At 64.8% G+C, this 57,671-nt stretch carries 48 protein-coding genes (1 of these 48 running past the window's edge); 15 read left to right on the top strand and 33 right to left on the bottom strand.

Annotation, left to right across the window (positions count from 1 at the left end):
- Positions 1–71 precede the first annotated feature (71 nt).
- From VE092_RS18575 to VE092_RS18585, 3 genes are all read left to right on the top strand, one after another.
- A complete protein-coding gene (locus VE092_RS18575) occupies positions 72–4,592 on the top strand; it encodes a CHASE domain-containing protein (protein WP_324879317.1) in 4,521 nt (1,506 codons plus the stop codon).
- Entirely contained in the window at positions 4,589–5,551 is a 963-nt protein-coding gene (locus VE092_RS18580) for a diguanylate cyclase (protein WP_324879319.1), read from the top strand. The genes VE092_RS18575 and VE092_RS18580 overlap by 4 nt, the downstream gene beginning before the upstream one ends.
- A gap of 256 nt (positions 5,552–5,807) precedes the next feature.
- A complete protein-coding gene (locus VE092_RS18585) occupies positions 5,808–6,437 on the top strand; it encodes a response regulator transcription factor (protein WP_324879321.1) in 630 nt (209 codons plus the stop codon).
- A 63-nt stretch (positions 6,438–6,500) separates the two neighbouring features.
- Here the strand turns inward: VE092_RS18585 and VE092_RS18590 are convergent, their stop codons facing one another.
- The 6 genes from VE092_RS18590 to VE092_RS18615 form a co-directional block, all read right to left on the bottom strand.
- A complete protein-coding gene (locus VE092_RS18590; RefSeq protein ID WP_324879323.1) occupies positions 6,501–7,223 on the bottom strand; it encodes a GGDEF domain-containing protein in 723 nt (240 codons plus the stop codon).
- Entirely contained in the window at positions 7,223–7,612 is a 390-nt protein-coding gene (locus VE092_RS18595; protein WP_324879325.1) for a DUF1987 domain-containing protein, read from the bottom strand. Before VE092_RS18595 ends, VE092_RS18590 begins: the two co-directional genes overlap by 1 nt.
- Before the next feature lie 44 nt (positions 7,613–7,656).
- Positions 7,657–8,220 (bottom strand): SiaB family protein kinase, encoded by a 564-nt coding sequence (locus tag VE092_RS18600; RefSeq protein WP_324879327.1) that lies wholly within the window; start codon positions 8,218–8,220, stop codon positions 7,657–7,659.
- Positions 8,217–9,497, bottom strand: a complete 1,281-nt coding sequence (locus tag VE092_RS18605; RefSeq protein WP_324879329.1) for a SpoIIE family protein phosphatase — start codon at positions 9,495–9,497, stop codon at positions 8,217–8,219. The genes VE092_RS18600 and VE092_RS18605 overlap by 4 nt, the downstream gene beginning before the upstream one ends.
- A 122-nt stretch (positions 9,498–9,619) precedes the next feature.
- On the bottom strand, positions 9,620–11,248 hold the full coding sequence (locus VE092_RS18610; RefSeq protein WP_324879331.1) for a rhodanese homology domain-containing protein: 1,629 nt from the start codon (positions 11,246–11,248) through the stop codon (positions 9,620–9,622).
- Positions 11,245–11,871 carry a cysteine dioxygenase gene (locus VE092_RS18615; protein ID WP_324879333.1) on the bottom strand — a complete coding sequence of 209 codons (627 nt, stop codon included), beginning with the start codon at positions 11,869–11,871 and terminating at the stop codon, positions 11,245–11,247. The genes VE092_RS18610 and VE092_RS18615 overlap by 4 nt, the downstream gene beginning before the upstream one ends.
- A gap of 263 nt (positions 11,872–12,134) precedes the next feature.
- Between VE092_RS18615 and VE092_RS18620 the strand changes: the two genes are divergently transcribed.
- Both VE092_RS18620 and VE092_RS18625 read left to right on the top strand, forming a co-directional pair.
- The gene (locus VE092_RS18620; RefSeq protein WP_324879335.1) at positions 12,135–12,995 is read left to right on the top strand and encodes an SDR family oxidoreductase; all 861 of its coding nucleotides are present in this window, start codon (positions 12,135–12,137) and stop codon (positions 12,993–12,995) included.
- A gap of 127 nt (positions 12,996–13,122) precedes the next feature.
- Entirely contained in the window at positions 13,123–13,482 is a 360-nt protein-coding gene (locus VE092_RS18625) for a response regulator (protein WP_102662216.1), read from the top strand.
- On the opposite strand, the gene VE092_RS18630 is transcribed toward VE092_RS18625, so the two are convergent.
- The 8 genes from VE092_RS18630 to nfsB all read right to left on the bottom strand — a co-directional run bounded on the left by VE092_RS18630 (position 13,475) and on the right by nfsB (position 23,482).
- Positions 13,475–15,955: a hypothetical protein gene (locus tag VE092_RS18630; RefSeq protein WP_324879338.1), complete on the bottom strand. Its 2,481-nt coding sequence runs from the start codon at positions 15,953–15,955 to the stop codon at positions 13,475–13,477. The two genes, VE092_RS18625 and VE092_RS18630, sit on opposite strands and share 8 nt — an antisense overlap.
- On the bottom strand, positions 15,955–17,214 hold the full coding sequence (locus VE092_RS18635; RefSeq protein WP_324879340.1) for a DUF3142 domain-containing protein: 1,260 nt from the start codon (positions 17,212–17,214) through the stop codon (positions 15,955–15,957). Before VE092_RS18635 ends, VE092_RS18630 begins: the two co-directional genes overlap by 1 nt.
- Before the next feature lie 120 nt (positions 17,215–17,334).
- Complete coding sequence (locus VE092_RS18640; RefSeq protein ID WP_006462064.1) at positions 17,335–18,645, bottom strand: MFS transporter; 1,311 nt, start codon at positions 18,643–18,645, stop codon at positions 17,335–17,337.
- Positions 18,646–19,064: 419 nt separating this feature from the next.
- Positions 19,065–19,775 (bottom strand): response regulator transcription factor, encoded by a 711-nt coding sequence (locus VE092_RS18645; RefSeq protein ID WP_324879343.1) that lies wholly within the window; start codon positions 19,773–19,775, stop codon positions 19,065–19,067.
- A 166-nt stretch (positions 19,776–19,941) separates the two neighbouring features.
- Entirely contained in the window at positions 19,942–20,352 is a 411-nt protein-coding gene (locus VE092_RS18650) for a response regulator (RefSeq protein ID WP_324879344.1), read from the bottom strand.
- Between the two features lie 281 nt (positions 20,353–20,633).
- A complete protein-coding gene (locus VE092_RS18655) occupies positions 20,634–21,029 on the bottom strand; it encodes a response regulator (protein ID WP_324879346.1) in 396 nt (131 codons plus the stop codon).
- 2 nt (positions 21,030–21,031) lie between these two features.
- Positions 21,032–22,507 carry an ATPase domain-containing protein gene (locus VE092_RS18660; protein WP_324879348.1) on the bottom strand — a complete coding sequence of 492 codons (1,476 nt, stop codon included), beginning with the start codon at positions 22,505–22,507 and terminating at the stop codon, positions 21,032–21,034.
- 321 nt (positions 22,508–22,828) lie between these two features.
- Positions 22,829–23,482: an oxygen-insensitive NAD(P)H nitroreductase gene (gene nfsB, locus VE092_RS18665; protein WP_324879350.1), complete on the bottom strand. Its 654-nt coding sequence runs from the start codon at positions 23,480–23,482 to the stop codon at positions 22,829–22,831.
- A 206-nt stretch (positions 23,483–23,688) separates the two neighbouring features.
- Here nfsB and VE092_RS18670 point away from each other — a divergent pair, with 206 nt between their 5' ends.
- Positions 23,689–24,594, top strand: coding sequence for a LysR family transcriptional regulator (locus tag VE092_RS18670; protein WP_324879353.1), 906 nt, complete (start codon positions 23,689–23,691; stop codon positions 24,592–24,594).
- Positions 24,595–24,603: 9 nt separating this feature from the next.
- Here VE092_RS18670 and VE092_RS18675 read toward each other — a convergent pair whose 3' ends face one another.
- Positions 24,604–25,560, bottom strand: a complete 957-nt coding sequence (locus VE092_RS18675; RefSeq protein ID WP_324879355.1) for a DMT family transporter — start codon at positions 25,558–25,560, stop codon at positions 24,604–24,606.
- A 49-nt stretch (positions 25,561–25,609) separates the two neighbouring features.
- Between VE092_RS18675 and VE092_RS18680 the strand changes: the two genes are divergently transcribed.
- Positions 25,610–25,777 (top strand): hypothetical protein, encoded by a 168-nt coding sequence (locus VE092_RS18680; protein WP_324879357.1) that lies wholly within the window; start codon positions 25,610–25,612, stop codon positions 25,775–25,777.
- An 85-nt stretch (positions 25,778–25,862) separates the two neighbouring features.
- On the opposite strand, the gene VE092_RS18685 is transcribed toward VE092_RS18680, so the two are convergent.
- Positions 25,863–27,455: a methyl-accepting chemotaxis protein gene (locus tag VE092_RS18685; protein ID WP_324879359.1), complete on the bottom strand. Its 1,593-nt coding sequence runs from the start codon at positions 27,453–27,455 to the stop codon at positions 25,863–25,865.
- 298 nt (positions 27,456–27,753) lie between these two features.
- Between VE092_RS18685 and VE092_RS18690 the strand changes: the two genes are divergently transcribed.
- From VE092_RS18690 to VE092_RS18705, 4 genes are all read left to right on the top strand, one after another.
- Complete coding sequence (locus VE092_RS18690; RefSeq protein WP_324879361.1) at positions 27,754–28,545, top strand: enoyl-CoA hydratase; 792 nt, start codon at positions 27,754–27,756, stop codon at positions 28,543–28,545.
- A gap of 117 nt (positions 28,546–28,662) precedes the next feature.
- Positions 28,663–29,529, top strand: a complete 867-nt coding sequence (locus VE092_RS18695; RefSeq protein WP_324879363.1) for a TorF family putative porin — start codon at positions 28,663–28,665, stop codon at positions 29,527–29,529.
- A gap of 31 nt (positions 29,530–29,560) precedes the next feature.
- The gene (locus tag VE092_RS18700; RefSeq protein WP_234294512.1) at positions 29,561–29,968 is read left to right on the top strand and encodes a hypothetical protein; all 408 of its coding nucleotides are present in this window, start codon (positions 29,561–29,563) and stop codon (positions 29,966–29,968) included.
- A gap of 99 nt (positions 29,969–30,067) precedes the next feature.
- Entirely contained in the window at positions 30,068–30,640 is a 573-nt protein-coding gene (locus VE092_RS18705; protein ID WP_324879367.1) for a hypothetical protein, read from the top strand.
- An 18-nt stretch (positions 30,641–30,658) separates the two neighbouring features.
- Here VE092_RS18705 and VE092_RS18710 read toward each other — a convergent pair whose 3' ends face one another.
- The 13 genes from VE092_RS18710 to VE092_RS18770 form a co-directional block, all read right to left on the bottom strand.
- Positions 30,659–31,369: a response regulator gene (locus tag VE092_RS18710; protein WP_180666509.1), complete on the bottom strand. Its 711-nt coding sequence runs from the start codon at positions 31,367–31,369 to the stop codon at positions 30,659–30,661.
- A gap of 8 nt (positions 31,370–31,377) precedes the next feature.
- Positions 31,378–34,134 carry a sensor histidine kinase KdpD gene (locus tag VE092_RS18715; RefSeq protein ID WP_324879371.1) on the bottom strand — a complete coding sequence of 919 codons (2,757 nt, stop codon included), beginning with the start codon at positions 34,132–34,134 and terminating at the stop codon, positions 31,378–31,380.
- 91 nt (positions 34,135–34,225) lie between these two features.
- A complete protein-coding gene (gene kdpC, locus VE092_RS18720) occupies positions 34,226–34,837 on the bottom strand; it encodes a potassium-transporting ATPase subunit KdpC (protein ID WP_324879373.1) in 612 nt (203 codons plus the stop codon).
- A 29-nt stretch (positions 34,838–34,866) separates the two neighbouring features.
- Positions 34,867–37,056, bottom strand: coding sequence for a potassium-transporting ATPase subunit KdpB (gene kdpB, locus VE092_RS18725; RefSeq protein WP_414653510.1), 2,190 nt, complete (start codon positions 37,054–37,056; stop codon positions 34,867–34,869).
- A gap of 70 nt (positions 37,057–37,126) precedes the next feature.
- Positions 37,127–38,908: a potassium-transporting ATPase subunit KdpA gene (kdpA, locus tag VE092_RS18730; RefSeq protein WP_324879375.1), complete on the bottom strand. Its 1,782-nt coding sequence runs from the start codon at positions 38,906–38,908 to the stop codon at positions 37,127–37,129.
- 1 nt (position 38,909) lies between these two features.
- Positions 38,910–38,999, bottom strand: coding sequence for a K(+)-transporting ATPase subunit F (kdpF, locus tag VE092_RS18735; protein ID WP_017452361.1), 90 nt, complete (start codon positions 38,997–38,999; stop codon positions 38,910–38,912).
- Between the two features lie 338 nt (positions 39,000–39,337).
- Positions 39,338–40,501, bottom strand: coding sequence for a PDDEXK nuclease domain-containing protein (locus tag VE092_RS18740; protein ID WP_324879379.1), 1,164 nt, complete (start codon positions 40,499–40,501; stop codon positions 39,338–39,340).
- A gap of 397 nt (positions 40,502–40,898) precedes the next feature.
- Positions 40,899–42,899 (bottom strand): diguanylate cyclase domain-containing protein, encoded by a 2,001-nt coding sequence (locus tag VE092_RS18745; RefSeq protein WP_414653511.1) that lies wholly within the window; start codon positions 42,897–42,899, stop codon positions 40,899–40,901.
- 454 nt (positions 42,900–43,353) lie between these two features.
- Positions 43,354–44,937, bottom strand: coding sequence for a gamma-glutamyltransferase family protein (locus VE092_RS18750; protein ID WP_324879382.1), 1,584 nt, complete (start codon positions 44,935–44,937; stop codon positions 43,354–43,356).
- Between the two features lie 71 nt (positions 44,938–45,008).
- On the bottom strand, positions 45,009–45,422 hold the full coding sequence (gene hpxZ / locus VE092_RS18755; protein WP_324879384.1) for an oxalurate catabolism protein HpxZ: 414 nt from the start codon (positions 45,420–45,422) through the stop codon (positions 45,009–45,011).
- Between the two features lie 18 nt (positions 45,423–45,440).
- On the bottom strand, positions 45,441–48,038 hold the full coding sequence (locus VE092_RS18760; RefSeq protein WP_324879386.1) for a branched-chain amino acid ABC transporter ATP-binding protein/permease: 2,598 nt from the start codon (positions 48,036–48,038) through the stop codon (positions 45,441–45,443).
- The gene (locus VE092_RS18765; protein ID WP_324879388.1) at positions 48,035–48,913 is read right to left on the bottom strand and encodes a branched-chain amino acid ABC transporter permease; all 879 of its coding nucleotides are present in this window, start codon (positions 48,911–48,913) and stop codon (positions 48,035–48,037) included. The genes VE092_RS18760 and VE092_RS18765 overlap by 4 nt, the downstream gene beginning before the upstream one ends.
- 68 nt (positions 48,914–48,981) lie before the next feature.
- Positions 48,982–50,166: an ABC transporter substrate-binding protein gene (locus VE092_RS18770; protein ID WP_324879390.1), complete on the bottom strand. Its 1,185-nt coding sequence runs from the start codon at positions 50,164–50,166 to the stop codon at positions 48,982–48,984.
- A 211-nt stretch (positions 50,167–50,377) separates the two neighbouring features.
- On the opposite strand from VE092_RS18770, the gene VE092_RS18775 reads away from it, so the two are divergent.
- Genes VE092_RS18775 through VE092_RS18790 form a run of 4 tightly spaced genes read left to right on the top strand, consistent with a single transcriptional unit; the run spans position 50,378 to position 53,914 of the window.
- Complete coding sequence (locus VE092_RS18775; RefSeq protein ID WP_324879392.1) at positions 50,378–50,809, top strand: nuclear transport factor 2 family protein; 432 nt, start codon at positions 50,378–50,380, stop codon at positions 50,807–50,809.
- 10 nt (positions 50,810–50,819) lie between these two features.
- Positions 50,820–51,788, top strand: coding sequence for a polysaccharide deacetylase family protein (locus tag VE092_RS18780; RefSeq protein ID WP_324879394.1), 969 nt, complete (start codon positions 50,820–50,822; stop codon positions 51,786–51,788).
- 27 nt (positions 51,789–51,815) lie between these two features.
- Positions 51,816–53,051: an amidase gene (locus VE092_RS18785; RefSeq protein WP_324879396.1), complete on the top strand. Its 1,236-nt coding sequence runs from the start codon at positions 51,816–51,818 to the stop codon at positions 53,049–53,051.
- Positions 53,052–53,083: 32 nt separating this feature from the next.
- Positions 53,084–53,914: a GntR family transcriptional regulator gene (locus tag VE092_RS18790; protein ID WP_324879398.1), complete on the top strand. Its 831-nt coding sequence runs from the start codon at positions 53,084–53,086 to the stop codon at positions 53,912–53,914.
- 80 nt (positions 53,915–53,994) lie between these two features.
- On the opposite strand, the gene VE092_RS18795 is transcribed toward VE092_RS18790, so the two are convergent.
- From VE092_RS18795 to VE092_RS18810, 4 genes are all read right to left on the bottom strand, one after another.
- Positions 53,995–55,005 carry an LLM class flavin-dependent oxidoreductase gene (locus tag VE092_RS18795; RefSeq protein WP_324879400.1) on the bottom strand — a complete coding sequence of 337 codons (1,011 nt, stop codon included), beginning with the start codon at positions 55,003–55,005 and terminating at the stop codon, positions 53,995–53,997.
- A 76-nt stretch (positions 55,006–55,081) separates the two neighbouring features.
- Positions 55,082–56,110: an NADP-dependent oxidoreductase gene (locus VE092_RS18800; protein ID WP_324879402.1), complete on the bottom strand. Its 1,029-nt coding sequence runs from the start codon at positions 56,108–56,110 to the stop codon at positions 55,082–55,084.
- Positions 56,111–56,189: 79 nt separating this feature from the next.
- On the bottom strand, positions 56,190–56,789 hold the full coding sequence (locus VE092_RS18805; protein ID WP_324879404.1) for a TetR/AcrR family transcriptional regulator: 600 nt from the start codon (positions 56,787–56,789) through the stop codon (positions 56,190–56,192).
- A gap of 58 nt (positions 56,790–56,847) precedes the next feature.
- Positions 56,848–57,671 carry the 3' portion of an MFS transporter gene (locus VE092_RS18810; RefSeq protein WP_324879406.1) on the bottom strand. It continues 439 nt past the right edge of the window, so 824 of the gene's 1,263 nt are visible here — the last part of the coding sequence; the start codon falls outside the window, past its right edge — the gene reads right to left on this strand; the stop codon is at positions 56,848–56,850.

Raw genomic sequence — 57,671 nt, forward strand, 5'->3', positions numbered from 1 at the left:
CGGCGCGCGTGGGGGTACGCGACGCTGTTCCAATGAGGAAGATGGATTCCAAGAAGAAAGACCTGTCGACAATGACCAGAGTCACCCGCAATACCTGGCTGTTCCTGCTGATCGCGCTCGGTCTCCTGCTGGGCGCGGTGGCCGGGCTATCCCACCTGAACCAGCATGAAGTGCGCAACAGCCTGGCACTGGACAGCCGCTGGATCAGGGACGATATCGCATCGCTGCTGCAGCGATATGAACTGGGTCTGCGCGGCACGCGCGGTGCCATCCTGGCCATCGGCCCGGACGAACTGAACCGCGAACGCCTGCTGCGCTACATGGACAGCCGCGACCTGGAACACGAATTCCCCTGGGCGGGCGGCTTCGGTTTCATCCGCCATGTTCCACTAGCGCAACGGACAGCCTACGAAAGGAAGGTGGCAGAGCATCATCAGCTGTTTTCCCACATCACGCAGCTGAGCGAAAACCCCGGTGAGCTGTATGTCATCGAATATATCGAACCGGTCGCACCCAATCGCCAGGCGCTGGGGCTGGACATCGCGTCCTCGTGGGAACGGCGCTCGGCCGCCGACCAGGCCATGCTGACCGGACGCGCCGAGCTGACCACGCCGGTCAGGCTGGTGCAGAAGGAAGGTTCTGCGGCCAACGCCTATCTGTTCCTGCTGCCCATCTATGCCGGCTCGATCACGCCGCCGACCATGGAACAGCGGCGCGACAAGATCATCGGCTGGGCCTATTCGCCCTTGTCGGTGCATGACATCCTGTCCGAACTGAGCCGGCGCTGGAACATGCAGGCGCTGGAGATCCTGATCGAGGACGTGGCCAGCGACCGGCCTGCGGTGGAACTGTTCCGCAGCGCCGGCTTCAATCAGCTCGATGACGGGATCAGCCTGGAAACGGCCGTGCCGCTCTATGGCCGTGCCTGGAAAATGGTGGTCCGTGCCACGCCCGAATACAGCCAGACCCACCAGTTCATCAGCGACCGCGCCATGCTGCTTTCCTGCGGTACCCTGGCGGCGCTGATCGTGGTGGTCGCCCTGGCCTACCAGATCTTTTCCAGCCGCGAACAAAAGTTGCAGGAAGCCCGTGCGCTGCTGGCCGCGGTGGTCGACAGCTCGCCCGATGCCATCGTCACCACCGATGCCGACGGCGTGATCAATTCCTGGAACAAGGGCGCGACCGATTACCTGCACCTGTCGGCAAACCGCGCGCTGGGCAGCCCCCTGAGTGATCAGACAGCCCTGCGCGAGCTGGATGAACGCGCCGCCGGGCCTGCCCCCTTCCTGGCCGACCAGGCACAGTCGGCGCAGGTCATCAGCCTGTATGGCGATCCGGTCCGGTATGCCTCGGCCTTGGTGTTCCCCTTGCGTGACCGCTCCGGGCGGTTGATCGGCAAGGCGTTCATGTTGCGCGACATCACCCGCGAAAAACGCATCGAACGCCAGCTGCACCGCATCAACGAAGAACTGGAAGTGACGGTGCAGCAACGTACCCACGCATTGCATCAGGCCAAGACCATGCTGCAGACCGTACTCAACGTGATGCCTTCGCTGGTGGGCTACTGGGACAAGCACCTGATCAACCGTTTCGCCAATGCTTCCTACGAGCGCGTATTCCGCCGCTCGGCGGGCGAGATCAATGGCATGTACATGCCCGACCTGCTGGGCAGCGACCTGTTCGAGAAGGCATTGCCACACATCGAAGCGGTGCTGGCGGGTGAGAAGCAGACCTTCGAGCGCAGCTTCGACGATCCCGCGCTGGGCCTCAAGCATGTCTTGACTACCTACATTCCCGACATCTCGGAACAGGGCGAGGTCATCGGCTTCTACGTGGTGGCGCACGACGTCACCGAGATCACCCACAACCGCAACCAGCTATGGCAGGCGCTGGAACAAAACCAGTCCCTGCTGGAGCAGGTGCAGGCGGCCAATGCCCTGCTCAACAACGTGCTGGGCTCGGCGACGGGGGTGGCCATCATCGCGACCGCGCCGGATGGCATGATCACCCTCTTCAATCGGGGCGCCGAGCAGATGCTGGGCTATCGCGCCGAGGAAGTGATCGGTCAATTGAGGGAAGAGGCGTTTTCCGGCCGTCCCCTCGCAGTCATGGGCCCGGCCCAGGCGGGTGCGGCAGACCAGGCCATCAGCGATCTGCCCTATCGGCGCAAGGATGGCGTAACGCTACCGGTGGCGCGCCAGCAGACCTCGATGCTGGATCATCGCCAGCGCCATCTCGGTTATCTGTACATCGCCATGGACATGCGCCTGCAACGCCAGCAGGAAGCCGAACTGGCGGCCGCACGCGATCAGCTGATGCTGGCCGCCGAGGTGGCCAAGCTGGGGGTCTGGGTATGGAACGTGCAGAACGACACCCTGGAATTCAACCGCCAGATCGCCGCCATCTACGGCATCGGCGACGCCAGCGGCAATCAGACCACCACCTATGAGGTCTGGCGCCGGCGGGTGCATCCGGACGACGTGGCGTACATGGAAAACGCCTTGCAGATGGCGCTGGCCGGCAATGGCGACTTCGAAACCGTGTTCCGGGTGGTGCGCGCCGACGGCGGCATCCGCTACGTGCAGGCGCGCGCCCATGTGGATCGCGATGGCATGGGCGCGGCAGTGCGGGTGATCGGCATCAACCTGGACATCACCCAGCGCATCGAATTCGAAAACAACCTGGTCGATGCGCGCCTGAAGGCGGAGCAGGCCAATTCGGCCAAGAGCCTGTTCCTGGCCAGTGTCAGCCATGAGATCCGCACTCCCATGAATGGTGTACTGGGCATGATCCAGCTGCTGCAGCGGACCCAGCCGCTGCCGGCCCAGCGGGACTACCTGGACAAGGCCGAGATCTCGGCCAAGTCGCTGCTGAACCTGCTCAACGATCTGCTGGATTTTTCCAAGATGGATGCGCAGCAGTTGCAGCTGGAACTGCAGGCCTTCGAGCTGGAGCACTTCCGCCACGATCTGGTCGCCGTACTGGCCGGCTCGCCCCCGCACGAGGGGGTACAGCTGAATATCGAACTGGATGCAGAGCTGCCCCAGCGCGTGGTGGGCGATGTCTACCGCCTGCACCAGGTGCTGGTCAATCTGATCGGCAATGCCCTCAAGTTCACGCACCTGGGTCGTATCGATGTGCGGCTGCTCAGGCTGTTGCCTTTGCCGGAGGACGACCCGGCAAGCGTACGCCTGCGCGTGGAAGTGTGCGATACCGGTATCGGGATTGCGCCGGAACGGCTGGACGACATCTTCGACGCCTTCACCCAGGCCGAAGCCTCGACCACGCGCCGCTATGGCGGCACCGGCCTGGGCCTGGCGATCAGCCGCCACCTGGTGCAACTGATGGGCGGGCACTTGCAGGTCAGCAGCGAACCGGGACGGGGCAGCCGCTTCTGGTTCGATCTGCAATTGCCGGTGGAAGATGCCACTCCGCTGGCGCTGTCCATCGCGCACGCGCCCGCCACGGCTTGCCAGGAAGCGGCGGCCGACCCGGCGCGCGAACTGGAGGGCGTGCGCATCCTGCTGGTGGAAGACAATGCCGTCAACCGCCAGGTGGCCAGCGGCCTGCTGGCGCTGTCCGGTGCCCAGGTCACCTGTGCCGACAACGGTAGCACCGGCGTGGCCATCGCCAGCGATCCGGCACGCCAGTTCGACCTGATCCTGATGGATCTGCAGATGCCCGGCATCGACGGCATCGAAGCCACCCGGCGTATCCGGCGCCAGCACGACCTGCGCCACATCCCTATCCTGGCCATGACCGCCAATGCCTCGCCGGAAGACAAGCGGCGCTGTATCGAAGCCGGCATGGCCGGGCACATCGCCAAGCCTATCGACGTCAGTACGCTGATCCCCACCCTGCTGTCGCACCTGGGCCAGGAACGTCCGGCTTCCGGCGTGCCGCCGTCGGTATTGCCTGCGCTCGCTTCGGCCGAACCGCACGCCGCGCGCCACAGCGTGGAAAGCCATGCCGCCGTGATGCAACGCTTCCGCCAGGCCAGCGATATCTACCGCTTCACCCTGGATGCGGCCGGGCCGGAACTGGAGCGCCTGCTGGCCCAATACCAGGAGGCGTTGGCCACTGCCTCGCTGCCGGCCGTCGTCGAAGTCAGCCATGCCATCAAGGGGGTGAGCGCCACCATCGGCGCCTGCGGCCTGGCGGCCTATTTCGCCGGGATCGAAACGCAGAGCCGGCAGGCGCCCCCGGATCAGGCGCCCGACCTCACGCAACGCTGGCAGCAGGAATTCCAGCCCTGCCGGCACGACGCCCGGCTGGCGCTGCAGCAACTGCTCATGCAGGCAGCACAGGGACGGCAGGCGGGCGCCGACAGCGACGCCGCACCGCAGCCGCCAAGGCAGCCGACGGCGGCTCCTGAGGCTTCCGATTTCCCCGATAGGCAGCGTCTGCGCGACTTGCTATCGTCGAACAACCTGGAGGCGCTCGACCTGGCCGAAGCCCTCAGCAAACGACTCGGGCAAGGACCGGCGCCGGCCCGGCATCGCCATTACCAGCGCCTGTGGGAACTGATCGACAAGCTCGACTTCCCGGCAGCGCTGGCCCATCTCGACCGCCATTTTGGAGAAGCACGTTGAAACGCATCCTGGAAGAACTCTCCTCGCTGCGCGGCAGCCGCCCGCGGGTATTGCTGTGCGACGACCAGCCGATCAATATCCGCCTGGCAAACGCCCTGCTCAAGGGCGATTACGACATCTACATGGCTACCAGCGGCATGCAGGCCATCGAACAATGCGAGAAGGCGCAACCCGACCTGATCCTGATGGATGTCAACATGCCCGGCCTGAACGGCTATGAAACCTGCGAACGGCTCAAGCAGAACACCGCCACCCTGGGCATTCCGGTGATCTTTCTGACCGGCCTGAACAGCGAAGAGGACGAGGCGCGCGGCTTCGATGTCGGCGGCGTCGATTTCATCAGCAAGCCGATCCACGGCACCGTGCTCAAGGCCCGGGTGCTGACGCATCTGACGCTGAAGCTGCAATCCGACTTCTACCGCAACATCGCCGTCACCGACTCCCTCACGGGGCTGTTCAACCGCCGCAAGTTCGATAGCGAACTGAGTGAAAAATGGGAACTGTGCAAGCGCTCGGGCCAGGCGATGTCGCTGCTGATGATCGATATCGATTACTTCAAGCGCTACAACGACCATTACGGCCACCAGGCCGGTGACCATTGCCTGGCCGAAGTGGCCCAGGCCATCCGCAGCAACTTCCACCGCAGCTATGACTGCGTGGCGCGCTATGGCGGCGAGGAATTCGCCTGCATCCTGCCCATGGCCGGGCGCGACCAGGCCATCAAGCTGGCACGCGACGTGTGCCAGTCGGTAGCACGGCTGCGGCTGCCGCATGCCCGCTCGGAAGTCGCCGAGCATGTCACGCTGAGCATCGGCGTGGCCTCGATCCCCTTGCCCGATCCCGCCAGCAGCCCGGCAGCCCTGGTGGCGCTGGCCGACCATAACCTGTACCAGGCCAAGGCCCACGGCCGGGCCCAGGTGTACGCCGAAGAAGCGCTGGCGCAGGAAACCGGCAACTAAGCCGGCAGTGAGGGAAGCGTCCCTCATATGCCACGTTATGCAGCCCCATACCGAAAATAATTGAGCGTCTTATCGAATAAATTCGAAGTATTGCGCATGAATTTTCCATGCTATCGACTAAATTCGACAGCACGGCGAAACTGCAGTTTTTCTTCCCGCATGTCCTCGCTCACCGGTGCCACGGCTACCGACGCGGGGAAGTCGGTGAAGCCCCTTATCCCGTTTGATGCGTCCGTTTCGGTCAAGGAAGAAAAACATGCCAACTACAAATCTCGCTCATATCGTCGGTGGTGACGATTCCCACGGTGGCCCGCTGGGACGCCTGCTGGAGGCCGCCGGGTTCCACGTGGCCCACCACGCCTCGGCCGACCAGTTCCTGCAGCAGCCGACGGCCGCTCCCGGCGGCACCGTGCTGCAGGTACACATGCAGGATGTCGATGCACCGCAGCTGCGCTCGCTGCTGGGTGAACGGCAACTGGGCATGCCGCTGATCGTGATCACCTCCCAGCCACAGCCTGCGGCCGACGCCGAAGAAGTGCGCCCGGCCACTCTGCGCGAATCCCGCAACGCACCACCTGCGGAACCGGCCCGCACCCAGCCGATGGTGCGTCAGCAGCTGGTGGCGGCATTTCGCGGCGCGCTGATGCCCTTCGATGAATCAGGCCCGCAGATGCAGCAGCGGCAGGAGCACCACCAGCGCCTGAAGACCTTGACGCGGCGCAAACGTGAAGTGCTGGAACGCCTGGTGAAGGGCCGTCTGAACAAGCAGATCGCCGCCGAACTGGGTACCTCGGAGCGGACGGTGAAGGCGCACCGGCAACAGGTGATGCGCAAGATGCATGCCGGCTCGCTGGCCGAGCTGGTGACGGCGATGACCCGCTACTGATGGCGCCCGTGCAGCCCTTGGCATGGCACCGCGGGCGGCCGCCTTGCAAGACGCAGGAGCGCATCAGCCGGTGACGGTGTCCTCGGATTCCACCCGGTTGCGGCCGCCTCGCTTGGCCTGGTACAAGGCCTGATCGGCGCGGGCATAGGCCTCTTCGAAATCGCTGCCGGCAGCGGCCCAGGCCACCCCGAAGCTGGAAGTGACCGCCCGTGCCGGCAGGCATTGGAAGCGTTCTCCCGCAATCGCCTGGCGGATTCTTCCCGCCAGCATTACCGCCTGCTCCAGCGGCATCCCGGCCAGCAGGATGGTGAACTCCTCTCCCCCCACCCGCCCGATCACCCCGGTGCCATCCAGTGTGCTGCGCAAGCGGCCGACCAGTTCGCGGATCACGGCATCACCGGCCGGATGGCCGAATTCATCGTTGATGCGCTTGAAGAAATCGATGTCCAGCACCACCAGCGACATGGCGGATTTTTGCAGGATCTGATGGGCCCGTTCGAATACCGCGCCGCGATTGAGGGCGCCGGTCAGGTTGTCGTGGCGCGCCTTGTAATCCAGTTCATCACTCAACTGCTTGAGTCGCGTATTGAGCAGGTTCAGCTCACGCTCGGTGCGATCGCTGCGCGAGATCAGCCGCCGACTCTGCCGCATCAGCTGACCATAGTGCTGCACCAGTTCCTCCAGCGCTGCCCGATAGGCCGCCGGGTCGGCCGCGCCTTCAGCCAGCACGGCGGTAGCGCGCCGCAGGGCCTGGGCTTCGGCTTCGAAAAGATCGACCTCGTCCATCAGCTCTGCACCGCGTGGTCGTGGAACACCAGCGCCGGAAAATCTTCCTGCAGTTCCTGACCGAATTCGAAGATGGTGTCGTCTTCCTCGTCGTGGTACCAGTTGAGCACGACCTCGGTGCCAGCCTCGGCCTTCTCGTTCAGCGTATCGAACAGCGAGAACAACATCTTGGTGCTGGAACTATTGAAATAGGCCAGAGCTACGTTGACGGTAAGGGGGCCGCCATCCTGGTCATCGGTCAGGAAACGGCGCAGGGTGGTGATGATCTCGCCCCAGAACTGGGCGGCGTTCTCGGGATAGGATTCGCCCTTGAGCGAAAGCCTGCGCTGGTCGAAGCGGAAATCCACTTCAGGGGAGCTGGCGCTGGCGGCAATGAAAAGATTGTCCATGATGTCGTGTGTCCGGATACCGGCGGGCCTGGTGCAGGCTCGCCTCAGATGGTGGCCCTGAGGTAGAAGGTCTGGTCGCCGTTGGTCTCGGGCGCGGAAAATTCGAAATCCAGCGGCGCGCTGGCATCGCGCGCCACCGTCAGGAAGCCCAGGCCGGCACCCTTGCTGTCGGGTGGGGTTTCGGAACGCAGCATTTCCTTGTAGGCCAGCTTGATCTCGTCATTGGTCAGCGAGCGCAGATGTTCCAGTTTCGTGCGCAGCTTTTCGGCCATGTCGGCATCGACCGGATTGGCGCAATGCAGGAAATAGCGGCCCTCGGTCTGGGTGATGAAGACTGCGCCATGCCGCATCGGCGGCTCGGTGACCTTGCCTTCCTTCTCATGCAGGTCGGCCGAGTAATGGACGATGTTCTGCGCCATCTCGATGAAGGACGAGAACAGCTTGCGGCGCGTCTGTGCCAGGGCGCCAGTATGCTCGGCGCGCAGCTTCACGGCCTCGGCCATGGCGGCGATGATGGTCTGGGAAAAATAGCCGACGTAGTAAAAGACGATGTCGCGTCGCGCCACGTAGTTGTGGAACTCCGCCCACTCCTGCTGGATACCGTTCATGCGTGTGTTCCGTGTTGACTGTCTTGAGGATAGGAGGCGCCCAGGCGAGCGCCGAAGAAACAGATATCGTCGCGGCGGCGCTGCGTACCCTGGTAATGCGCGTGGATATCCATCACTACCCGCGCCAGTTCCGGCATGCGCAGGCTGCCGCTGCCATGCTCCAGCAACGTGCGGCGCAGGCGCTGCTTGCCGAAGGCGATGTGTTTAGGGCCACCGATCTGGTCAATCACGCCGTCTGTACAGACGAAAACCATCGCCCCCGGTTCGAGCCGCAGACTATGGTTGTCCCACTGCATGTCATCGGGGGTATCGACATAGCCCAGGCCGACACGCTTGCCTTCCACCGTGGCCACATCGGTGCCGTCGGCGGACAGCACGAATAGCGCCATCTTGGCGTGGGCACTGGTGAGGGTACGGCTGGCGCGGTCGAACCAGAAGAAGCAGGCATCCATGCCATCATCGGATTCCGAGGCCTTGCCGGAGTCGCCATGCTGGCCCAGCACCCGCTTCATGCTGCGGTTGACCTCGCGCATCAGGTGCGCCGGGTCGTGCGGGCCATGCAGTTCCAGCGCCTGCTTCAGCGAGGAAGATGCGATCAGGGTCAGGAATGCACCCGGCACGCCATGCCCGGTGCAATCGGCCACGGCGGCAAACCAGCCATCCGCATGGCTTTCGAAATGGTAGAAGTCACCACCGACCACATCGCGTGGTTCCCACACCAGGCAGGCGTCGTCCAGCGCCTGGGTCATGGCCGCACGCGAGGCGCTGAGCATGGCGCGCTGGATCACGCTGGCGTAGTCGATGCTCTGCATCACCTGGCGGTTCTTTTCTTCCTGCATGGCCACCAGTTCGCGCATGAGCGCCAGTCCCGCTCCCAGTCCCGCCAGCCGCCCCTGGTCGACGATCAGGAAGCCATCGGCCAGGGTCTTGTCGCCCGAGGCCACGGCCAGGGCGCCCAGGGTTTCGATGGGCGTGTCGGCCTCGACGATGAGGGGATCCTTGTCCATGAACGCGATGCAGCTCTTGCGCTCGTACAGCTCGCGGTGATACGGCTTGGACATCTGGGACATGAAGATATGACGGCTGATGAGCCCGATGGGCCGCTGCTGTTCCACCACCGGCAGGCTCACCAGCTCCTTGTGCTGGCCGAAGATGTCCAGCACGGCGGCATTGTTCTCATCGAACTGGACGACCGGCACCTGTACCGCCAGCGCTCCCGCTGTCGGTTGGAACAACTTGCTCCCCATGGCCGGAGTCAGACTGAAATGGCTTTCCACCGTACACGCCCGCGTAGTGATTTCTGGATTGACCGCGGATCATATTTCATTCCTGTGACAACAATGTGACCGCGTCGCCGATGGGCGACAACGCGACATTTAAACAGAACGGTACGTCTTGCTCAAATCACGAAAAACCCGTGCGTCCCATCCCTGCCCAACTGCTCCACCAGCCCGAACTCCCAATCCAGATAAGCCTGCATGGCAGTGGCGGCATTGTCGGTACCTTCATAGGGACGGCGATAGCGATCGATGCGGGGCGAGAGCAGATGCTGCTCGCCACTCTCCAGAGGCAGGCCGGCCTGCGCCCACGCGGCGTTGCCCCCCTCCAGCAGAAAGACCGGCTGCGACACCAGCGCCTGCAGATCGGCAACGGCAAACTGCGCCAGCAAGGCGCTCCCGCAGGTAAGCACGAAGCGTGTGGCCGCCGGGAAGCGACGCGCCACGGCCGCGATCTCCGAGCGCAGCGCGAACCATGCGCCCGGAATATGCCCCGCCACGTAACGGGCGCTCAGAGCGACATCGATGACGACGGTGCCACCGTGCGCGCTGGCTGCGTCATCCGCATCCAGCCAGCTCTTCAACTGCTGCGGACCAATGCGCTGCTGCGGCGTGACGGCAGCCACCGGCAGCGCGCGCGGCGCCTCGCCGCTGACGGCGAAGTCAGCCGGCGTCACGCCCTCCACGACATACACTTCCCATCCCATCTGGGCCAGCCAGGAAGCGGTCATGTCGGCGCGTACGCCATCATCGTCGGCCAGCACGATGCGCGCTCCGCGAACCGGCGCGTTCATCTCGGTCTCCTGCACCAGCTGGCCACCGGGCGCCGAGAGAAAATCCGGCAGATGCCCCTCCCGGTACTGCTCGGGCGTGCGGACATCGAATCGATAGAGAGTGCGACCCGGCTGCGCCAGGGTATCCAGCGCGGCGAACGCGATGCGCTTCACCCCGGCCCGGTCGGCCACGCTACGGGCCTGGCGCCGTGATTGTTGCTGCTGGCCGACCTCGACCTGTTGCGGGAAACGACGCGCCTGCCCGTGCTCCAGCTGCTGGCCCGCCAGCGTCCAGCCGATGGTGCCGTTACGCAGCGCATGCACGCGGTTGGGAATGCCCGCATTGACCAGCGACTGGGTCCCGATGATGCTGCGCGTCCGACCGGCACAATTGACGATGACACGCGTCTTCGGGTCCGGGGCGATGGCCGGCAGGCGCAGCACCAGTTCGGCGCCGGGTACGCTGATGGAGCCGGGGATGTTCATGTTCTGGTATTCATCGAAGCGGCGGGCATCGACCACCACCACGTCCTCCTCGCTGTCGAGCAAGGCCTTGACCTCTTCGGCGGACAACGACGGGGTATGGCGTTGCGACTCCACCAGTTCGCCGAAGGCCTTGCTGGGCACGTTCACATCCTGGAACAGCTCGCCGCCGGCCTCGCGCCAGCCGCGCACGCCGCCGGCCAGTACGCCCACGCGGGTATAACCCAGGGTGCGCAGGCGCAGCGCCGCACGCACGGCCAGCCCTTCGCCGTCATCCAGCGTGACGATGCGCACGTCACGGCGCGGCAGGCGGCTGTAGGCGTTCAGTTCCAGATGAGAGTACGGAAAATTGGCAGCAAACAGTGGATGCGCTTGCGCATGCGGTGCTTCTTCGCGCACGTCGAGCAGGGCAATCTCCTCGCGTGCCAGTAGCGCGGCACGCACCTCGGCGTAGCTGATGACAGGGATGGAAGCAGCGGCGTGGTCTTGAGTCATGAGGATGCTTGTTCGATGGAGAGGTCCCAGATATTGGGCAAGGTGGAATTGGAATAGCCGGAGATGAATGGCACGCGCCGCCCATCCGGGTGATACACGGACCGCCGGACCGCCCCGATATTGGCGCCATACACATGGATGCTGATCGACACCTGGTCGGCAAAGGCATTGCTGACCTGATGCACGTCGTGCAGTTCGGGATGATCCGGTGCCACGGCCTCCACCTGTCCGGCTTGCAGCAGCGCGCGTTCGCCCACCGGCTGCAGCTGCTCGCGCTGCCAGCCAAAGGACTGCGCATGCTCGGCGCCGCGCAATACGCCGATCAATCCCCAGACGGTGTGGTCATGTATCGGCGTGCGCTGCCCCGGCCCCCAGACGAAGCTGACGACAGAGAAGCGTTGGGCAGAATCGGCATGCAACAGGAATTGCTGGTAACGCTCGGGATGCGGCTGGGCATAGGCATCGGGCAACCAGTCATCGTGCGCCACCAGTTGGCGCAGCAAGGCGCCGCCCTGCTCCAGGATGAGGGCCTGCCCGGGCTTGCCATCAAGCAGGCCGGAAAACCCGGTGATGAACTCGCGCAAGCGCCACAGCTGCTTGCCGGATGGATGGGGTGTCGTCATGTGTCCCTCTCTGTTTTCGCGGCGACCGGTCTGCGCCGGCTCAGAGCGCACTATAAATCATTTCCCGATGTCCCGATGAGCCTGCCAGTGTGGCCATGCCACAGGCCAGGGTCAACGAAGCTGTGCGCATATGGATATGCGCAGGCTCATCTTCAGGCTGTCCGTCATCGTCGTCGGTGCGCGGCCGCGTCCATCTCGCGGCCTGGGCCTACATACGAGCGGCGCAACCCTTCTTACCATCAAGGATCGATATGGAGGCAAGCATGAGCGATACCAGACCTGAAGGCGTCCCCGCCCAGCACCAATCCCATCAACCCGGTAGCCAGCAGCAGATGCAACCCCGCCCGCAAAGCGCACCGGCCGGCGAACCCGGACGACGGCTGGCGGGAAAGGTGGCCCTGATCACCGGCGGTGACAGTGGCATCGGCCGCGCGGTCGCCCTGGCCTATGCGCGGGAAGGGGCCAAGCTGGCCATCGTCTATCTGGATGAGGAAGAAGATGCACGCCAGACCCAGCAGGATGTCCAGGCACTGGACGCGCCCTGCCTGCTGCTGCCCGGCGATGTCGGGTCGCCCGAGTTCTGCCGTCGTGCCGTGCGTTCGGTGATGGATGCCTATGGCCGACTGGACGTACTGGTCAACAATGCGGCCCAGCAGTACCCGGCTGACAGCATCGAGCAGATCTCACCCGAGCAGCTGGAGCATACCTTCCGCACCAACATCTTCTCGATGTTCTACATGGTCAAGGAAGCCATGCCCTTCCTCACCCGGGGTGCGCGCATCATCAACACCACTTCGGTGACCGCCTATCGCGGCAGCAAGCATCTGGTGGACTATGCCGCCACCAAGGGCGCGATCGTGGCCTTCACGCGCTCGCTGTCGCAGCAGCTGGCGCCCGCCGGCATCCACGTCAACGCCGTGGCCCCGGGGCCGATCTGGACCCCGCTGATCCCCTCCAGCTTCAGTGCAGAAGAAGTCGCCAGCTTCGGCAAGAACGTGCCACTGGGCCGGCCCGGCCAGCCCGACGAAGTGGCGCCGGCCTATGTCTTCCTGGCCACCGAAGGCGCTTCCTACATGACCGGGCAGGTGCTGCATCCAAATGGGGGGGAGATCGTCAATACCTGAGCCCGCCGCCGCAGGGATCGCTGTGAGGGAGCGTGAGGATAGCGACAGTCTCAGGAAAACCCCGATGGCGGCCGTGTTGTCACCGGCGCATGATGAGCTTGTCCAACGACCATCGCGAGAGCCCCTCATGCACAAGACCGCCCTGATCGCCACGTCCCAACCCGAAGTCAGCCGCGCGCTGACCGAATGGCTGGCCATCAACGACATCGATATCCAGATTGCCGGCAGCGGCAACGATGCCATCGAGCACATCGCCCTGGACCGGCCCGACCTGGTGCTGGCCCAGCTGGCCATGGAGGGCATGAGCGGCCTGCGCCTGGCGCACTACCTCAAGGCACAGGACACGCTGGCTGATGTACCGGTGATCCTGCTCTGCCGCGATGAGCGGGAGATGGATCTGGTCAAGGGACAATGGCCTGCCTTCCTGTGCGCGGGGCCGCTGAACCCGGCGCTCATTTCCGAACTCAAGCGCGAACTGGTCAACTAGTTCCTGTTTCCGCACTTCCGGCGCGGCGGCGACGACGCCACTGCGCCACGCCCCATCCACCACCGACCACGATGGCCAGCAACAGCGCCGCGCTGAGCGCGCGATGCTGGCTCACCCACTGCCGTGTACTGCGCCAGGCCTGCTGATAGGGGAAGCGCGCTGCTGCGGCAAAGTCCGGTTCCACGCAGTGTTGACCAAAGTCCGCTGAGAACGGCACGGCGGCACCCTGCCGCACGTAGCGAAGATAAAGCTGCTCGGCACGCGGCTGGTCGTAATACACGAAATTCACACCCTGGCACAGCACCGCCGCGAAGGCTTGCGAGCGCGGCGGCAGTTCGTCGGCCGCCTTCATCGCGTAGCCCGCGGCGATGTCGCGGTAGTGGAAGCGCTTGTAGGGCTTGGCTTCACTGGCAGCATAGCGCTGGCGCTCGCCCTCGGTCACCAGCGGCCCGGGCAGGTCGGCCTGGGCACGCGCCTGGGGCGTGGCCGGAAGCGGTTTGTTCTCGTCGCCATACGGGGCTGCAGCACGTCCGGCGCCCCAGGGATAGCTGCCGCCATAGACAGCGAAGTCCGGTCCCTGTTCGAATCCCATGATCTCCATGCCCTGGCGCCGCGCAATCACGGCCGCCTCGTACCAGCCCTGGGCGCGACTGTTGGCGCGCCAGGCATGCTGCCCGCGCTCCAGAGCCTGGCCATAGTCGCGTGCCTTGGCGCGTGCCCGCCAGCTCACCGGCAGTTCCTTGCCATTGTCGTCGTAGCTGCTTTCGACGAAACGCTCATCACGTTCATCCGGGAAGTAGGCCAGTGATTCTTCCACCCTGCCCTCGCGCACCAGACGGCGCGCCAACAGTTGGCGCAGACGGTCTTCCACCGTGACCGCCGACAGGCCCACCGCGACCCAGCGCAGGGACTGCTGGCCGGGTTCTTGCTGCGCCGCTGCCTTGGCGACTGCTTCCGGTGACGGCATGGGCGAAGCCGGGGCGTGGGCGTCCACATAGGTCTTCAATTCGTCGGTGGTCAGCACGCGTTCTGCCACATAGGCCAGATCGTTGTAGTAGTCAGTGTAAGCGACGAAAGGATTGCTGCCGGCTTGCGCAGTCTGGCTGGCAGCGCGGTGGAATTGCGCCAGCGCTTCCACGTACTGGCCGCGTGAGAGCGTCAGTACGCCCTGCTCGCCGACCAGCAGATTGGCATTGCCCGGTTCCACGCTGGCATCGTTGCGCGGGAATCCCTGTGCGGCACGGGCATAGGCCTGCGCTGCGCCGTCATTGTCACCCTGGCGCAATGCAAGCTTGGCGCGCACCCACCAGGCCAGCGCCGACTCCTGACGGCTGGCCAGCGAGGCTGCCAGTTCATAGCGCCCGGTGCGGTAGGCCAGTGCGGCTACGCGATCGGCTCCGGCGATCTTTTCCAGACCACGCCGATGCAGCGCATCGATCAGGTTCACCAGTACCGGATTGGGCTGGATGCGGCTGCCGCGGGCGGCATCGGCATAACCGGAGGAGCCGCTACCGGCTGCGCCCGGGTCGTAGTCGCCACCGGCTACCTGCGGGCCTTCGCTGACATCACCCACGCGCGCCAGCGCATAAGCCACCAGCAGCTTCTGGGCGACCGCATCATCGATGAGGGCCATGGTGATCGCCGGGCGCGCCAGGCTCCACGCGGCCAGCGCCTGCAGTGAGGAGGGTGCGCTGAAGGAGCCGCGCGCGGCCTGCTCCGCGTACAGCCGGATGGCCTGCTTCAGATCGGCCCGCGGGATGCTCTGGCCACAGTCGCGGCCCTCGTTGAAATCGGACCAGTTGCAGGCACCCGCCGCGCCCACCAGCAACAGCCTCGCCTGTTCACCATAACTGGCCACTGCCAGCCCCAGCGGATCGGGCGCGCCCGCTACCGCCAGGGTACGGGTCTTGTCGAAACTGGCGATGGCCTGTGCCCGCTGGCCTTGCATGGCATGCAGGCGACCCAGCATGTAGGCCGCCCACACGGCACGCTCGCTGGCCTGCGCCGGCGGCAAGGCCAGCACAGCCTCAAAGCGCTGGCGTGCCGATTCCAGCGCGTTGCGACGGAAGTCCTCGGCGCCGGCAGTGTAGAGCCGGATCGCAGGCGGCAGCGCAGCACCGGCAGCATAGGCAGCCTCACCGTCGGAGGCTGCGCGCATGGCCTGCAGCGCGGCCCATTGCGTGGCATCCAGCTGACCCTTCTCCAGCATGCGCAGCGAACGCGGATCATCGGGACTGCCACTGGCCTGCTCATAACCACTGCCCTCGTCGGCCTGCAGCCGGTCGGTCACAGTCACCAGATGAGCGGTCTCCCAGGTGAAGGAATTGGCGGGGGTATTGCGCAGGCTGCCGGCGCGGTCGTCCAGCAGCTGCAGCGGGAAGTCCGGGCCACAGGCCACTACCGTGGCCGCGCCCAGGACCAGCAGTCCACTCAGTGCGGAGGCAATGCGGACGGCCGGGTTGGTTCGTTTCATCAGGATCCCATTTCCAGTGTGATATCCGGGGCGGCCGCATCGTCGCAGCGCAACCACCCGATGGTGCGGCTGGCACCGGCGCGTAGCAGGCCAGCCTGGCTCAGGCGCAGGTAACGTCCCTGCGCATCGTTTTCCAGCGTGTAGCCATTGATGCCGTCAGCGGTGCAGGTGTTCCCGGACGATCCGACCGGTGCCGGATGTTCCTGGCGCACCCGTATGCGCAGCGGCAAGGGGGCGTCGACATTGCCGGCATTGTCCAGGCGGATGTCGCGTGCGGGGTGGCCCGGCTGGGCGGCCACCAGTTGCACCGCCAAACCCTCCTTGAGCGGCTTGCGCTGCAGGACGGCGATCCAGGTCGACAGGCTCCAGGCGCGACGATCGTCTCCGGTCGGCAGGCGGAACCAGACGATGCCGGCCAGGCCTGCCGGTGGCGCTTTTTCCAACTGCGTGACGAAGCGCGCCATGGTGCGTGGCTCGGCCATCAGCTCCTGCGCCACGCCAGCGACCAGCAGCGCCGACTCGCTCTCGACGGCAGCGATCCTGCCCTGCCCGTTCCAGACCACCCGCGATCCGTAGGCCGGCAAGGCCACGTGCCAGGGGCGACGGGTGCGCTGCGCATATTGCTGCATCCAGTCCCGGGCGCGCTCGGCATCGAACAGGCCCAGGCGCGGGTCCTGCACCGCATGCACCTGCAACGTGGATGCATCGGCCACGGCCAGCAGATCGGCCAGGCGCGGACTGGCCAGCCAGGTGGGCAAGGCGGTCACGGTCAGGTCCAGCGGGGCGATGCGCGTCTTGAGGCTGCGCAGGAAGGCGGTGTATTCAGGCAGGCGCGCGGTGGCGCAGTCATAGTCGATTTCCAGCGCGGCCGGCTGCAATCCGCGCTGGCGCCAGGCGTCGACCAGTTCCAGCAGATGGGTCTGGATGGCGGCACCATCGAAACGCGCCAGCTGGCCATTGATGCGCACCGTCATCAGCAGCGGCCGGCCGGTAGCGGCCAGTACGGCGGCGTCGGGCTGGATGTCGACCCAGCCGCCGGAGGCCCCCAGCTCGGCGGCCAGCACATGCCAGCGCGCCACATGGGCATTGGAGGCAGACAGGGCATTGCGCAGCGCGGGCGTCCACTGACGCTGCCAGACATAGACATCCTGGGCCAGCCCGACCTCGGTGGCGGGATGGCGAGAACAGGAGGCCAGCAGCACGGTCAGCACGAGCAAGAGAAGGGAGCACCAGCCGGCGCAACGGGGCAAAGGGGGCATGGTCGACGGATCGGGGACGGCCAGAGGTGCCGGCATTGTACGCGAGCCATCCGCAAAAACGACCAGGCCCGGTGCCTTGCGGTCACCGGGCCTGGTGGCGTCAGGATGTCGAACTGCGGATCAGGCGCGGTAGCCCTTGCTGCTCATCGGTACGAAGGCCAGCAGCACGCCCAGGATGGACAAACCGATCACGTACAGCGCCGGGCCTTGCGGGTCAGCCTTGATCCACAGGGAGATCAGCACCGGGGTCAGGCCACCGAAGATGGCATAGGCCATGTTGTAGGCGAAGGACAGGCCGGTGAAGCGCACCGCCGGCGGGAAGGCGCGGGTCGAGACGATCGGGGTCAGCGAGATGCTGCCCACGAACAGGCCCACCAGCGCATAGCCCCAGATCAGCGATTCGGGCGAACCCGGCAGCTGGCCGTAGAACCACCAGGTGGACAAGCCCAGTCCGCCCCAGCCAATGATCATGCTGGCCCGGGTGCCGATGCGGTCGCACAGCCAGCCGATGGCCAGACAGCCGATGGTCAGCATCAGGGTGCCGGCGCAGTTGGCCTGCATCACCAGCTTGGCCGGCAGGTGATGCACGGTCTGCAGGTAGGACGGAGTCATCAGGATGACCACCACCACGGCGCCCGACAGGCACCAGGTCATGCCGGCGGTCAGCATGCTGGCGGCGCGGTGTTCGCGCAGCACGGTCTTGAGCGGCAGTTCGGTGGATTGCTTGCGGCGCGCGGCCAGCTCGCGGAACACCGGCGTTTCTTCCAGATAGCGACGCAGGTAGACCGACACCAGGCCGAACACGCCGCCCAGGATAAAGGGGATGCGCCAGGCGTAACCCGCCACCTCGGCCGGTGCATAGACGCTGTTGATGAAGATGCCCATCAGCGAACCCAGCAGGATGCCGCCGGTGATGCCGGCAGTCAGCGAGCCGACGCCGAAGCTGTAGCGATTGGCCGGGACGTGCTCGGCCACGAACACCCAGGCGCCGGGCATCTCGCCGCCGATGGCCGCACCCTGCAGGGTGCGCATCAACAGCAGCAGGATGGGCGCGGCCACGCCGATGCTGGCATAGGTCGGCAACAGGCCGATCACCAACGTGGGCACGGCCATCAGGAAGATCGACAGCGTGAACATGCGCTTGCGGCCGATCACGTCGCCGTAGTGGGCGATGATGATGCCGCCCACCGGACGCGCCAGGTAGCCCGCGGCGAAAATGCCGAAGGTCTGCAGCATGCGCAGCCATTCCGGCATGTCGGCCGGGAAGAACAGCTTGCCGACGACGGCGGCAAAGAACACGTAGATCACGAAGTCGTAGAACTCCAGCGTGCCGCCCAGGGCCGACAGGCCCAGCGTGCGATAGTCGGAGGAAGTGAGGGGGCGATGCTGGGACTCGTTCAAGGCCCCGGTAAATTCAGCGGAAGTGGTCATGATGGTTCACTAACGGCAAAGCGGACATCCGGCGCGACTGCGCCGCCGCACGAAGTGCATGGGAATGGCGCAGCGGGCCGGATGGCCTGCTTCATCTTTTCGGTCGGGTGGCCGCAGACGGCATGTCTGCGCAGGACAGATTCAGCGGAAAACGTAGAGCAGAGATATACGATTCAGCGTCGAAACTGGCTTAATGATACCCGAAAGCGGCAAAACTTTCGCGCTGCAGCATTTTTTGCCGCGTCGAGCGCCGCGCGCAGCATCACTGACGGCGACGCAGGATGAGGGCGATGGAAGAAATACAGGCCCGCGTTGCGATCTGTTCACAACGCGAGCCTCGAAAATGAATGTCCTGCTTGGAAATGGCCGTCGGCAGCGCTGCTGATCAGCGAGTTACCAGTCCTGCGCCGGTGGGCGGCTCAGGACTCCAGCACGATATCGACCGCCGAACTGCGGCGCAGCATCAGGAAGCCTTCGCCGTAGATGTTGCGGATCTGCATGGGCGACTCCGGCAAGGAGCGCAGCTTTTGGCGTACCCGATAGATCAGCGCGTCGATACGGTGGGCGTCGTACTCTTCCCCGCCGGAGCGCAGCAGATCGAACAGCTGACCATGCGACACCGGATAGTTGGGACTTTGCAGCAAGGCCGCCAGGGCGGTGCTTTCCTTGTCAGTGAACTGCAGCGCCACCACGCCGTTGCTGGAGAGGCGTCCCGACTTGCGGTTGAAGGCCCATTTTTCGGACTGCGGCGAACTCTGGTGAGGCGCCGTCTTCATGCGTCGCGCCAGGGCGGTCAGGGTCGCCGAGACTTCCTCCAGCTTGACCGGCTTGACCAGATAGTAGTCGGCGCCATCGCTCATGCAGCGCAGCCGTTCTTCGCTGCGGGTCGCCGCGGTCAGGACCACGATGCCCATGGAAGGGAAATGCTGCCGCAGCGACGCCAGTTCCGGCATCAGGCTGCCGTCAGGCAGGCCGACATCGGAGAGCAGGATATCGGGCTGGCGGCTTTTCAGGATGTCCCTGGCCTGGGCCAAAGCGGAACACACCGAAATTTCATATCCCAAGTCCCCCACATGCGCGCTCAGCGAATTGCGCCACTCGAGATCGCTTTCAACAATTAATACTTTCATACTCTAGTGTTCCGGACGAAAACTGTTTTTATGACTGCCGGTGCATCCCCCGCGTACTGTTCGGTACGTGCATCCGGGCCCACCTGCAGGCACGGAGATGCTTTCCATAATCACAACGTTATACAGAAAATATCTGCTCATAAAATCATAAAAACTCGCAGATGCCTTAGCCCTGTAAGCTCCGCTGCGCCTGGCTTTGCGCGCTTTGACGCAGGAGCCCGGTGACGGTCCCCAGGAGGTGGTCGACCGAGCAAGGTTTGAGCAGAAAAGCCGCTATCGTCGGGATGCGCGCACTGGCCGCCGGCAGGTTGGCACTGATCAACACCACCGGGATATGCGCATAGCGCTCGTGCGATTTGATATAGCGCGCCAGCTCCATGCCATCCATGCGCGGCATGCGCAGATCGGTCAGCACCAGCGCCGGCATATGTGACTGCAGGAAGGCGATCGCTTCCACTCCGTCGCTTGCCGCCAGCACACTCAGTCCACCCTGTCGCAGCAGTTCGCACAGCATCTCGCGCGAATCCGCATGGTCTTCCACGACCAGCACGGTCGGCTTTTTGTTGCTCGCTTCCACCTCATCCCTCCTGCCTCTTATCCCGCACATGATGTCGCGGTGATTTGTCGTGAGTCATGGTGATGGTTGGCGACGAATCGGGATATCAGGAAATTCCTGAAACCTTCGACAACATGGCGCCGACGCCACGCCGATGGCGCAAGGGGAATTGCCCGGACGCTCCCGCATGACGCGGTCGCAAGGCTGGGGTGTTGACCAGGAAACAAGCCGCCAGGCCGCGCCCAGCCAAGCTCTGCCGTAGGGCTGAGGGTGGAGGGGCAGCGCCGGCGAAGGGGAAAGGGTCAGGGACGGGAGGGCAGCAGGCGCTGGATTTCTTCCAGCAGGCGGTCGAAGAAGACGGGCTTGCGCAGGAACAGGTTGTGACTGGATTGCGACAGATCGTGGCGCTCCGGTGCCCCGCTGCAAAGGATCACCGGCAATGTCTGTCCGCCCGGCAACGCGCGCAGGGCGGCACACAGCTCCAGCCCGTTCATCACCGGCATCATGCAATCCGAGATGACCAGGTCCGGCCATTCCAGCTGCGCCTTGGCCAGGGCATCGACACCATGGGCTGCCGTCACGACCCGGAAACCATGCAGCTCCAGCAGCATGGAATAGGTATCGGTGATATCGATCTCGTCATCGACGATCAGCAGCAGCGGCAGCGCCGCCATGGTTGCGGATGAAACGCCGGACATGGTCAACGTCCATCCGCAACCGGCGCGGTAGAGGAAGAGACCAGGCCATCGATCTCGATGCCGGCATCCGAAATGTTCATCAGGCGGCTGGCCCCGTCATAGCCGTTCTCGCGCAGTTTCATCACGGAAATCTGACGGCGGTTGACGGCGTTCTGGACCACGTACTCCAGCAGCATCATGTTTTCATACAGTTGCGAAGAGCTGGGATCGACCTGGGGACGGGACTCGCGGAAATACGGCAATTGCTCGGTGATGAACGTGGTCACCCCGCGCGCCCGCAATTCGTTGGTCAACGCCACCAGGAAGGGCCGCACGCGCTGCTGCTGCACCACGATGCTGCGCAGGCCATCGACGCCATCGATCAGCAGGCGCGTCACGCCACGGCTGGAGATGTTGTCCAGCATGCGCTTGGCCAGGTCGTCGCACAGCATTTCCAGTGGCAGCTGCCACATCATCTGCAAGGCACCGCTGTCGATATGCTCGTCCATCGGCATGCCGGCCTTGCGCGCCTTGGCCAGCAGACGCTCGGGGGATTCGTAGAAGCCCAGGATCAGGCATTGCTGTCCATCCTTGAGGCCCTGCTCGATGAAGTGCAGGCCCATCAGGGTCTTGCCCACGCCCGGGCTGCCCAACAGGCAGGTCAGCGATCCGCTGACCACGCCGCCGCCGATGCATTTGTCCCAGGAAGGGATGCCGACGCTGACATAACGGTCCGAGGTGCCGGGCACCTTGCCGGCACGGGTTGCCGTGGCCTCGAAGCGGGGGAAGATCTCGACCCCGCTCTGGTTGATCTCGAAGACATGCTTGCCCAGCAGGTGATTGGCGCCGCGCAGCTTGAACACCTTGATCTCGCGCACCAGCTGCATGCCGGACTCGTGCTGGCTCAGTTCGATGACGCCGTCCACCAACGTGTTCTCGGACTCGGGCATGTTGCCCTCCACCGGAGAGAGCAGGATGGTGGTGCAGTTCATCGTGAAGACCAGCGCATTGAGCGAATGCATGAATTCGGACAGGTTCAGGTCTGACGGCCCGGAGTCGCGCACCGAACGGAAACCGTCGATGATCAGCATGGCCGGGCGATGGCGATTCAGTTCGGCGCTGATCAGGCGCAGCAGCCCGCGCAGCCCTTCGCTGGCCAGCGCACCATAACCGCTGAGCATCTGCATCTGGTCGCCGACCAGGCTCTCGTCGAAGAAATCGAAATTGCTCACGTGATTGAGCATCTTGGCGTGCGATTCGGCGATCAGGGTGAGCAGCATCACCTGCTTGCCGCCGCGCGCCTGCGCGAAGCCCACCTGCGATGCCAGGGTCGTCTTGCCGCTGCCGGCCAGGCCCTGAATCAGGTACAGGCTACCTTCCGGCAGGCCGCCGCCAAGGATCTCGTCGAACCCGGCGATACCCGTGCTGAGCAGGGAGATGCGGCTGGGGCGCGAGGCCGGCGGCGCGGAGGACGAAGGGGGCTGCTGGTGATCGCTCATGTGGATGGATGCTCGAATTTTTATTGTGCGAAGGATTAATGAGTTTTCACGCATTATACGTTCGCCCACGCTATGACTAAGGTTGTCATACAGGCCAAAAGTTGCACCTTGGGGAAGGTAAACTTCCTGACATCGCTGTCAGCAAGGCAGTGGCCGCCGATCATACTGCAATCTGGTGAGGGATGACGGCGACCCATGGATTACAAGAAAGACAACGCATCCCCCCTGGCCCCACTGTCTGTCCCCCCAGAAAAAAACGCCGTTACCCTGAAGGGCAACGGCGTCTGAGCAGGCAATGACAAGCGGTCCGGACCGCTCGCCTCACAGCTCGGTGAAGACCGCCTCCGGTGCCAGGCGCGACTTGGGCAGCTTGGCATTGAAGTCATCGCTGCCGCTGTAGCCCAGTCCGACCAGCACCACGCTGGTGTAGCCCTTGTCGCGCAGACCCAGTTCCTCGTCCAGCACCTTGGCATTGAACCCCTCCATCGGCACCGCATCCACCTCCAGTTCGGCCGCGCCCAGCAGCAGCGTGCCCAAGGCCAGGTAGACCTGCTTTTCCATCCAGTGCTGGGCATCCTTCAGTTCATAGCGGTGCAGATTGCTGTACAACAGGCGCGAGCCGCGCTGACCGGCACGCGCCTCGTCATTGACGAAGCGACCGTCGGCCTGTTCCTTGTCCAGCAATGCCTCCAGATGCGCTTCGCTGATGGCGGTGCGGGCGCACAGCACCAGCACATGGGAGGCGTTGAGGATCTTGGGCAGGTTGTAGGGATAGCCGGCCTCGGCCGCCTTGCCGATGCGCGCCTTGGCAGCGTCGGTAGCAGCCAGTACGAAATGCCAGGGCTGGGAATTGACCGACGACGGGGCCAGGCGCAGCAGTTCGCGCAGTTCAGCGACGATGTTCTCGGGAATCTTGCGGCTGGGATCGAAGGCCTTGGTGGCGTGGCGCTTGCGGGCGGCTTGGAGCAGGCTCATGGTATTTCCTTGCGGTGAATGTTCGGGTGATCGTCATTAAAGCGCGTTGAATGCGCGCGCTTCCGGTGTGCGGCTTGCATGACATGATCCGGCAGGAAGCGGTTTCAAAAAAGTACAGCGCGGAAAAAACATTTTCAAAAAATAATTGAAAGTAAAATAGGCTCGACATTCGCCCGCCCCGGCACTCACAAACCGACACCCCATCCATGATCCGCCTGGAAGACCTCGCCATCTTCGTCTGCGCTGCCGACAACGGCAGTCTCTCCGCCGCCGCGCGCCAGCACGACGTCACGCCCGCCGTGGCCAGCGCCGCCATGAAGCGCCTGGAGGCCGAACTGGGGGCACGCCTGTTGGCCCGCTCCACCCGCAGCCTGCGCCTGACGCCGGATGGCGAACGCTACCTGCAATACGCCCGCAACGCGCTGGCCGAAGTCAACGCCGGGCGTGATGCCGTGGCCCATGGGCGGCGCATGGTCGGTGGCAATCTCTCGTTGTCGGTACCCTCCGATTTCGGTCGCAACCTGATGTGCCGCTGGCTTGATGAATTCCAGGCCCAGCATCCGGCGGTGAGCCTGCAGGTGCGCATCAGCGACCGCGTGGCCGACATGTTCCGGCAGCCGGTGGAAGTGGCCATCCGCTACAGCCCTCCGGACGATTCCAGCCTGGTGGCGCTGCCGCTGGCACCGGAGAACCGGCGGGTGCTATGCGCCTCGCCCGACTACCTGGCACGCCATGGACGCCCGCGCACGCCGGCTGACCTGCGCCAGCACAATTGCCTGCGCTACCTGCTGTCGGACATGCTGCATTCGCAGTGGACCTTCTTCAAGGATGGTGCGCCGATCCAGGTGCAGGTCAGCGGCGACCGCGTCTGCGATGATGGCGAGCTGGTGCACCGTTGGGCGGTCGATGGCCGTGGACTGGCCTACAAGTCGCGCCTGGATGTCCTGGCCGACCTGCGCAACGGCAAGCTGGAAGCGGTGATGGAAGACTATCAGGGCGAGCCCTCGCCGCTGGACCTGGTCTGCACCCATCGCATGAGCCTGTCACCCACCGTGCGGGCGCTGCGGGAACTGCTCGGTGAGCGCATCGCACGCTATCTCACCGATCGCTGAGTGGCGCGGTCAGGCCTTGGCAACCAGCCGGCGCAGCGCCACCGTCGGCAGTGCCGGCAGCAGCAGGCCCAGGCACAGCAATCCCATACCCAGCAACAGATCACCCGAGAGGCGTTCACCGAAGATCAGCGAAGACAGCGCCAGGCCCACCACCGGCACACCCAGCATGCACACCGAGACCGTCACCGGCGACAGGCGCTGGGTCATCTGCAGCACGATCAGGAAAGTCAGGGCGGTGGCCAGCGGGCCGGTATAGGCGATCACGCCCCAGGCATGCGGATCGGCCAGGAAGCTCGGCGCGCCATCGACCAGCGCGGCCAACAGGCACAGCGGCACGGCCGCCACCAACGTCTGCCAGGGCAGCAGGTCAAAGTCCAGCTTCACGCCGGGGGTCATCTTGATCTGCAGGATGTTCATGGCCCACGACAGCGAGGCCGCGCCCAGCATCAGGTAGCCGATCATGCTGTGCAGGTCTGCATGCAGCAGCGCCGGGAGCACGATCACGGCCATGCCTGCATAGCTGCATACGGTGGCCAGCGACTGCCGGGTGCTGAGCTTGTGCTTCAACACCAGCGCCGCGCCCGGCACCACCCAGATCGAGGTGGCATAGGCGATCAGCGAAGCGCGCCCCGGCATGACGAAATGCAGGGCACCGGTCACCAGTGCCGTGAACAGCCCCATCTGCAGCACGCCAACGCCGATCACCACCGGCCATTCCTGGCGGCTGGGCAGCCGCAACTTGCCCAGGACGATGGCGATCACGAAACTGAGCAGCGCCGCCGAAAGGAAGCGACTGGCCGCGAACCACAGCGGCGGGATGAACTGGCTGCCGAATTTCATCACCGGCCAGTTGCCGCCCCAGATGCAGATCGCCAGCACCACACAGACCAGGAACAGCCGGCTCATGGCCGGTGGCCGGGTGGACGCTGATCGTGGGGCGGCAGGGGTAGCAGTGGCGGTGGACATCTCGGGCTCCAGGGTGGACAGCGGATGCGCCCGCGTTGCCCGACCGGCCATGAAAAAAGGCCGCCGGACGCATGCTGCAGCGCATCCAAACGGCCTTCATGGTAGAGAAGAGACGGCCAATAGTGCTGCCGTATTTGATCTGGAGAAACGGCGGCTCCAGCATTTCATGCTGCAAAATCGCCATTTTCAAATTAATTATTCGAGCAAACCATTTTGAGGCAGCATGCACCACTTCGAACCGCAGCGTCGCACCTGCTCCGCGCAACCACTGCGGTGCTGCAGCAGCCGGCCCCTGATCATCTTCAGGCGCGCATTGCCAACGACGAGGACGGCGCCGCTGCCTGACGGTCCAGCGTGAACACGCCCACCAGCTGCACCAGCTTGTCCGCCTGCTCCTGCAGCGACTGCGCGGCGGCGGCGGCCTGTTCCACCAGGGCCGCATTCTGCTGGGTGGTTTCATCCATCTGGGTGATGGCTTCGCCCACCTGCTCGATGCCGGAACTCTGCTCGTGGCTGGCGGTGGCGATCTCGTGCACCACGGTCGATACGCCCTGGATGCTGGACACCACCTGCTGCATGGTCTGCCCGGCCTGCTGCACCAGGTGTGTACCGGCATCGACCTTGACCACCGAATCGTCGATCAGTTGCTTGATTTCCTTGGCCGCCGCCGCCGAACGCTGGGCCAGTGAACGCACCTCCGAGGCCACCACCGCGAAGCCGCGTCCCTGCTCACCGGCGCGCGCTGCCTCCACGGCGGCATTCAGGGCCAGGATATTGGTCTGGAAGGCGATGCCGTCGATCACGCTGATGATGTCCACGATCTTGCGCGAGGACTCGTTGATCGAGGCCATGGTCTGCACCACCTGCCCCACCACCTCGCCGCCCTGGATCGCCACCTTGGCCGCACCGGAGGCCAGTTCGTTGGCGTGCTGGGCATTGGCCGCGTTCTGCTTGACGGTGGAAGTCAGTTCCTCCATGGCCGACGCGGTTTCTTCCAGCGAGCCGGCCTGCTGCTCGGTCCGATTGGACAGGTCCATGTTGCCGTTGGCGATTTCATCGACCGAGGTCTTGATGGACTCGGTCGCACCCTTGATGCCATGCACGGTCTCGACCAGGCGGTCGCGGGTATAGGCCACCGCCGCCACCAGGCTGCGATTATCGCCCCCCACGGTACGGATGGTACCGGTCAGGTCGCCGGCGGCGATCTTGCGCGCCATATCGGCCGCCTCGACAGGTTCGCCACCGATGGAGCGGAAGATATTGCGCGAGACCAGGCCAGCGATCAGCGACAGCATCACCCCCAGCACCACCAGCACCACCACCGCCTGGATCAGGGCACGACGGAAGTCGCTCTCGATGTCATCCGAATACACGCTGCAGATCAGGTCCCAGTTCCAGGCCTTGAAGCGCTTGACGAAGCCCAGCTTGGGGCTGGGCTTGTCGCTGCCGGGCCGCGGCCACCAGTATTCCAGGTAGCCCTTGGCCTCGGCCGACGAACCGGTGGCGGCGATCATCCTGTAGAGGGCGTTGCCCTTGGCATCCTTGAAGTCGATCATGTTGCGGCCATCGAGCTTGGTATTGATCGGATGCATCACGATCACCGAGTCGGCACCGACGATGGTGACGTAGCCATCGCCGGTATAGCGCTGGTCGCGCACACGTGCGATGGCGGCCTTCTGCGCTTCTTCGCGGGACAACTTGCCATCGGCTTCCAGCTTGGCGTAGCCGGCGATGGTGGTGTACGCCATTTCGGTGACGTCTTCCAGACCGCGTTGCCGCTCGGCAATCTGCAGATCACGGGTCTGATAGGCATGCCAGACCGAGAGGACCAGCAAGGCGATCCAGGAAAACACCAGCGGAAGCCAGAGTTTTTTCTTCAAAGAGAGATTGTTCATATTCGGAAAGAGGTGGCCGTGGTTGCACTGCGTAGTGGAATGGCAGGGATCGCCACGCGCGCACCACCCGCTACCAGGCTACCGGCACGGCGATTGACTCCCCCTTCGTGGTTTACGGCTGGCAACGGTCCCGACTAAAGGGGCGGGACGATAAAAAGCCCGTATTTTCCGACGATTTTCCGAGCCGGCGGCCCCGATTCCCGCACTACAGGAAGCCAGGGCCCACGACCCGGCAAGGCGCCGCCGACAAATCGGCCACGGCGCGTTACCATCGGACCAAACAATCAAGGAGACCGATATGCACGCCACCGAATCGCCCCTGTTGCGCCACGACCAGGACGGCATCACCACACTGACGCTGAACCGCCCCCAGCAATTCAATGCCCTCTCGGAAGGCATGCTCGAGGCCCTGCAGACGCAGCTGGATCAGCTCGCGCACGATGAGAATCTGCGCTGCGTCATCCTGGCCGCGCAGGGACGCGCCTTCTGCGCCGGTCACGACCTGCGCGAAATGCGCGCCACACCCGAGCAGGCCTACTACCGGCAATTGTTCGAGCGTTGCAGCAGGCTGATGCAATCGCTGCGCGCCTTGCCGGTCCCCATCATCGCCCGCGTCCAGGGCCTGGCCACGGCGGCCGGCTGCCAGCTGGTGGCCAGCTGCGATCTGGCGGTGGCGTCCGACAGTGCCCGCTTCGCGGTATCGGGCATCAACGTCGGCCTGTTCTGCTCCACCCCGGCGGTGGCCCTGACGCGCAACCTGCCCATCAAGCGCGCCTTCGAAATGCTGGTCACCGGCAAGTTCATCGATGCCGCCACTGCGGCCCAGTGGGGCCTGATCAACCAAGCCGTGCCCGATCCGCAACTCGAGCAGGCCGTTCAGGCACTGGCCCGCGACATCTGCAGCAAGCCCGGCATCTCGATCCGGCGCGGCAAGGCCATGCTGTACCGACAGCAGATGATGGCCCTGCCGGACGCCTACGCCCATGCGGCCGAGGTCATGGCCTGTAACATCATGGATGCGGAGGCGATGGAAGGGATCGATGCGTTTCTGGAGAAGCGGGTGCCGCGCTGGCATGCCGGAGCGCACTGATGAGCGGGTGCGGCGGCCGGCATTTACCTGACGTTTACGATGTCCACGCGAAGTTTTACCCGGATTAAACGCCCACCCACCTAAGCTGCGTGCTCCTCAACCCGTGGAGCACCCAGCATGATTCGCCGTCACCAGCAACAACGTCAACAACCCCAACCGGAATTGGTCCCGCTGGGCCAGCGCCGCCTGCGCCGGGCCCAACTGGCCGGCGTGGCCGGATTGGCGACCCTGGCCGCCAGCGTGCTGCTGGCCATCGCCGTCGTCACCCCGGCGCAGGCTGAAGAAAATGCCAATGCCACATCTGCGGCCGATACTTCCGCCCTGCACCTGACCGGCAACATCGGCGTGGTCAGCCAGTATGTCTTCCGCGGCACCACGCAGACCAACCAGAAGCCGGCACTGCAGGGCGGCTTCGATCTCACGCATGACAATGGTCTCTACGCGGGCGTATGGCTGTCCAACATCAGCTGGATTTCGGATACGAACCCGACCGCCTCGGCCAGCCTGGAAGCGGATATCTATGGCGGCTGGAAGCCGGTCCTGAGCGACTGGCTCAACGGCGACATCGGCGTGCTGCACTATGCCTATCCTGGCAGCTATCCCGATGGCATGACCCACCCTGACACCACCGAGCTCTATCTCGGGCTGGATGCCAAATGGATCGCCTTCAAGTATTCGTACAGCACCGGCAATACCTTCGGCAATGCCGACACCCGCGGCAGCAGCTACGCCGACCTGTCGCTCACGCATGAGCTCTTCGCCGGCATCACCGGGCTGGCCCATATCGGCCGCCAGCACTACACCGGCCCCAATGCCGCCAGCCTGTCCTACACCGACTGGAAGCTAGGCATGAGCCACGACTTCTCCGGCTATGTGCTGGGCCTGGCCTATACCGGCAGCAACGCACCCGACGCCGGCTACACCCTGCGCGGCAAGAACATCGGCCGCAACCAGTGGATCGCCTCGCTCAACAAGAGCTTCTGATCCCCAACCATGCGCAAGGAGGAAGTCCATCATGCGTAGCCGTCTGCACTGGAAACGGGGCGAGGACCGCCTCCATCCGCTCTCGCCGCGCCACCTGTTCCTGCGTACTGCGCAGCGGCGACGCTACCGCTGTATGTTGGTGGCGCTGCTGATCTTCCTGGTATGCGCCGGCATGGCGCCACTGACCCAGGCAGTGGCGCCCTATCGCGCTGAAGACGACTACGGCCCCTCGCCGCAGGCACTGCAGCACCGCGAGGACTGTCGTCGCCAGATCGGCCAGGTAATGGCGGGGAAGATAGAAAGCGAGGATTTCGTGGCACGCAGCGATCGCGAATATTTCCGCTACGTGGTCCGCAAGGACCTGCGCGAAGTAATGTTCATCTGCGATGCGCGCAGTGGCGAAATCCGGCGCCAGATCGACCTATGGGGGGACCTTTAGGTTCACTACCCGTCCCTGAGCATGCGATGGACTGGACAAGCGGCGGGGCGGACGGCAAGATGCCGCATCCCAGCCGCTACTCTTTTCATCAGACTGCTCATGCAAGCCGATTACGCCACCATCCTGCAATGGATCTACCTGTTCAATTCACTGGCCCTGGCCCAGCTGGCCCTGAAGCAACTGGGGCGACGCCGCAAGGCGAGGCAGCTGGAACAGGGCTTTCGTGCTGCTCAGACCAGCGACTGGCGCGCTAGCGCGCCTGATTTCCTGTTCGCCCGGCTGGGCAAGCCGCATGCGCAAGTGGAACAGGATGACGGCAGCACCCTGCAGCGCTGGCGTGGCGAGCGCCACTGGCTGGATGCGGTGTACCGCGACGGGCAATGCCAGAGCGTGGAGATTTCCGCGCATCAGGAAGAAAGCTTCCCCACCGTCAATACCTACTTCAACTGCGCCGTGCTGGCGGGGCTGGCCTGCGCCTGGAAATTCTCGGGCCTGGACGATGCGCCGGAGTTGCCGGTGGCCACAGCGGCCAAGCAGTATCTGTCCAACTTCATCGTCTTCGTGGCGGGTGCCTGGCTGCTGTCCTTCGTGCTCAAGCGCCAGCGCATGCTGCTCAATCTCGGCTGCATCGCCATGGTGGTGCTGGCGCTGCCCTTGCTGAACTGGCCTTGATCGCGCTGGCCGCAACGACTATTCAGCCACCACGTCGGCCAGCCGGTAGCCCACGCCGATCTCGGTGAGGATGTGCACCGGCTGGGCGGCATCGCGCTCCAGCTTCTGGCGCAGGCGCTGCATGTAGATGCGCAGGTAATGTCCATCTTCCACGTGCGACGGTCCCCAGCCGGCCACCAGCAATTGGCGGTGCGTGATGACGCGCCCGGCATCGCGCAGCAACGTGGCCAGCAGGCGATATTCGATCTGGGTCAGATGCAGCGCCTCGCCATTGCGCATGACGCTGCGCGCCGGCAGATCCACCGCCACCTCCCCCATGCGGTAGCGACCGCTGGCCTGTCCCGTGCCGGAAGCGCGCGCATGGCGGCGCAATTGCGCGCGCATGCGGGCCAGTAACTCGGGCATGCCGAAGGGCTTGACCAGATAATCGTCGGCCCCGGCGTCGAGCGCCTCCACCTTTTCGGACTCCTGGGTGCGGGCCGAGAGGATCACGATGGGCACGCTGCTCCAGTTGCGGATTTCGCTGATCACCTGCTTGCCGTCGCCGTCCGGCAGGCCGAGGTCGACGATGATCAGGTCGGGCTTGCGGGTACCAGCCTCGGTGATGCCTTCGCGGGCGGTGCGGGCTTCGTGGACGATGAAGCCTTCCTGCTCCAGCGCGCCCTTGACCAGTTTCCGGATGTGCGGGTCATCTTCGATGAAGACGATATTGCCTGCGTGCTCTTGCATGGTGTTCCTCATTCTTCGGGCAGGGCCGGCTGCGTTTCCACCGGCAGGGTAAAGCAGACGGTAGCCCCCTGCCCGGCTTCCTGCGGGGCGATCCAGATGCGGCCCTGGTGCGCCTCGATGATGGCGCGGCAGATCGCCAGTCCCAGGCCCACGCCGGGGGTGCTGGACTCGTTGTCGCCACGGGTGAATTTCTCGAAGGCGTGCTGCGTCATGGCCGGCGGGAAGCCGCGCCCCTGGTCGCTCACGCTGACCTTGAGCTGGCGGCTGCCATCGCTCTGCTCGACGTGGGCCGCGATGGTGATGGGACTGCCGGCGGGTGAATACTTGCTGGCGTTCTCCACCAGGTTGGCCAGTACCCGCTCCAGCAAGACCGCGTCCACCCGCAGCAAGGGCAGGTCGGCGGCGATGCGGGTCTCGACCTGTCGTCCTTCCAGCGCCTTGGCCAGCAGACGCAGCGCCGAGCCGGTCAATTCTTCCAGGGCATTCCATTGCCGGTTCAGCGTGACCACGCCAGCCTGCAGCCGCGCCATGTCCAGCAGGTTGTTCATCAGCCCGACCATCTTCTGCGACTGCTCGCTGATGGTGCGGGCCATGGCGCGGGCGTCGTCGTCCAGGCGAGCATTGGCGGCCAGCACGTCGGCACTGCCCACCAGCGAAGTCAACGGCGTGCGCAGGTCGTGCGAGATGGCCGACAGCAGCGAATTGCGCAGGCGTTCCGATTCCATGGTCACCAGCGCATCCTGGGCCACCTCGGCGTAATGCAGGCGTTCGATGGCCATGGCGATCTGGGAACAGAAGATTTCCAGCATCTGGCGATTCTCGGGCAGCGCCAGCTGGGCGGCCGCCAACTGGCCCTCTTCCTCGCTGGCGGCATCGATGGCAAACGCCAGCACCCCACGGGTCCGCATGGTGGCCGTCAGGGGCAAGTACAGGGCTGCGGCCGAGGGCAAGGTGGCCGTGCCCTTGCCGGCCGCCTGTCCATTGTCATAGACCCACTGCGCCACCCCCGCATCCACGCTGTGCAACACATGCGCGCCACTACCTTCCTGCTCCGGCGCGGTCAGGCGCAACTGGTCGGCACTGTCCGGCAGGAAGAAGGCGATGCGCGCCCCGAACACCGCGGCCAGGTGACGGCGGCCGATTTCCAGTATCTGGTCCAGCGTGAGCAGGGCCGACAGTTCCTTGCCCAGCATGTAGAGATTGGCGGCCCGCGCCTCGCGCTGCATGGCCACGCTGGCCTGGCGCCGCAGGCGTGCCGTGAGCGAACTGATGAACAGCGACACTGCCAGCATCACCGCCAGGGTCAGCAGATACTGGGCGTCGGATACCGTGATCGAAAAACGCGGATCGACGAAGAAGAAATCGAAGGAGATCACCGACAGGACCGACACCAGCGCCGACGCTGCCCGCCCATGGCGCATTGCCACCAGCATCACGCCCACCAGGTAGAGCATGATGACGTTGGCCGGATGCAGCTTGCCGTCCAGGAGGAAGGCCAGCGTCGTGGTGGCTGCGCAGCTGGCCACCGCCCACAGGGTGCCACGCGTGCGGCGCCGCCGTGTGAGCAGGGCCTCGGCCGCACTGGCGGCGCTGTCGGTGGAACGCTGCTCGGGCTGCTCGCGGGTACGGCTGCGAGCGATGGTGTAGAGATCGATCTCGCCACCGGCTGCGGCGACGCGTTGCGCCAGCGAGCCGCGCGGCCACTGCAGCAGGTCACGCAGACCGCGGCTCTGCTGGCCGATCACCAGCTTGCCGGCGTTGCGGCTGCGGGCGAACTGCAGCAGTGCGGCGGCCAGCTCCTCACCACTGATGCTGGCCGTTTCCGCACCCAGCGATTGTGCCAGTTTCAGATAGGCCACCACCCGCTCGCGGCTGGCCATGGCCTGGCGCTGGCGCGGCAGATCCACATGCACCGCCAACCATTCGGCCTGCAGCTTGGCGGCCAGCCGGGCGCCTTCGCGGATCAGGCGTTCTTCACCGACGCCGCTGCCGATGGCCACCACGATGCGCTCACGCGCCTGCCACAGCTGGGCAATGGAGCGGTCGGCGCGGTACTGGCGCATGTCGGCATCGACACGGTCGGCGGTGCGGCGCAGTGCAATTTCGCGCAGTGCGATGAGATTGCCCTTGCGGAAGAAGTTGCGGCCGGCCTTCTCGGCCTGTTGCGGCAGATAGACCTTGCCCTGCTGCAGCCGCGCCAGCAGTTCGTCGGGCGGGATATCAACCAGCTTGACGTCGTCGGCTTCGTCGAAGACATGGTCGGGCACGGTCTCGAAGACGCGTATGCCGGTGATCTGGCCCACCACGTCGTTGAGGCTCTCGATGTGCTGCACGTTGAGGGTGGTGTAGACATCGATGCCGGCGCGCAGCAGTTCATCGATGTCCTGCCAGCGCTTGGCATGGCGCGAACCCGGGACATTGGAGTGCGCCAGTTCGTCCACCAGGATCACGCCGGGCCGGCGTTCCAGCGCGGCATCCAGGTCGAACTCGGGCAACTGGCGATTGCGGTAGGCCACCATGCGCATGGGCAGGCGTGCAATGCCGGCCAGTTGCGCCTCGGTCTCGGCGCGGCCATGGGTTTCGACCACGCCGGCGATCACGTCCACGTCCTGGCCAGCCAGCGCCTGGGCTGCTTCCAGCATGGCAAAGGTCTTGCCGACACCGGCCGAGAATCCGAAGAAGATCTTCAGGCGGCCGCGTGCCTGGCGCTCTTCGTCGCGCATCACGCGTTCCAGCAGGTCGTCGGGGTCGGGGCGTTGGTCCATGGCGGGTATTCGGGTTGCTGGCATTGTAGTGGCAAAAGGCCGGGGGCACGGCAACCGCATGCCCCCGGCCTGGCTTGCGCGGACGTCTGACCTACTTGGGATCGGCCTGGGCGCGCAATGGTGCGGCCACATCCAGTGCCAGGTTCAGCTTGAGCACATTGACGCGAGGTTCACCGAACAGCCCCCATTGCGGGGTCTCGCTATTGCCACGGATCAGCGCCCGCACCTGCTCTACGCTCACGCCGCGCGCACGGGCCACGCGAGCGGCCTGGTAGTCGGCGGCGGCCGGGCTGATGTGCGGGTCCAGACCACTGGCCGAGGCCGTCAGCAGGTCGATGGGGATGGCCCCGGTGTTACCGGGATCGGCTTCCTGCAGGGCCTTGGCACGGTCTTCGGCGGCCTGCTTCAGGGCCGGATTGGTCGGACCCAGATTGCTGCCACCCGAGGCCATACCGTTGTTGGGGAAGGTACCCGAGGCCGAGGGGCGGCCCCAGAAATAGGCCGGGCTGCTGAAGTTCTGACCGATCAGTTCGGAGCCGACCGGCTGTCCCTGGCGTTCGATCAGGCTGCCATTGGCCTGATGCGGGAAGAAGGCCTGCGCCAGGCCGGTCACCAGCAGCGGATAGAGGCCGCCCAGCAGCACGCCCAGCAGGATGAACAGCGTGATGGCCGGACGCAAAGGATGGGGAGTGGAAGTTTTCATGAGGCTTTCCTTGAGGCTAGAAGACAGGTTCATACCAGGCCGAAAGCGGCCAGCAGCATATCGATCAGCTTGATGCCCACGAACGGCACCAACAGACCACCCAGACCGTAGATCAGCAGGTTGCGACGCAGCAGCACGGCCGCGCCCAGGGCGCGATAACGCACTCCACGCAGGGCCAGCGGGATCAGGCCGACGATCACCAGCGCATTGAAGATCACGGCCGACATGATGGCCGAGTCGGGGCTGGCCAGATGCATCACGTTCAGCGCGCCCAGCTGCGGATAGGTCGCCACGAACATGGCGGGAATGATGGCGAAATACTTGGCCACGTCATTGGCGATGCTGAAGGTGGTCAGGCTGCCGCGCGTCATCAGCATCTGCTTGCCGATCTCGACGATCTCGATCAGCTTGGTCGGATTGGAGTCCAGATCGACCATGTTGCCGGCTTCCTTGGCCGCCTGGGTGCCGCTGTTCATGGCCACGGCGACGTCGGCCTGGGCCAGCGCCGGGGCGTCGTTGGTACCGTCACCGGTCATCGCCACCAGCTTGCCTTCGGCCTGGTGCTGGCGGATCAGCGCCAGCTTCTGCTCCGGCGTGGCCTCGGCCAGGAAATCGTCGACACCCGCTTCGGCAGCAATGGCAGCGGCGGTCAGGCGGTTGTCGCCGGTGATCATGATGGTCTTGATGCCCATGCGGCGCAGTTCGCCGAAGCGTTCCTTGATGCCGCCCTTGACGATGTCCTTCAACTCCACCGTGCCGAGGATGCGGATCGGCGCACCCTGGTTGACCACGGCCGCCTCGGCGTGCCATTCGATGACCACCAGCGGCGTACCGCCTCGACGGGCGATGGCTTCCACGTCACTCTCCACCTGCGCCGGCAGGCGCTGGTCGGCCGAGCGCACCAGCTTGCGGATGGCATCGGCGGCGCCCTTGCGGATACGGCGGCTGCCGAGGTCGATGCCGGAGACACGGGTCTGTGCCGAGAATGGAATGAATTCCGCGCCCAGGCCGGCCATCTCGCGTTCGCGCAGGTTGAAGCGGTTCTTGGCCAGTACCACGAGGCTGCGGCCTTCCGGCGTTTCATCGGCCAGCGAAGCCAGCTGGGCGACATCGGCCAGTTCGCGCTCGGCCACGCCCGGTGCCGGCATGAAGGCGGCGGCCTGGCGGTTGCCGAGGGTGATGGTGCCGGTCTTGTCCAGCAGCAGCACGTCGACGTCACCGGCGGCTTCCACCGCACGGCCGGAGGTGGCGATCACATTGGCCTGCATCATGCGGCTCATGCCGGCCACACCGATGGCCGAGAGCAGGCCGCCGATGGTGGTCGGGATCAGGCACACCAGCAAAGCGATGAGGGCTGTCACCGATACCGGCGCACCGGCACCGGCGGCGGTCACCGAGAAGATCGAGAACGGCAGCAGGGTCACCGTCACCAGCAGGAACACCAGCGTCAGCGCCACCAGCAGGAGCGTGAGGGCCAGTTCATTGGGGGTCTTCTTGCGGCTGGCGCCTTCCACCATGGCAATCATGCGGTCCAGGAAAGCTTCGCCCGGATTGACCGAGACCCGCACCACGATCCAGTCAGACAGCACGCGCGTGCCGCCGGTGACAGCCGAAAAATCGCCGCCGGATTCGCGGATCACCGGTGCCGATTCGCCGGTGATGGCGCTCTCGTCCACGGTGGCCACGCCCTCGATGACGTCACCGTCGGCCGGCACGGTATCGCCGGCTTCGATGAGGATCAGGTCGCCCTTGCGCAGGCTGTCGCCTTCCACCACTTCACACTGGCGGGCGGCGGCGGCAGTGCCTGCCACCGAGGCCGCATTGCGCAGCTTCTTGGCCGTCACGCTCTTCTTGACCCCGCGCAGGGCTGCAGCCTGGGCCTTGCTGCGGCCCTCGGCCAGGGCTTCGGCGAAGTTGGCGAAGAGGACCGTGAACCACAGCCAGGCGGCTACGGCGCCGATGAAACCGGCCGGCGCCTCACCCTTGCCGACCACGGCCTGGATGAACAGCAGCGTGGTCAGGATGCTGCCGAGATAGACCACGAACATCACCGGATTGCGCCACTGCACGCGCGGCGACAGCTTGCGCACGGCGTCGGCCAGGGCCGGCTTGACGATCTTCGGATCGAACATCCAGCGCGCGGTCTGCGCGGCGGACGGAATGGCATCGGCCTGCAGCTTGCTGGCAGCGGCCGGAGTATTGCTGGAAGGGGTAGTCATAGGTTTTCCGTTGCGGGTTGCTGCGCGGCACGGGCCATCTCCGCCCTTGCCGCGCACGCCATCGAATCAATTACATCGCCATCATCTGCAGGTGTTCCACCACCGGACCCAGCGCCAGTGCCGGCACATAGGTCAGCGCGCCCACCAGGATCACCGCACCGATCAGCAGGGCCACGAACAGCGGACCATGCGTGGGCAAGGTGCCGGAGGTGGCCGCCAGGCGCTTCTTGCCGGCCAGCGAACCGGCCATGGCCAGCACCGGCACGATGATGCCGAAGCGGCCCAGCCAGGTGCAAAGGCCGGTCGTGATGTTGTAGTACGGCGTATTGGCCGAGAGCCCGGCAAAGGCGCTGCCGTTGTTGTTGGCAGCCGAGCTGAAGGCGTACAGGATTTCCGAGAAGCCATGCGCACCGGGGTTGGCGATGCCGGCCAGGCCGCCCTCCACCATCACCGACAGGGCGGTGAAGATCAGCACCAGCGCCGGGGTCATGAGGATGGCGATCGACATCATCTTCATGTCGAACACGCCGATCTTCTTGCCCAGGTATTCCGGCGTGCGACCGATCATCAGGCCGGCGATGAACACCGCCAGCACCGCGAAGATGAGCATGCCGTACAGGCCCGAGCCGACGCCGCCGAACACCACCTCACCCAGTTGCATCTGCAGCATCGGCACCAGTCCGCCCAGTGGCGAGAGGGAGTCGTGCATGGCATTGATCGCACCGCAGGAAGCCGCCGTGGTGATGGAAGCGAACAGGGCCGAGGCCGGGATGCCGAAGCGGGTCTCCTTGCCTTCCATCATGCCGGGGCCGGAAGCGTGCAGCGATGCCAGCATGGGATTGGCCTGCGATTCGCTGTACATCAGCACCAGCGTGAGCACCACGAACAGCAAGGTCATCGAGGCCAGGATGGCCCAGCCCTGGCGCCGGTCGCCGACCAGCACGCCGAAGCTGGTACAGAGCGCGGCCGGAATGATGAGGATGGCCAGCATCTGCAGGAAGTTGGAGAGCGGAGTCGGGTTTTCGTAGGGGTGGGCCGAGTTGGCATTGAAGAAGCCACCGCCGTTGGTGCCGATCATCTTGATGGCTTCCTGCGAGGCCACCGGTCCCATCGGCAGGGTCTGCCGGTCGGTGCTCTGGGCATCGACCAGCGGTTCACCCTTGGCATCCTTCAAAGGCTGGCCGGCAGCATCCAGTTTTGGCACGGTGTAGTGGGTCACTTCCAGCGTCTTCACTTCCTGGTAGGAGCGGAAGTTCTGGATGCTGCCCTGCTGCACCAGCACCAGGGCCAGCACCACCGACAGTGGCAGCAGCACATAGAGCGTGCTGCGGGTCAGGTCCACCCAGAAGTTGCCGATGCCCTTGCTGCTGTGACGGGCAAAGCCGCGAATGAGCGCAAAGGCGATCGCGATGCCGGTGGCCGCCGAGAGGAAGTTCTGCACCGCCAGTGCCGCCATCTGGGTCAGGTAGCTCATGGTGGCTTCACCCGCATAGCCCTGCCAGTTGGTATTGGTGACGAAGCTCAAGGCGGTGTTGAAGGAAGAGTCGGGGCTAATGGTGGGCAAGGCCTGCGGATTGAGCGGCAACCATTGCTGGAGGCGCTGCAGCAGGTACACCGCGATCAGCCCGAGGAAGTTGAACAGCACCACGGCGATGGCGTACTGCTTCCAGTCCATGTCTTGCTCGCGGCTGATGCCGCAGAGGCGATAGAAAACGCGTTCGACGCCACCGAAGAGCCGGTTCACGCGGGACTTGCCCTCCATCACGCGGGCCATGTACCAGCCCAGCGGCAGGGAGAGAATCAGCAGCACGGCCAGGTAGAGGCCGAGCTGGAGGTAGTTGTTGCTGTCCATGTCAGAAGTCCTCCGGCTTGATCAGCGCATAGACCAGGTACAGCAACAGGGCAATGGAAACCACCAGCCCCAGCAGATACATGAGGTTCATTTCTTCTCGCCTTCCTGCCGCTCCAGACGGCTGCACAGGGCGATGAATGCCCACATCGAGATGCCGCAGACCAGCAGCATGCCCACGTAGAGAAAATCCGTTTGCCACATTTCCCACTCCATTGTTGACGTTGTGTCCCGCTGCTCCGGGAACCGGATTCAGCGACAGTGGAACGATAGGGAAAGCGGCATTAAATCCGGGTAAATGTTTGGGGCGGGGGTGTAAACAACACGTAAACGCGGGCCGGCAAGGTGATGACGTGCGGGCGGAGCGAGGTAGGGCCGGGCGAGACGAGGTGATTTGCAGGATCGGAGGTTTCTCTGGCGTCCGAGTGCGCACTACAGGTCGCCAACACCATCGACATTGCGCGCAACGTGCCGCGCCTGGAGTTCTCTCTGCGTCTTCTCCAGTTCTGCTTCCAGCAGCTTTACGTCAGGCAGCACGGTTTGGTATTGGGCCGCCATGATTTTGTTGGGCAGACCTTCCAGGGCGTAGCGGGCCAGCGCCGATCTGGCACGGGCGCACAGGATCAGGCCGACCGGCGGATTTTCATCCGGCAACGTCCAATGCTCACGGGCATAGTTGCAATACATATGCATCTGCCCGACATCGGCATGACTGAGCTCCCCCAGTTTCAGATCGATGATGACGAGGCAACGCAGGCGGCGGTGAAAAAACAGCAGATCCACGCGGAACCAGCTTTCGTCGATGCGCAGTCTGCGCTGGCGGCCGACAAAGGTGAAGTCGCTACCCAGTTCAAGCAGGAAATCTTCCAGGCGTCGGATGAGCGCCTCCTCCAGATTGGATTCGGAATACTCATCCTTGAGGTCGAGGAACTCCAGCACGTAGGGATCTTTGATCACCTCATCTGGCGTGACGACATCCTGGGGCTGCTGCTGGCTCCCTTCTTCAAGCATGGTGCGCTTGTTCTTCGACAGCAAGGCGCGGGTGTGAAACTGGGAACTGATCTGGCGGTCTAGCTGGCGTACACTCCACCCGCCACGCAGTGCTTCTGCTTCGTAGAATGTCCGCTCTTCCGCCGAACGCGTACGGCGCATCAGGTGGATATAGTGGGTCCAGGACAGCGGGAATACTTGCGCCATCTGACGGATGTCGAAATGTCTGGTCAACGACCTTGGGGGTAGCGCCAGGCTGCCTGCTGGCGATATCCGAATCAGTGATTCGGATATCGCCGAAGGCGGATAGGTCTGGTAGAACAAGCGCATGGATTCCAGTGAGTCTACGCCGAACCCTCGCCCGAAGCGGGCAGACAGGTCGGCCGACAGACGCTTGAGCAAAGCCTGTCCGTATCCTGCCCGCTCCCTGCCACCCTGCTCCAGCTCGACGATGCGTCGCCCGATCTCCCAATAGCTGGCCGTCATGAAAGCATTGACGCTGCGTGCGGCAGCGCGTCGGGCCGTCTCGATCAGGTCCACGATCTCGGTGTGGGCGGCGGCGTAGTCGGCATGATCCGACGAATCGGATTCGGGACGATTGACCATGTGTATAGGTAGCTACGCAATACGGGAGCTGGACACGATGGTCGGTTCTCCGTCGGATTGTCGGAATTCAACATCTGGTGGGGCGGCGAGAGCTGTTTTCACGATCGTCGAGTCCGTAGTAGCGAATGAAGAGATGACTGAAACGTAGATATCGCAGAGTCCGGGATTATCTGCGACCAGCATGGCGCGATAAGAAGCCGCTTCGAAGAAAACGTAATAAATCGAAGAATGTCTTTTGAATGCAAGGTCTGGATCGCGTCCGGATTCAGATTGGCAGGGCATCACGCCGAGAAGACGCTGGAATACCTGACAACCGCAAGACACCATGGCGGCGCTACGGTAATAACGAGGGGAGAAACGGGAAGAGAAAACAACAGCGGCCGGCAGCGCCGGCCGATCAAACGTCGGACACCTTGCCCAGTTCGACGCGGTTCTTGCCCAGGCGCTTGGCGGCGTACATGGCCTTGTCGGCCATGGCCAGGAGTTCTTCGGGGCCGACTTCGCCGTCCAGGTCGGGATGGTAGACCGCCACCCCGATACTGCTGGAGATGTTGACCGTGGAGTGGGTCAGCTGGAAGGGTTCGCGGATGGTATGGAGGACCTTCTCGGCCACCATCAGGGCGTCTTCCTGGGATTGCAGGTTTTCCAGGATCACCACGAACTCGTCACCGGCCAGGCGCGCCACGGTATCGACATCGCGTACCGAGCGTTGCAGGCGACGCGCAAATTCCACCAGCAGTTCATCGCCGGCCTCGTGACCGTAGCGGTCATTGATGCCTTTGAATCCATCCAGGTCCATGAAGAACAGCGCCAGCAGCTGGTGGGCGCGACGCGCGCGCATCATGCCCTCGGGCAGGCGGTCGCTGAAGGCGCGCCGGTTGGGCAGGCTGGTCAGCACGTCGGTCAGGGCCAGTTCGCGCATCTGGTCGCGGAAGGCCAGGCGTTCGGTGATGTCGTGCAGGAAGGCGATGAACAGATGGCCGCTCTGGCGCTTGACATGGCCGACCGTGATCTCGATGGGCAGCTCATGGCCATCGTGATGCAGGGCCTGCAGTTCGATGCGGTTGTTGATGACCACGCTGGTGCCATCCTCGAGGAACTGCGCCATGCCGCGATTGTGGGCGGTACGCATGTCGGGCGGGATGATCAGTTCGGCCATGTCGCGTCCCATGGCCTGGTCGCGCGGCCAGCCCAGCAGCAGCTCGGCCTGGCGGTTCCATTCCACCACCCGGCCCTGTTCGTCGGCGGCGATGAAGGCGTCCTGGGCGTTTTCCAGGATGGCGCGCAGTTCGGCGGCGCTTTCTTCCAGCTGGATTTGGTTGGCCTGCTGCTGGTCCAGCGCCTGCTGCAGGGCCTTGGCGGTCTCGTGCAGGCGGCTGGTGCGCTCGGCCACACGCTGCTCCAGGCTCTCGTTGAGGGAGCGCACTTCACGCAGGTAGCTCTCTTCGCGCGCCACCATGTTGACCAGGGTGGACGAGAGCAACTGGATTTCGCGATAACTGTCCACCCGCGGGATGGAGACCTCCGCATGTCCTTCGGCGCGCTGCTCCAGCGCCGCCGAAAGGGCATTGATGGGCGCCACCAGGCGCCGCGTAAGGAAGTAGGCCAGTATCACCAGCAACGCGCCGGAAAGCGTACCCACCACGATCACGCGCCGTTCCAGGTCACGGAAAGCCGCCAGCGCCACGGTCTCGGGCTGGCGCACGATGATGTTCCAGTTCAGTTTCATGCCGCCCTTCTGACCGGTGCGGGCATAGCCGGTGACGTAGCGCCGGCCGTCGGGCCAGGTTTCCAGCAGGGAGCCGCCTTCGCCAGAGTTGCGCGCGGCGCGCACGCTGGCGGTGTCGAGCTTGGTCTCTTCGAGATCGCCCGGGCCGAGGATGGCGGTACCGTCATCGCGCACGATGATCACGTCTACATCGTAGCGGTTGCCGGTCGGATCGAGCAGCTTGGCAGCGATATCGCGCGCCCAGGCCCAGGACAGGTGCATGCCCAGCACCCCCACCAGGCGACCGTCGGCATCCTGCACCGGGGCGGACAGATCGACGAACCGCCAGGGTTCGGACTGGGCCGGCAGCTTCTTGCTCAGCAGCACGGCGGGATGGTAGTCACCCGCGTATTCGCGCTTCTGGCCTTCCTGGAACCAGGGGCGATCGGCGACGCTGGCGCCTTCCAGCAAGCCATTGGTAGCCGCCAGCACACTGCCATCGGGACGGGCCAGGCCGATCCAGGCATAGCGCGGCACGCTGGCCTGCAATTCGTTGAGCACCCGGCGGATACGCGCGACGTCGCTGGCACTGCGGATGGAGGGCCGCTGCAACAGCAGGCGCAGGTCGATCTCGCGCTCGTTCATGCCGCGTTCGAGCGCATCCTGCATCTGCCAGGCCAGCTGCTTCATGCGCGTCTCGGCTTCCGAGCGCGCGTAGCCGCGCGTGAACTGATCCACAAGAATCAGCACTGACACGGTCGTGATGAGCACGGTTATAACCACCCCCAGCGTGATCAACGACGACAGATTCGGCGGAGATGGGGCTTTTTTCTTGTTCAATTCAGACAAAATGCTGCGATACGGCTGGATGCATGACGGCTCCCCTGTGAACCGCTTAGGTATACGGCATCTTGCCAGAACAGCTATGGTTTTTCATCGCATTTCCCGAAAAACTTCGAGAAAAATTTTACATAGGAAAATACTCACAAAAACTCCGCTCGCACGACCCCATCAAAGGCGCGAGACTGCGGGGAAAAGCGCGCAATAGCCGACATTTCCCGACCGGCGGGAAATGCAAAAAGACAACGGATGGCGACGATCTGTGGGGATCATGGCCATCCGTCGGGAAGGAAGAAAAAGAGGCTTACAGGCCGGCGCACACACCATCGGCACGGGGATCGGTGGCGCCTTCGATGACGCCGTCCGGATGCACGCAGACTGCGCCGGCGTGTCCCATCATGTCGGTGTATTCCTCCACCACCTGCACTTCATGACCTGCCTGGCGCAGGGCGTCAATGGTGGCGGCCGGTACCCTGCCTTCGACCTTCAGGTTGGTGGAGACATCGCCCCAGGTCCGCCCCAGCAGCCAGCGCGGTGCGCTGACGGCGGCCTGCAGGTTCTGGCCGAAGAGCACGTGACGGGTGAATACGGCGGCCTGGGTCTGCGGCTGCCCTTCCCCGCCCATGGTGCCATAGGCCAGGGTGCGGCCATCCTCCAGACGCGCCAGCGAGGGATTGAGGGTATGGAAGGGCAGCTTGCCCGGCTGCAACTGGTTGGCGCCATCGTCGAGGGTGAAGCTGGCGCCACGGTTCTGCCAGACGATGCCGGTATCGGCCGGCACCACGCCGCTGCCGAATTCCCAGAAGATGCTCTGGATGTAGCTGACCACGCGGCCCTGCGCATCGGCCGCGCCCATCCAGATGGTGTCGCCGGGCTTGGCCGGATGCGGCCAGGGCGCGGCCTGCTGCAGGTGTATCTGGCGGGCTTCCTGCTCCAGTGCATCGGCCAGCAGCCAGTGGGCCGCATCCACGCTCATGTGGGCCGGGTCGGTGACATGCTTGTTGCGCAGGATGAAGGCGCGCTTGGTGGCCTCCACCAGGCCGTGGATATGGGCGAAGCCGTCGGCCTCGGTGATGCCCAGGCGGTCGAACAGGCCGATGATCATCAGCGCGGAAACGCCCTGCGTCGGCGGCGGCAGGTTGTAGACGCGGCCTGAGCGCAATTGCACCATCAACGGCTGCACGATCTGGGCGCGGAAGGCTTCCAGATCGGCACGACGCACCGGGCTGCCGGCCGCTTCCAGGCCCGCTGCCAGGGTGGCGGCGAGGTCGCCGCGATAGAAGTCGTCCAGCCCGGCTTCGGCCAGGCGCGACAGGCTGGCGGCCAGGGCGGGCTGTTTCAGCACCGCGCCCTGGGCCGGAATGCCGGCCGCGGCATAGGTGGCGGCGAAGCCAGGCTGGTCCTTGAGTTCGGACCACTTGTCGCGGGTGAGTTCATGTTGCGAACGGGTGATGGGGACCCCGGCCTGGGCGTGACGGATGGCGTCGGCCAGGAGCACCGGCAGCGGCAGCGCGCGGCCGAAGCGTTGCGCGTAATCGAGTGCGGCCGACCAGCCGCCCACGGCACCGGCCACCGTCAGCGCCGCATGCGCGCCACGGGTGGGTACCGCGCTGTAGCCATGCCCGGCATAGAACTCCTTGGTCGCCAGGCCCGCCGACGGTCCGCAGGCGCGGATGGCCACCGGCTCGCGACCGGGCTCGCTGATCAGCCAGAAGCCGTCACCGCCGATGCCGTTCATGTGCGGATAGACCACCGCGATGGCGGCCGCCGCAGCCACCATGGCTTCGACCGCGTTGCCGCCTTCGCGCAGGATCTGCGCGCCGGCTTGGGCGGCCAGGTGATGAGGGGCGGTGACCATACCGCCCAGACAGGTCTTGCTATACAACATGGCTGACTCCTGAGGTTTTTATATTGGATGGGAATGCAATGCGGCGATGATAACCGGGGACGGCGCAGCGTTCAGGCCGGCATCGTTTTCGGTACATCCATCCAGGAAACATGGGCGGCGACGATGCGCCAGCCCTGCGGCAGGCGCAGCCAGGTATGGCTCTGGCGGCCGATGCGCGCTTCCCCCTCGCGGGTGAACTCGGTATTGGCCACCGCGTAGTCGCGGCCATAGGTGGTAATGACCGTCTCGCGCAGGGTGCGCATCAGGTTCTTCGGCGAGCGCCCCTGGCGAAAGGTGCGGATGGCTTCGGTGCCGACCAGGTTCTCGGTGGCCCCGTAACGCACCGTGTGCGGCCCATCGAGGAAGAGTTCATCCAGCGCTTCGACCTGGTTGGTGGTCAGGGCTACTTCATAACGCTGGAAGGCATGGCGCACTTCGGCCACCACCTCCGGCAGGTTGATCTCGAACGGTTGTGTCGATTCCATGCTGATTCCTCAATATCCTCAGTGGGCGCCCAGATAGGCCTTGGCCAGCGCATCGTTGGCGGCGATCTCGGCGGCCGTGCCCTGCGCCACCACGCGCCCGCCTTCGATCACGTAGGCGCGGTCGGCCAGCGACAGCGCCAGGGCCGCCATCTGGTCCACCAGCACGATGGTCATGTTTTCGCGGCGCAACTGGTCCAGTGCCGCGAACAGTTCGGCGATCACCTTCGGCGCCAGTCCCAGCGAGGGTTCATCCAGCAACAGCACACGCGGGCGCGACATCAGGCCACGGGCGATGGCCAGCATCTGCTGCTCGCCGCCGGAGAGCAGGCCGGCGCGATGATGCAGGCGCTCACGCAGGCGCGGGAAGCGCCCCAGCATCTCCTCTACCCGCGCTTCCACATCCTGCGGATAGAGGAAGGCACCGAGGCGGATATTGTCCAGCACCGACAGTTCAGGGAACACCTGCCGTCCCTCCGGCACCAGTACCACGCCATGGCGCACGATCTGCTCGGCGCGCAGATGCATCAGGTTCACGCCACCGGCGTGGATGCCGCCTTCTACCGGACGATGCAGGCCGGCCAGTGCGCGCATCAGGGTGGACTTGCCGGCGCCATTGGCACCCAGCAGCGCAATCATCTCGCCCTGCCTGACCTGAAGGTTGATGCCATGCAGGACCGGTTCGGCGCCATAGCCTGTGACCAGCTCGCCCACGCCCAGCAATTCGCTGGCACCGGCTGTTGCAGCGCGCGCCGCTGCCACCGGCTGCTGGCCGCCCTCGCCCAGGTAGGCCTTGCGCACGGCGGGATCGTTCTGCACTTCCTGCGGGCTGCCGATGGCCAGGCGCTGGCCGGCGTCCAGGACCACGATGCGGCGCGAAATCTGCATCACCAGTTCCATATCGTGCTCGACCACCACCACGCTGATGCCGGCCTCGGCGATGCGGGTCAGCAGTTGCGCCAGCAGGGTCTTGTCTTCGCGCGACAGGCCGGCAGCCGGTTCATCGAGCAACAGCACGTCGGGATCGGCGGCCAGCGCCCGGGCGATTTCCACCAGTCGACGGTCCACGTGGGCCAGATCGGCGCTGGGAATGTCCAGTGCACCGCGATAGCCGCAGAAGTCCAGCAGGCGACGGCTGCGCTCGCGCACCACGCCGGCCAGGAAGCCACGCGAGGACAGCAGGCCACCCAGGCGACCACGGCCGCAGGCCAGCGCCACATTGTCGGCCACCGACAGGCTGCCGAACAGTTGCGAAGTCTGGTAGGTACGGGCCACGCCATGACGGGCGATGCGGAAGGCCGGCAGTCCGGCCAGTTGGGTATCGCCCAGCACGAAGCGCCCGGCGCTGGGGCGATAGAAGCCGGAGAGCATGTTCAGCGCCGTGGTCTTGCCCGCGCCGTTGGGGCCGATCAGGCTGGTGACGGCGGCAGCGGGCACCTCGAAGCCGAGATCGCTGACGGCACGCACGCCGCCGAAGATCATGGTGAGTCCGTCCGCGGACAAGGTGCGGCGCGTCCTCGACGGCAGCGCCGGCTGGGCAATGTCATCGTCCTGTGGAGCGGTGACCGAAGGGGGGAAGACGGCTGGCTTGCGCAGGCGCGCAGCGAGTTTGCCCAGTAGTCCCGTCACGCCATCCGGCGCGACCCACAGTACCAGCAGCAGCAAGGCACCGAAGAACAGGAGACGATAGTCTTCCAGGCTGGACAGCAGTTCCGGCAGCGCGCCCACGATCACGGCACCGATCACCGGGCCAAGGATGGAACCGGAGCCACCCAGCACCACCACCAGTACGAAGAGGATGGACTGCATGAAGCTGAAGGTGTCCGGCGTGACGAAGGTGGACAGCGGCGCGAAGAGTCCACCCGCCAGGCCGGCCAGTGCAGCCGACACCGCGAAGGCGACGGTCTTGATCACCAGCGGATTGAGACCGATGGATTCGGCCGCCGTCTCGCTGTCGCGCACGGCGCGCATGGCTGCGCCCCAGCTGCCGCGCGAGAGCCAGCAGTAGGCGGCCAGTACCACCGCCGCCGTCACCAGACCCAGCACCGCAATCGAGCGCTCGGCCTGCAAACCCATGAAGGACGGTGCGGCCAGCCCCATGATGCCGTTCTGGCCACCGGTGAGGTCGCGCAGTTCGATGATGGCGTGCTGGATGATGAAGCTGAAGGCAATCGTGATCATGGCCAGGTAAGGTCCCTTCACGCGCAGTGCCGGCAGCGCCAGCAACATGCCCAGAGCGCCTGCGACCACCGCTGCCAGTGGCCAGGCCAGCCAGAACGACAGCCCCGCCTTGGTGGTGAGGATGGCCACCGTATAGGCGCCGACTGCATAGAAGCCGACATGGCCGAAGGAAACCTGTCCGGTCAGGCCGATCAGGACGTTCAGGCCGATGCCGACGATGGCCACCAGCGCAATGCCGGCCAGCACGAAGACGTAGTAGCTGTTGATCGAAAGCGCCAGCGTGATGGCTGCGATCAGGCCAAGTGCCGAAAACACCAGCGCGGTGGACGTACCCAGTCCGAGCTTGATATTGGACGAGGATGCCGATGCAGCCGATGCAGCCGATGTGGTGCCAGCCACCTGCGGACTGCGGGCAATGGAAGGGGGCAGACGATTCATACCTTTTTCACCTGTGCGCGGCCGAACAGGCCGTTGGGACGAATGGCCAGCACCACGATCACCAAAGCGAAGGTGATGATCTGGGTATAACCGGAACCGAGGGTGGCCGTGATGAGTGCCTCGGCCATGCCGAACAGCAGGCCGGCGATCATCACGCCCCAGGCGCTGGTGATGCCACCGAGGATGGCCACCGCGAAGGCCTTCAGGCCAAACAGCGTGCCCATGTCGGCATTGACGTTGAACAGCGGCGCGATCAGCACCCCGGCCACGCCGGCCAGCAGGGTCGAAAGTGCGAAAGCGACCGCAATCGCACGGGTGATGGGAATACCCATCAGGCGCGCCGCATCGCGGTTCTGCACCACCGCCAGCAGGGCTGTCCCCCAGCGGGTGCGACGCGAGACGGTATGCAGCAAGGCGGCCAGTGCCAGGCCGATGGCCGGGATCAGCAGGTGCAGGGGGTACACACCCAGGCCCATGCCGCCCAGTTCGATGGACGACAGCGCCAGCGGCGAAGGCAGGCTGCGCGGCTCCTTGCCGAAGGTATGCATGACCACGTTATCAAGCACGATACCCAGCGCCACGGTGGACATCAGCCAGGCATTGGAGCCCTGGCGCGCGAAGGGGCGCACCGCCAATATCTCCACCAGCAATCCGTACAGCGCACAGGCTGCCAGGGCCAGCAGGATGGCCAGCCACATCGGCCAGCCCAGGGTCTGGGCGAAGGTGAAGCACAGCACGGCGCCCAGCATCATGGAGCTGCCCTGTGCAAAATTGACGGTGCCGGAAACGGCATACGTCATGTAGAAACCGAGCGCCATCAGACCGTACATGCTCCCCAGTCCGAATCCGCTGATCAGTGCCGACAACAGCAACATCGTGTTCTCCTGGCGCCACCCGTGGCCCTGCACGGACGAGAGGTGGCGCGTTTCTTTCCAAGTTTGCGTTACTGGCTCAGGCCGACCGGCAGGATGCGGTTGTCGATGAACTGCGCCCAGACATAGTCGTCGGCCTGCAGGGCGTCATGCACACTGGGGCTGAACGGCTTGACGTAGGTCTTGATCAGGCCTTCGTAACGGTCGATCTTGTAGAAACCCTCGCGCACTGCATCGCCGTTGGTGGAACCCGCCTTGGCGATGGCCAGCGCGGCCAGCTGCATGCCGTCATAGGCATTGGCCACGCCGACGGCGGGAGTGATGTCGTCCGGCCCCTTGATGGCGGGATACTTGGCCTTGAGCTCGGCAACCACCTTCTCGCCCACCGGGGAGAGCTTGCCGAAGAAGCTGAAGGTCTGGATGAAGTGGACATTCTTCGCATTCGGTCCGGCCAGTTCGGTGAAGCGGCCGCCGGCCGGTCCCCAGTGCGACACCACCGGCACCTTCCAGCCCATGCGATCAAGCGACTTGACCACCTGCGCCGAGGGACCAACGTTGCCCACCAGGTACAGGGTATCGGCACCGGCGGCCTTGAGGCGGCTCAGTTGCGGCACCACGTCGACATCGCTGGCTTCGAACTTCTCGATGCCGGCGGGCTTCATGCCCTTCTCGGCCAGTGCGGCGACGATGCCCTTCTCGTTGGATTCACCCCAGGGATTGTTGACCAGGATCAGGCCGGCCTTGCTGCTCTTGAAGGTCTTCTGCGCATAGTTGAGCATGGCCTTGTCCACCAGCTCATCCACAGCCGAGACGCGGAAGGCGTAGTTGGGATTGGCGCCGTTCTTGGTCACACCGGTACCCGCTGCCCAGGGACCGACGAAGGGGACTTTTTCCTGGTTGATGATGGGAACGATGGCCATCGACACCGGCGTATCGAGGCCGCCGAAGAGTACCGCCACCTTTTCCTTGAAGATCAGTTCGCGTGCCGCCACCACGCCCTTGGCGGGGTTGCCTTCGTCATCGCGGCGCACCAGTTCCAGCTTGCGACCACCGAGCAGGCCGCCCTTGGCGTTGATCTCGTCGATGGCAATGCTCATGCCGCGGGTCAAGGCTTCGCCCGCCTGCGCGGACTGGCCCGACAGGGCGGTGACCAGACCGATCTTGATGGTGTCGGCGGCCAGCGCCAGCGGCGACAGTGCGGTGGCGACGGTGGCCGCTGCAGCGGCGATCAGGGTACGGCGCGTGAAACGGATCATGTGAATCCCTCCAGTAGGTTCCAGTAATTGAGTGAGTGCTCTGCCCGGCATGACTTATGCAAGGGCTATGCCAAGCAGCACCGTATCGCTTAATTATTGCCGACAATATTTATCTAATAGTCGCAGCATTTATTAGAGCTTATTGCCACCGATAACCTATTTGAATTGCAGTCAATAACGCACAGATATTGTGCAGACCCTGGAGAAAATGATGCACGCCGCACCATCATCAAGCAGCCCCCTGACCTACGATCCTGCCGCGCTGGTAGATGAATACCTGCGTGTGCTGATGATTCCCGATCCGGTGGCGGCGCGCCGTTTCGTTTCGCCGGAGCTGAAAATCCGCTTTACCGGCGGGCGCGAGATGATCGATCCGGCACAATGCGCGGCCTTCAATGCCGGCCGCTACGGCTGGGTCAAGAAGCGTTTCGAAGCGACCGAAGTGGTGGCCGGTGCCACGCTGGAACAGGCCATCGTCTACAACCGCGGCACCCTTTACGGTGTGTGGCCCGATGGCGAAGCCTTCGAAGGCAACCGTTACGTCGACCGCTACGTGGTGCGCCAAGGGCTGATCGTGCAGATGGATGTGTGGAACGACAGCGCCGAACGCATGCTGGTGCGCGCCGGTCTGGCAGAACTCTGAGGGAGGACGCATGCAGACCACGATCCTGCCACCAGGCGCCGATGCTGCGCTGGGACAAGACTCCGGCCGCGATACCTACGGCGCCCTGCCCTCGCATGGTCGCTTCGGCTATTCGGCCATCCATCGCCGGCCGCACTATCGCTGGCCCAATGGCGCCCGACTGGCGGTCTACCTGGGCTTCAACATCGAGCACTTTGCCTTCGGCGAGGGGCTGGGGGCCAAGCTGGGGCCGGTGTGCCCCGAACCGGATGTGCTCAACTACGCCTGGCGGGAATATGGCAACCGGGTCGGTGCCTGGCGTTGTCTCGAACTCTTCGAGCAACTGGGCTTGCCGGCCGGGGTGTTGATCAATACCGCGCTCTACGACCACTGCCCCGAACTGGTGGCGGCCTTTGTGGCGCGGGGGGACGAGCTGATCGGGCACGGCCACACCAATGCCCACCAGCAAGGCAGGCTGGATGAAGCGGCAGAAGCGGCGCTGCTGCGTCACTGCCGCGAGCGCATCGGCACCGAGAGCGGCGTGGCCCCCACCGGCTGGCTTTCGCCCTGGATTTCGGAGAGCCTGGTCACGCCGGACCTGCTGCAGGAAACGGGATATCGCTACACCCTCAACTGGGCGCATGACGACCAGCCGGTGCACATGCTCACGCGCAGCGGGGAGACGCTGTGGTCGATTCCCTATCCGCAGGAGTTGAACGACATTCCCATGATCGTGGCACGCCAGATGGACGGGCGCGATTTCGCCCGCATGATCGTGGACAACTTCGACGAGATGCTGGAACAATCGGTGCAACAGCCGCTGGTAATGGGGATTGCCCTGCATCCTTATCTGGTGGGCCAACCCTACCGTCTGCGCCATCTGCGCAGCGCCCTGCAACATCTGGCGGCCGCCCGCGATCGCGGCGAGATCTGGTTCACCACCCCCGGCGCCATCTGCGACCACGTCGCATCGCTGGAACAATTGCGCCAGCCTTTCTGAGGCTGACATCCGTTTCTGGAGAATGAGTTGAACACTGCATCACGCATCACCCCCGCCACCACCGACTTTGATATCCATGACCATGTCGCTGCCTTCGTGCCGCATGGACGCTTCACCCTCGCCGGGGCCGCCAGTGGCCCGCTGGCCGGACTGCGCTTTGCCGCCAAGGACCTGTTCGACGTGGCCGGCCATCCCACCGGCGCGGGCAATCCCGACTGGCTTCGCACCCATCCAGTACCAACCACCAGCAATGCACTGATCGATCAGTTGCTGCAGGCCGGCGCGACGCTGGTCGGCAAGACCCTGACCGATGAGCTGGCCTACAGCATCCATGGTGACAACCACCACTACGGTACGCCGATCAACAGTGCCGCCCCGGAGCGCGTGCCGGGTGGCTCTTCCAGCGGTTCGGCGGCGGCCGTGGCGGCACGCTTGTGCGACTTCGCACTGGGCACCGATACCGGCGGCTCGACCCGGGTGCCGGCCAGCTATTGCGGCGTGTGGGGCTTGCGCACCAGCTTCGGCCTGCTGTCCACGGCCAGCATGGCGCCGCTGTGCCCCAGCTTCGACACTGCCACCTGGCTGGCGCACGATCCGGAGGTCTTCGAGCGCGTCGGCCGGGCGCTGCTGCCGGGAACCGCCGATACGCCGCTGCGCAAGGTGCTGCTGCCGTTCGATATGCTGGAACTGGCCGATCCTGAATTCCACCCTATCCTGCACCGGGTCTATGAGGGCCTGCGCAACACCATGCCGGGCGAGCACATGCGTCTGTCGGGCGCGGAGGGGGAGTTGGAAAGATGGCGCCTGGCCTACGTCAGTGCCTCGGCCCATGATGCCTGGCAATGCCACGGTGACTGGATCAGCCAGACCCGGCCGCTGTTCGGCCCCGCCGTGCAGGCACGCTGGGACATCGCGCGCGACACCAGCGCCGAGACCGCCCGCGCCGCACGGGAAAAACAGGACCTGGTACGCCATCGGGTGCGCACGTTGCTGGGGGCCGACGGGGTGGCGGTGATTCCCTCCGCCTCCAGCGTGGCGCCGCTGCGCGATGCCAGCGCGGCCGAGATCGATCAGGTGCGCGCACGCACCTTCCGCCTGACCTGTGTGGCTGGACTGGCGGGTCTACCGCAGGTGAGCCTGCCCTTTACCAGCCCCGCCGGGCTGCCGATCGGCGTATCATTGCTGGGCCCGGCGGGCAGCGACCTGGCCCTGATCGGGCTGGCGACCCGCATCTGGCGCTCGCTGCAAGGCGGCGCCGGCTGAGTTCCGGGCGCGAACCACCACTCGACAAGACGATGAGCGACACCTCTCCCCGCAAGACTGCCAAGCCCTCTTCCCGTACCCGCAAGCATCCGGAGGTGAGCCCGGCACCGGCCCGACAGAGCCGCGCCGGCCGTCCCCGCGTGCGGCACGACGCACTCACCGATGCCCCGGCCCTGGTACTGGACGGCGAAGCGGGCGAGGACATCATCGCCCGCATCTACCAGACCGTTTTCGACAGCGTGATGAGCCAGCGCCTGACGCCGGGGACCAAGCTGCCGGAGGCGGCCCTGTGCGAGCTGTTCGGCGTGGGACGCACGGTGGTGCAGAAGGCCTTGCAGAAACTGGCGCATGAACACATCGTGGAGTTGCGGCCCAATCGCGGGGCGGTGGTGGCCATGCCGACGCCGGAAGAGACACGCGAAATCTTCCAGGCGCGACGTGCACTTGAAGGCGCCATCATGCGCCTGGCGGTGCAGAACGCCACCCGCGCCGACCTGGCCAAGCTGCGCCGGCAACTGAAGGAAGAACACGAGGTCATGCACAGCTATGCGCAGACGCACTGGGCGCGGCTGGCGTCGTCCTTCCACATGCGGGTGGCCGAACTGTCGCGCAATGCCACGTTGCAACGCTACCTGAGCGAGCTGGTGTCGCGCTGCTCGCTGATCGTGGCCCTGCACGAGCCTGCCGGCTATGCGGCCTGCGAGCATGACGAACATACCCATATCGTGGACCTGATCGAACGGGGCGATGCCGAGGGCGCGGTGGCGGCCATGGAAGCCCATCTGCTGTCGCTGGAAGAACATATCCACCTGGTCAGCGAGAAGAGCGGCAATAGTCTGGCGCGGATGCTGGGGATGGAATAAGCCTTCGATTGAAGGCGAGAAAAAAGGCGGCAGGGATCACACGTCCCTGCCGCCTTTTTGTCTGTGGCGTTACCGCCGGACTAGACGGTCACTTTTTCCTGCAGAGCCGCACGGGCCTCGGCAGCAATCTCGAAGGAATGCAGGCGCGCCGCATGATCGAAGATCTGCGCGGTAATGATCAGCTCATCGGGCGCATGTTCGTCGATGAAGGCCTGCAGGCCTTCCTGCACGGTGTCGCGGTCACCCACCACGGCACAGGCCAGCGAGCGCTCGACATGGGCTTGCTCGCCCGGCTGCCAGAGCGCGTCGATGTCATCCACCGGCGGTCGCAACTGGCCAGGCGTGCCACGGATCAGGTTCAGGAATTGCTGCTGCAGCGAGGTGAACAGGCGCTCGGCTTCGCGCTGGGTATCGGCGGCGAAGACGTTCAGGGCCAGCATCACATGGGGTTTCTTGAGGGTGGCCGAGGGCTTGAAGCGCTCGCGATAGATCTGGATCGCCGACTTCATGAAGCCGGGGGCGAAGTGCGAGGCGAAGGCAAACGGCAAACCCAGTTCGGCCGCCAGCTGGGCGCTGAACATGCTGGAACCGAGCAGCCAGATCGGTACCTTGAGACCGGCACCGGGGACGGCGCGCAGGGACTGGTAGTCGGACGGGTCGTCGAAATATTCCTGCAGTTCCTGCACGTCCTGCGGGAAGTTGTCGGCGGTATCCCCGCCCATGTGGCGGCGCAGGGCGCGCGCGGTGCGCTGGTCGGAACCGGGAGCGCGACCCAGGCCCAGGTCGATGCGACCGGGATAGAGTGACTCCAGGGTGCCGAACTGTTCGGCGATGACCAGCGGCGAGTGGTTGGGCAGCATGATGCCGCCGGAGCCGACGCGGATGCTGCGGGTGTTGGCCGCAACATGCGAGATCACCAGTGCGGTGGCGGCGCTGGCGATGCCGGGCATGTTGTGATGCTCGGCCAGCCAGTAGCGCTTGTAGCCCAGCGCTTCGGCGCGCTGCGCCAGTTCCTTGCTGTTGTTGAAGGCCTGGGCGGCGTTGCTGCCCTGGTTGATCGGGGACAGATCGAGGACGGAAAACGGAATCATGAATGGATCCTAATGGGCGCGGCAGGATCGCCGCCGCGCCGGTTGCCGGGAAGCGCTCCCGGAATGGGCGTGGGCGTCAGTCCAGCTTGACCACCAGCTTGCCGAAGTTCTTGCCCTGCAGCAGGCCCATGAAGGCCTCCGGCGCGTTCTCCAGGCCTTGCACCACGTCTTCACGGTAGTGCAGCTTGCCTTCCTTGAGCCAGGTGCCGACTTCCTTCTGGAAGGCGGCATACAGGTCGGGCCGGTTGACGTAGTAGTCGAAGATGATGAAGCCCTGCACGCGGATGCGCTGGGTCAGCACGCGGCGCAGGAAGGCGGCGCTCTCGGTGGCCAGGGTGCCACCGTTGTAGTGGGCGATCAGGCCGCACACCGGCACGCGGGCGTGGATGTTGAGCAGCGGGAAGACGGCGTCCAGCACGGCACCGCCGACGTTTTCGAAATATACGTCAATGCCACGCGGGCAGGCGGCCTGCAACTGCTGCGCGAAGTCGGCGGCGCGGTGGTCGATGCAGGCGTCAAAACCCAGTTCCTTGACCGCCGATTCACATTTCTGCGCACCGCCGGCGATACCGACCACGTGACAACCGCGCTGCTTGGCGATCTGCCCCACCAGCGAGCCGACGGCACCGGTGGCGGCCGCCACCACGACGGTTTCACCTGCCCGCGGCTGGCCGATATCGATCAGGCCGGCATAGGCCGTGTAACCCGGCATGCCCAGCACACCCAGCGCATGCGAGGGATGGGCGAAATCGGCCGGCAGCTTGTTGACGCCGCTGCCGTCGGAGATGGCGTACTCCTGCCAGCCGGTATAGGCCATCACGCGCTCACCTTCCTTGAAATCGGGGTGACGGGAGGCCACCACGCTGGACACGACGCCACCGGTCATGACGCCGTCGATTTCCACCGGCGGGGCGTAGGAAGGGGCATCGCTCATGCGGCCGCGCATGTAGGGGTCCAGCGACAGCCACTCGCCGCGAAACAGGATCTGCCCTTCCTTCAGTTCGGAGATGGCGACTTCTTCCAGGCGGAAGTTGTCGGGACCGGGGGCGCCGGTCGGACGCGAGGCGAGGACGATGCGGCGGTTGGTCTTGGCAATCTGGGTCATGGGTATTCCTTTCTGTTTTCTGTTTTCTGTTTTCTGTTCAATGAGGGCGAGCGCAAGATGTTCCTGTTGCGCTATCGCGCTACTGCGGCTGCACCAGTACGCGCCGGGTCACCAGCATGGCGGCTTCCATCGGCCTGCGATCGCGGCTGAGCTTGGTCAGCAGACTGGCACCCAGCCATTGCTGGTACAGCATGGTGGCCGTGGCCAGCGGTTCCAGCACGGTGTGCAAGGACCCTTCGGCGATACCCTCCTCGATGCAGCTGGCAATGCGTTCGATAAAGCGCTGCGTGCCGGCGTGCAGGACCTGACGCATGTCTTCGGAAAGATCGGCGACCTCGGCCGAAAGCTTGACCACCAGGCAGCGTTGCTCTACTTCCTGGCAGCACTGGCTTTCCAGCCAATAGCCCCAGTAGGTCAGCAGACGCTCGCGGGCGCTGCTGTCATGGCTGGATTGACCGAGCACCTGTTCCAGCCGGTCCAGGTAACCGGCCACATAGTGCTCGATCAGTTCGCGGCCGTATTGTTCCTTGGAACCGAAGTAGTGATAGAAGGAGCCCTTGGGAATATCGGCAGCGGCCAGGATTTCGGACAGCCCGACGCCGGAGAAGCCTTTTTGCGCAATGATTGCACGGCCGGCCAGGAGGATGTTGCGTTTGTTTTCGCCATAGTTTTCTCGCATGGCGACCATTCTAACGAAAAATTAGACCGGTCGTCTAAGACCGGCCTTTTTCGATGCTTCAGGCGGATCGCGTGGACGACGAAGGGGGCGGCGGGAACAGGAACCACACCAGCAGCGCCACTCCTGCCGTCCCCAGCCACACTGCCGGCCAGCCCTGCCACTGCAGTAGCAGCGGCACGGCCTGGGCGCAGAGGAAGAAGACCAGGAACACGCAACTGTTGCCCAGCCCCAGGGCGGTACCGACCTGGGCCGGACCGGCCACCACGGCCAGTTCGGTATAGGCCACACCGTGCCAGGCCGATACCACCACGCCCGCCACAACCAGCACCAGCGCGAGCCAGAACAAGGACGTCGACATGGCATGGGAAGCGAGTCCGCCCAGCAGGGCGAACAGCGCGGCGCTGGCCAGTGCACAGTTCCGCAGATAGGCACGCCGGCTGCCATGGCGATCGGTCCAGCGGCCACTGGCAATACGGGCTACCGCCGCCCCCACCTGCACCAGGGTCAGCAGCACACTCATTGCCAGCAATCCGGCCTGGCCGACCTCGTGCAGGAAGATGCCACCAAAGCTGATCAGCGCCACTTGCGGCGCACACAGCAGGCCGGTGCCCAGGGCCAGCCGCCATACCAGCAGACGACGCAAGGCGGGCGCCGCTGCTGCGGTCGATGCGATCACATGCGGCATGACCGGCGGCTCGCGCAGCCACAGCAGGACCAGGGCGACACTGCCCAGGCAAGCCGCCATCAATGCGCCATAGACCGCGCCAAAGCCGGCATGGGCCGCCAGCGACGGCAGCACCAGTGCACCGGCGCCGCCACCCAGCGGCACGGCCGTCTGGCGGATGCTCATGGCCAGACCGCGCTCACCGTCAGCAAACCAGC

Origin of the sequence: Herbaspirillum sp. (genome assembly GCF_035644555.1) — a bacterium.
GTDB lineage: Bacteria > Pseudomonadota > Gammaproteobacteria > Burkholderiales > Burkholderiaceae_D > Herbaspirillum.

Coding starts and splice junctions, on each gene's coding strand:
- VE092_RS18575 (WP_324879317.1), top strand. CDS start 72: ATGACCAGAGTCACCCGCAATACCTGGCTGTTCCTGCTGATCGCGCTC.
- VE092_RS18585 (WP_324879321.1), top strand. CDS start 5,808: ATGCCAACTACAAATCTCGCTCATATCGTCGGTGGTGACGATTCCCAC.
- VE092_RS18590 (WP_324879323.1), bottom strand. CDS start 7,223: ATGGACGAGGTCGATCTTTTCGAAGCCGAAGCCCAGGCCCTGCGGCGC.
- VE092_RS18595 (WP_324879325.1), bottom strand. CDS start 7,612: ATGGACAATCTTTTCATTGCCGCCAGCGCCAGCTCCCCTGAAGTGGAT.
- VE092_RS18600 (WP_324879327.1), bottom strand. CDS start 8,220: ATGAACGGTATCCAGCAGGAGTGGGCGGAGTTCCACAACTACGTGGCG.
- VE092_RS18610 (WP_324879331.1), bottom strand. CDS start 11,248: ATGACTCAAGACCACGCCGCTGCTTCCATCCCTGTCATCAGCTACGCC.
- VE092_RS18615 (WP_324879333.1), bottom strand. CDS start 11,871: ATGACGACACCCCATCCATCCGGCAAGCAGCTGTGGCGCTTGCGCGAG.
- VE092_RS18620 (WP_324879335.1), top strand. CDS start 12,135: ATGAGCGATACCAGACCTGAAGGCGTCCCCGCCCAGCACCAATCCCAT.
- VE092_RS18625 (WP_102662216.1), top strand. CDS start 13,123: ATGCACAAGACCGCCCTGATCGCCACGTCCCAACCCGAAGTCAGCCGC.
- VE092_RS18630 (WP_324879338.1), bottom strand. CDS start 15,955: ATGAAACGAACCAACCCGGCCGTCCGCATTGCCTCCGCACTGAGTGGA.
- VE092_RS18635 (WP_324879340.1), bottom strand. CDS start 17,214: ATGCCCCCTTTGCCCCGTTGCGCCGGCTGGTGCTCCCTTCTCTTGCTC.
- VE092_RS18640 (WP_006462064.1), bottom strand. CDS start 18,645: ATGACCACTTCCGCTGAATTTACCGGGGCCTTGAACGAGTCCCAGCAT.
- VE092_RS18645 (WP_324879343.1), bottom strand. CDS start 19,775: ATGAAAGTATTAATTGTTGAAAGCGATCTCGAGTGGCGCAATTCGCTG.
- VE092_RS18655 (WP_324879346.1), bottom strand. CDS start 21,029: ATGTCCGGCGTTTCATCCGCAACCATGGCGGCGCTGCCGCTGCTGCTG.
- VE092_RS18660 (WP_324879348.1), bottom strand. CDS start 22,507: ATGAGCGATCACCAGCAGCCCCCTTCGTCCTCCGCGCCGCCGGCCTCG.
- nfsB (WP_324879350.1), bottom strand. CDS start 23,482: ATGAGCCTGCTCCAAGCCGCCCGCAAGCGCCACGCCACCAAGGCCTTC.
- VE092_RS18670 (WP_324879353.1), top strand. CDS start 23,689: ATGATCCGCCTGGAAGACCTCGCCATCTTCGTCTGCGCTGCCGACAAC.
- VE092_RS18675 (WP_324879355.1), bottom strand. CDS start 25,560: ATGTCCACCGCCACTGCTACCCCTGCCGCCCCACGATCAGCGTCCACC.
- VE092_RS18680 (WP_324879357.1), top strand. CDS start 25,610: ATGAAAAAAGGCCGCCGGACGCATGCTGCAGCGCATCCAAACGGCCTT.
- VE092_RS18685 (WP_324879359.1), bottom strand. CDS start 27,455: ATGAACAATCTCTCTTTGAAGAAAAAACTCTGGCTTCCGCTGGTGTTT.
- VE092_RS18690 (WP_324879361.1), top strand. CDS start 27,754: ATGCACGCCACCGAATCGCCCCTGTTGCGCCACGACCAGGACGGCATC.
- VE092_RS18695 (WP_324879363.1), top strand. CDS start 28,663: ATGATTCGCCGTCACCAGCAACAACGTCAACAACCCCAACCGGAATTG.
- VE092_RS18700 (WP_234294512.1), top strand. CDS start 29,561: ATGCGTAGCCGTCTGCACTGGAAACGGGGCGAGGACCGCCTCCATCCG.
- VE092_RS18705 (WP_324879367.1), top strand. CDS start 30,068: ATGCAAGCCGATTACGCCACCATCCTGCAATGGATCTACCTGTTCAAT.
- VE092_RS18710 (WP_180666509.1), bottom strand. CDS start 31,369: ATGCAAGAGCACGCAGGCAATATCGTCTTCATCGAAGATGACCCGCAC.
- VE092_RS18715 (WP_324879371.1), bottom strand. CDS start 34,134: ATGGACCAACGCCCCGACCCCGACGACCTGCTGGAACGCGTGATGCGC.
- kdpC (WP_324879373.1), bottom strand. CDS start 34,837: ATGAAAACTTCCACTCCCCATCCTTTGCGTCCGGCCATCACGCTGTTC.
- kdpB (WP_414653510.1), bottom strand. CDS start 37,056: ATGACTACCCCTTCCAGCAATACTCCGGCCGCTGCCAGCAAGCTGCAG.
- kdpA (WP_324879375.1), bottom strand. CDS start 38,908: ATGGACAGCAACAACTACCTCCAGCTCGGCCTCTACCTGGCCGTGCTG.
- kdpF (WP_017452361.1), bottom strand. CDS start 38,999: ATGAACCTCATGTATCTGCTGGGGCTGGTGGTTTCCATTGCCCTGTTG.
- VE092_RS18740 (WP_324879379.1), bottom strand. CDS start 40,501: ATGGTCAATCGTCCCGAATCCGATTCGTCGGATCATGCCGACTACGCC.
- VE092_RS18745 (WP_414653511.1), bottom strand. CDS start 42,899: ATGAAGCAGCTGGCCTGGCAGATGCAGGATGCGCTCGAACGCGGCATG.
- VE092_RS18750 (WP_324879382.1), bottom strand. CDS start 44,937: ATGTTGTATAGCAAGACCTGTCTGGGCGGTATGGTCACCGCCCCTCAT.
- hpxZ (WP_324879384.1), bottom strand. CDS start 45,422: ATGGAATCGACACAACCGTTCGAGATCAACCTGCCGGAGGTGGTGGCC.
- VE092_RS18760 (WP_324879386.1), bottom strand. CDS start 48,038: ATGAATCGTCTGCCCCCTTCCATTGCCCGCAGTCCGCAGGTGGCTGGC.
- VE092_RS18765 (WP_324879388.1), bottom strand. CDS start 48,913: ATGTTGCTGTTGTCGGCACTGATCAGCGGATTCGGACTGGGGAGCATG.
- VE092_RS18770 (WP_324879390.1), bottom strand. CDS start 50,166: ATGATCCGTTTCACGCGCCGTACCCTGATCGCCGCTGCAGCGGCCACC.
- VE092_RS18775 (WP_324879392.1), top strand. CDS start 50,378: ATGCACGCCGCACCATCATCAAGCAGCCCCCTGACCTACGATCCTGCC.
- VE092_RS18780 (WP_324879394.1), top strand. CDS start 50,820: ATGCAGACCACGATCCTGCCACCAGGCGCCGATGCTGCGCTGGGACAA.
- VE092_RS18790 (WP_324879398.1), top strand. CDS start 53,084: ATGAGCGACACCTCTCCCCGCAAGACTGCCAAGCCCTCTTCCCGTACC.
- VE092_RS18795 (WP_324879400.1), bottom strand. CDS start 55,005: ATGATTCCGTTTTCCGTCCTCGATCTGTCCCCGATCAACCAGGGCAGC.
- VE092_RS18800 (WP_324879402.1), bottom strand. CDS start 56,110: ATGACCCAGATTGCCAAGACCAACCGCCGCATCGTCCTCGCCTCGCGT.
- VE092_RS18805 (WP_324879404.1), bottom strand. CDS start 56,789: ATGCGAGAAAACTATGGCGAAAACAAACGCAACATCCTCCTGGCCGGC.